Raw genomic sequence first — 57,671 nt, forward strand, 5'->3', positions numbered from 1 at the left:
AGCACGCGCGGACATCGTCCCTCACCGATCCGCGCCCGCAGCTCGCCACAGCGCTGCCAGATCGCCTCGATCCGCTGGCGATGGCGGCACCACAGTGCCAGGTACTCCTCGCCCAGGGCATCGCGTACGGGTATCCGCGCATCGGCCCGCTGCAGCCACGCGCCGACCCGTTCCACTGCAGTGTCATCGTCGAACACCGGGCGACGCAGGTGATCGGAGAGCTCGGGCGGCAGCCGCGCCTCATGCACCTGGCGCAGCACCCGTCCGAGCCGTTCCCAATGCCCCCGCGAGAGCGCCTCTTCAAAACCGGAGAACGCCTCGACATACGGAAACAGCGTCCACTGCAGCCCGGCCCAGCTCGCCGCCGCCGCACCATCGCGCGTGGGCAGCGGCGCGATCACTTCCCGAAGGCCGGCGTGCTCGCGCAGGTGGTGCAGCACTGTCCACACCACCGGGGCCACCGCATAGCGGCGGCATTTCAACCACCAGCGCGCGCCATCCGGGCCAGCCACCTGGTACACCGTCGCCCCCGCATCCGCTCCGCCGGCGCGTTGCAGCACCGCGGTGGCACGCACGCCGAACACCTCATCCAGCACTTGGCTGATCTGCGCTGCGGACAACTCTTGTGGATGAAGCATCAATCCAACGCGCGTGATTTATATGTCGCGACTATCGCAGAAGGGTCACGCATCGCCCAGCGCAGTGCATCACGAAAGCGGCAACGCATGCAGCAGGCACGAACGCGTCCACCACGATCCGGCGCGCCGGTGGCTGCGCGACCGGATCCCGACGGCAGCAGGGCGACGGCCCCGGCCATATTGCGACGCGTCATGTAAACGATTACAGGCCCTGCTAGCGTGTGCCCCACCCCGCCGTCGGCGGTCGTTTGAGATCAGGAGCGCGTTGATGGGGCTGCATGCTGACCGTTCAATTGCCGTGCACCGGCCGCGCCGCGTCATGGCCCGCGCCCTGCTCTTCGCCGCCCTCGCCCTGAGCCTGCCCGCGGCTGCCCAGCCCGTGCCGCCGCGCAGCCAGTGGCAGGCCAGCAGTTCCTCGCAGCAGGTGCCGGCGATGGCGGTCAGCCACCTGATCGATGGCGACCCGACCACGGTCACCGGCGGCGCCTTCAGCCCCGGCCACTGGTTCCAGGTGGACCTGGGCCAACCGAGCACGCTCAGCGGCGCGCAGATCACCTGGGATGTGTCCAATCCCGAGGGCTACACCCTGCAGACCTCGCTGGATGGGCAGCAGTGGCAGCCGGCCTACACCATGCGCGATTCACTCGGCGGTATCGAGACGCTCTACTTTGCGCCGCGCCAGGCGCGTTATCTGCGCCTGGCCAGTCCGGAGCGCACCTCGGACTGGGGCGTGTCGATCTTCGAACTGGAGCCGCTGGACAGCACCACCAGCGCGCGCGTGGCCGGCGTGGATGCAAGCCGGGCCGCGGCGCTGTGGCAAGGCGGCAGTGCGGTGGCCGTTCCACCTGGCAAGGACGGTGCGCACGCGCTCGACATCGCATTGCCGCGTGCGGTGTCCACTACCGGCCTGGCGGTGGACTGGGCCGGGGCGCACGGCGCCGCGCGGCTGCAGGCGCGTGATGCGCAGGCGCGCTGGGTCGAGCTTGCGAACGACCCGCAGGCCGGTACCCGGCAGCAAAGCTGGTTGGCCGCGCCGGCTGCCGTGACCGCCACGGCGCTGCGCTTGACGGTGGACGGCGGCGCGCCGCAGGTCGCCCGCCTGCGGCTGCTGGGTCCGAAGGCGGTGATGACGCCGATGAAGCGCTATCAGATCGCCGCCAGCGGTGCGCAGCGCGCGTTGTTCCCTGCGTCGCTGCACCTGCAGCAGACCTATTGGACCGCGGTCGGCATCCATGCCGGCCGGCAGAAATCGATCTTCGACGAGTTCGGCAACATCGAGGCCTTCAAGGGTGCACCGCTGGTGCAGCCGATCTGGCGCAGTGCGGACGGTGTCGCCGCGGGTGCCGCCGGGGCGCCGGTGCGGCACGCGCTGCGCGATGGCTGGAAGCCGATGCCGTCGGCAACCTGGTCGCCACAACCGGGGCTTGAGCTGCAGAGCGAAGCGTTCGCCGTCGAGCTCGACGGGCAGCCGGTGACCTTCGTGCGCCACCGCCTGCGCAACACCGGCACTGCGCCTGTCAGCGGCACCCTGACGCTGGCGGTGCGGCCGATGCAGATGAATCCGCCGTGGCAGAACGGTGGCCTGTCGGCGATCCGCGAGGTCGCCATCGAGGGTCAGCGCGTGCGCGTCAATGGCCGCGCCCTGCTGCAGTCATTGACGCCCGTTGACGCTGCCGGTGCGGCACCGTTCGGCGCGGATGGCAGCACGGAAATCACCACAGCGATCGCCCTCGGCACGCTGCCTGCCACTACGCAGGCACGCGATGCCGAGGGCCTGGCCGCCGCCGCGCTGACCTACCGCATGCAGCTGGCGCCGGGCGACAGCCGTTCGGTGGTGGTCGTGTTCCCGCTGGGCACGGCGCCTTCTGCGAAGGACGGCGCCCTGCCTGAAGCCCCGGCGCTGGATCTGGCTGCCCTGCCGCCTGCACCCGATGCCGCCTACGACGCCCTGGCCAAACGTGCTTCGGATGACTGGCAGGCGCGCCTGGGCCAGGTCGGCCTGCGCCTGCCCGACCCCTCGCTGGTGGACATGCTGCGCGCGCAGGCCGCCTACATGTTGATCAACCAGACCGGCCCGGCGATGCAGCCTGGCCCGCGCAACTACAACCGCTCCTTCATCCGCGACGGCATGGCGACCTCCGCGGTGCTGCTGCGCATGGGCGAGTCCAAGGTGGCGCGCGATTACCTGGCCTGGTACAGCGAGCATGGCGTGCACGCCAACGGGCTGGTCTCGCCGATCCTCAATGACGATGGCAGCGTCAACACCGGCTTCGGTTCGGATATCGAGTACGACAGCCAGGGGCAGTACATCGCACTGGTCGCCGACGTGGCCCGGCTGGATGGCGGCCCGGAATCGGTGCGGGCCTACCTGCCCAAGGTGAAAGCGGCGATGCGCTTCCTGCAGGAACTGCGCGAGCGCACGCTGGTGCCGGGCTACATGGCCAACCAGCCCTCGCCCGAACGCTTCGCCGGGATCCTGGCGCCGTCGATCAGCCACGAAGGCTACCCGTCGCCCACGCACAGCTACTGGGATGACTACTGGGGCCTGAAGGGTTGGCATGACGGTGCGTGGTTGGCCGAGTCGCTGGGCGACCACGAAACGGCGGCATGGGCGCGCCAGCAGTACACCGCCCTGCACGACGCACTGGCCGCGTCGATCCGCGCGACGATGGCGTGGAAGGGCATCGACTTCATTCCCTCCTCGGCCGACCTGGGTGATGGCGACCCCACCGGCGTGTCGATCGCGCTGGATCCCACCGGCGCCCAGGATGTCCTGCCGGCGGACGCACTGCGCACGACGTTCGCACGGTATCTGCAGGACGTGCGCAAGCGCAGCGAACCGGGCGCGCTATACGCCTACACGCCGTATGAAATCCGCAACGTGCTGAGCTACGTGCACCTGGACCAGCCCGAGGCCGCCGATGAACTGCTGCAGGGGCTGCTGCACGACCGCCGGCCGCTGGAGTGGCAGGTGCTGGCCGAGGTGGTGCACTCGCGGCTTCGTTTCCCGCGCTACCTCGGCGACATGCCACACACCTGGATCGGCGCCGAGTACGGCCGCACCCTGTTCGGGATGCTGATGCGCGAGGACGATGACGCGCTGTCGCTGCTGCCGGGCACCCCGCCCTCGTGGCTGGCCGGTGACGGGCTGGCCGTGGACCGGCTGCCGACGGCCCATGGCACCCTGGCCCTGCAGGCACGGCAGCACCAGGGATCGCTTCAGGTCACGCTGGGCAAGGGGCTGCGCACGGGCACCGCAGTGCGGGTCTGGTGGCCGAGCCGCACGCGCCCCACCACCGTGCGGGTGGATGGACGCATGCTCACTGACTACGACGCACGCGGTGTACTGCTCAACCAGCCGTTCCGCCGCCTGGAGGCCACCTGGTGAGGCTGGGGACGGGTCAGACCCCGCCCTCCTGCTCATGCAGGGTGATCAGCGATTCCATCAGATCCTCATCCGCGCTGGCACAGACGGCCAGCAGCACCGCTTCCTCGCAGCCGGTATCAACGATGTAGGCGTGGCCCATCTGGCTGTCGATGTAGATGCCCTGCCCGGTCTCCAGCACCACCGGATCGTAGAATTCGGTGTGGACCTGGATGCGGCCTTCCATCACGTGCACGTATTCCTCGCCCGGGTGGCGGACCAGTTCGCCGAACTCGGCCGTGGTCTTGGCGCGCACCTTGGTGAGGATCGGGATCATCCGCTTGCGGCGCAGTTCCGTGCACAGATAGTAGTAATCGTAGTTGTCGGTCTGCACGCGCAGCGCCTTGTCCAGCGAGCCGAGGCTGCGGCGGGCGGTGACCGGCTTGGGCGCGCTGTCCGAATCCGGTTCGGAGAACAGCTCGGACATGCGCAGGTTCAAACGCTGCGCCAGATGCTGCAGCTTGTCGTAGGTCAACGTCAGGCGGTCGTGTTCGATCTTCGACAACGTGGACAGGGGGATTTCGGTGTGTTCGCTCATTTCCTTGAGCGTCCACCCCTGGCGCGTGCGCAGGCCGCGCAGCAGGGTTCCGAGCGTCGGGCTTTTCGGGCTCATCGACAGGACCTTTGGGCTATTGCTGGTGAAGTTGTGGATACGATACTACGTAGAGATGAATGCCATCCTGATCAGGATGGTTTCTTGTCGCGTTCGCCTCCGATCGCCGCCTCCACTGCCCTGAAAACGTTCCCAATTGCCGCGCAATAGCGTGTTCAGGACAGCCAGACGACACATTTGCCCCGTCGCGCATGACCCGGCGACGATCACGCGCATTTGACAATTCTCTAATCAGGAATATTGTTGTCTGATTGAGATGGTTTTTGGCCCTCCGATGATTCGCTCCGGAGTGCCGCGTCTTCCAGTTCCAGAGGGGATCGTCACATGCGTGCGTTGTCAGGACTTGTCGCGTTGTGTTGTGGGCTGTTGCTGTCGTTCCAGGCCGAGGCACAGCGGCCACCCTCCCCACCCCAGGACGCCCCCGCGCCCGGCGTGGATTCCGTTCCCGGGCTGACTGCCGATGATGCGACCACCTGGCTGGACGGCTTCGTGCCCTATGCCATCGCGCGTGGCGATATCGCCGGCGCCGCGGTGACGGTGGTCAAGGACGGACGGATCCTGGTCCGTCGCGGTTACGGCGTCTCCGACGTGGAGAAGCAGACCCCGGTGGATCCGGACCGCACCCTGTTCCGGATGGCATCGGTCTCCAAGCTGATGACCTGGACCGCGGTCATGCAGCTGGTGGAAGCCGGCAAGCTGGACCTGGACGCGGACATCAACCGGTACCTGGATTTCAAGGTGCCCGAACGCGGCCTGCCGATCACGCTGCGGCAGCTGATGACGCACACCGGCGGCTTCGAAGCCAACATCAAGTACATGTGGACCACCGAGGCGGTGGCCGAGGCCGGGGGCGTCGAACTGGGGCCGTATCTCAAGCGCCGCATACCGGCGCAGATCTTCGCGCCGGGCACCGTGCCGGCGTATTCGAACTACGGCACCAGCCTGGCCGGCTACATCGTCGAGCGCGTGTCCGGCCAGCCGTTCGCCGAGTACGTCCAACAGCACATCTTCGTCCCGCTGCAGATGCAGCACGCCAGCTTCCGCCAGCCCCTGCCGCCAGCGCTGCGTGCGCTGGTCAGCAAGGGCTACGCACTGGGGTCGGGCAAGCCGCGCGAGTTCGAAGTGACGCCGTCGGCGCCGGCCGGTGCGCTGTCGGCCACCGCCAGCGACATGGCGCGTTTCATGATCGCGCATCTGAACGCGGCGGGCGGGCACGACACGGCCATTCTGAAAGCGGCCACCAGCCAGTTGATGCTGACCCCGCAGACGCGCTTCGCACCGCCGCTGAACACCATGGCGCTGGGGTTCTACGAGATCGACGTCAACGGCCAGCGCGTGGTCTCCCACGCCGGTGACACGTACTCGTTCCACTCGCAGCTGTTCCTGTTCCGCGACCACGATGTCGGCCTGTTCATCACCCTCAACAGCGCCGGCGCCAATGGCATCACCGGCCAGATCCGGCGGGAGCTGCTGGAGAACTTCGCCGACCGCTACTTCCCGGCGCCTGCCGTGGTCGCGGCACCGGTGGTCGACGCCGCGCTCGCCAAGGACCAGGCGCACCAGCTGGCCGGGCCGAGCTACCTCGATTCGCGCCGCGCCGAAACCGGTATCGGCCGCACCGGCATCCTTACCCAGACGCGCCTGGAGGCCCTCGACAATGGCAGCCTGCGCCTGCCGCGCATGAAGCAGCCAAATGGCCAGCCCACCACCTTCAAGCCGATCGCACCGTGGCTGTGGCAGGCGAACAACAGCGAGCTGCGCCTTGCCGCCATCCTCAAGGACGGCAAGCCGGTCGGCTTCGCGGTGGACTCGTCCTCCCCGTTCAACGTATTCCTGCGCGCGGAAGGCTATCGCTCCGCGGTGTGGCTCAAGCCAGTGCTGACCGCGGCCGTCGCGGTGTTGGCGCTCTCCGCGCTGGCATGGCCGATCGCCGCGTGGGTGCGGCGTCGCCACGGCCGCGGGCTGGGCTGGCCGCGCAGGACGCTGCTGGCTTACCGCCTCAGCCGCGCAGCGTGCTGGTTCATGCTGCTGGTACCCGCCGTGGCGATGGCGGTAATGGCCTGGGCCTCGGCGGACTTCGCGCGCCTGGATGATCGTCTCGATCCGGCGGTGATCGGGCTCGGCATCGCCTCGGTGATCGCGATCATTGGCGGGATCGGATCCACCGCCTGGAACCTGGTGCAGACCTTCCGCGCCGGACGCGGCTGGCTGGCGCGCCTGTGGGCGGGGCTGCTGCTGATCTCGGCCTGCGTGCTCGCCTATGCCCTGGTCCTGATGGGCCTGGCCGACTTCGCACTCAACCACTGACCCGTAGCCCCGACCACGGGGCTGGAGACATCCTGTGAAATTGACCCTGCAGATCGACTCGCTTGCGTTGCTGGCCCCGTTCCGGATCAGCGGCTACGTGTTCGAGCACGCGCCGGTACTGCGCGTGGAACTGGAAGACGGCGGCCATCGCGGCCGTGGCGAAGCCAGCGGCGTGTACTACTTCGATGACACCCCCGAGCAGATGCTGGCCACGCTGGAGCTGCTGCGTGCGCGGATCGAAGCCGGCATCACCCGTGCCGAGCTGCAGCAGCTGCTGCCGCGCGGCGGCGCGCGCAATGCACTGGACTGCGCACTGTGGGACCTGGAAGCGAGCCGCACCGGCAAGCCTGCCTGGGCCCTGGCCGGTCTTTCGCAGACGCGTCCATTGCTGACCACGTGGACCCTCGGCGCCGATGATCCGGCGACGATGCAATCGATCGCCACCGGCCGCTATGCACCCGCCAAGGCGCTCAAGCTCAAGCTCAGCGGCGACCTGGATATCGATGTCGAACGCGTGCGCGCGGTGCGCAAGGTGCGCCCGGATGTCTGGATGGGCGTGGATGCCAACCAGGGCTATACCGTGGATGCGCTCGATGCCCTGATCCCGGTGCTGCTGGAGAGCGACATCAAGCTGCTGGAACAGCCGCTGCAGCGCGGGCGCGAGGCCGAACTCAAGGGCTTTGCACGGCCGCTGCCGTTCGCGGCCGATGAGAGCGTGCAGGACGCAGCGGAGATCGAGGCACTGGCGGGTCTGTTCGACGTGATCAACATCAAGCTCGACAAGGCCGGCGGGCTGACCGAAGGCCTGGCGATGGTCGGCAAGGCGCGCGCCCTGGGCATGCAGGTGATGGTCGGGAACATGATCGGCAGCAGCTGGGCGATGGGCCCGGCCTTCATCGTGGGCCAGCACTGCGACGTGGTCGATCTGGATGGCCCGTTGTTCCTGAGCGATGACCGGGTGCCGGGCCTGCGCTACGACGAGGGCCTGGTGCACTGCGACGACGCCGTATGGGGCAAGGGAGTTCACGCATGAACACGACATCGCATCGTCCGCGCGCGACCCAGTGGCGCACGTTGATCTCCGGCATGCTGCTGGCATCGACCGCAGCGTTCTCGCCGCTGCATGCCCAGGCGCCGACGCCTGCTGCTGCACCGGTGCCCGCGACCACCGAATCGCCTGACACCATCACGCCCGCGTCGGCGCCGACCGGCATGCTGGATGCGGCCCGGGTCGATACCTTCCTTGATGGCCTGGTGCCCTACCTGATGGCCCAGGGCGACCTCGCCGGCGCCGTGGTCACCGTGGTCGAGAACGGCAGGGTCATCACCGAGCGCGGCTTCGGTTTCTCCGATGTCGAAAAACGCACGCCGGTGGATCCCAACACCACGCTGTTCCGCCCGGGTTCGATCTCCAAGCTGTTCGTCTGGACCTCGGTGATGCAGCTGGTTGAACAGGGCAAACTGGACCTGGATGCCGACATCAACACCTACCTGGACATCAAGGTCCCGGCCAAGGGTGAGCCGATCACACTGCGCCAGATCATGACCCACACCAGCGGTCTGGAAGAGCGCATGCGCTACCTGATCGTGCTGGGTCCGGACCATCCGGCCAACCGCGACAACTACCTCAAGGACTGGGTGCCCAACCAGATCTCCGCACCCGGCACCACACCGGCGTACTCGAACTACGCCACGGGTATCGCCTCGTACATCGTCGAGCGCGTCAGCGGCCAGCGCTTCGAGGATTACGCCAGGCAGCACATCCTGCAGCCGCTGGACATGCAGTACGCCAGCTTCGAACAGAAGCTGCCGGCCGAGCTGCTGCCGCACGCCGCCAAGGGGTATCTGCTGGGTTCGGGCAAAACCTACCCGGCCGAGAAGAACACCGCGCCGGGCGTGGGCGGTCTGTACGCCTCCGGTTCGGCGATGTCACGTTTCATGATGGCCACGCTCAACCACGGCGAACTCGACGGCCAGCGCATCATGCGCGCCGAGACCAACGCACAGATGCTGACCCCGCAGGCGGCGATCCTGCCGCACCTGCCGCGCATGACCCTGGGCTGGATGGCCTCGGACACCGGCGGCTATGACACCCGCTCGCACGGCGGCACGATGCTGTTCTTCTACTCGTGGCTGTGGATGATTCCGGAACGCAACATCGGCGTATTCGTTTCCACCAACAGCGTGGGCCGTGATGCCGCCGGTTCTGCCCTGCGCGCCCAGGTGTGGGAGCGCTTCGTCGAGAACTTCCTGCCGACCCTGCCGATCGAACGCGCCGGCCCGGGCGTGGATGCCGCCACTGCACGCGAACATGCCGCTGCGCTGGCCGGGGTGAACTGGCAGAGCACACGCCGTTCGGACAGTTCGTATCTGCGCATGCTGTCGCTGTTCGCACCGACGCGCGTGCACCCGCAGGAAGACGGCACGATCACCGTTGACGGCCAGAAGGGCCTGAACGGCCAGCTGCTGCGCTGGCGCGAGGTGTCACCGTGGCTGTGGCAGCAGGAAAACGGGCGTGGCCTGCTGGAAGTGAAGGTCAAGGACGGCCGCCCGGTGTACTTCTCCGGCGGTCCGTTCGCCTCGGTGTTCGGCTTCGAGCCGATTCCGGGCTGGCGTTCGCCGGCGTGGCTGCGCCCTGCGCTGTTCCTCGCACTGGGGTTGCTGATACTGTCGGCCGTCCTGCGCATCGGCGGCGTGTTCGTGCGACGTTACTACCGCGCCCTCGCGCCGGTCGAAGGCCGTGGCCTGCGCTGGTTGCAGACGCTGGCGCTCACCACGCAGCTGGGCACCGTGATCGCCTGGGCGCTGTACGTGAAATCGATCGCTGGGCCGGGCGCGATCTCCTCGTACACCAACGGACCGTTGATTCTGGTGCAGGCGTTGTCCTGGCTCAGCGTTGTCGCCGCCATCGCACTGGTCTGGGTGGCGGTCCGCGCGCCGGCCAGCTGGCCGCGCGTGCGTCGTTACGGCGCCTGGGTGGTCGCACTGGCAGGCCTGGTGGTCGCGTTCGTCGCCATCACCCAGCGCCTGATCAGTACCGGCCTGCAGCTCTGACCGCCGGACGCCCCGCCCGATGAGCCTCCAAGCACCGCGCAAGGCCTGGTTCGGGCAACCGCCAGGCCTGACCATCCTTTTCCTCACCGAGATGTGGGAGAAATTCTCCTACTACGGCATGCGGGCCCTGCTGGTCTATTACATGACCAAGCAGCTGCTGTTTTCGCAGGAACAGGCCTCGCTGGTCTATGGCCTGTACACCGCGCTGGCCTACCTCAGCCCGGTGTTCGGCGGCATGCTCGCCGACCGCTGGCTGGGCAAACGGCGTGCGGTGATCCTGGGCGGGGCGATCATGGCGTTCGGCCATTTCCTGATGGCCTTCGATGCACTGCTGTATCCAGCGCTGCTGGCGATCATCCTGGGCAACGGGCTGTTCCTGCCCACCCTGCCCGGCCAGGTCGGCGATCTGTACACGCGCGATGATCCGCGCCGTGGCTCGGCGTTCAACGTGTACTACGTGGGCATCAACCTCGGCGCGTTTCTGGCGCCGCTGGTCTGCGGCACGCTGGGCGAGGTGTATGGCTGGCACGTGGGCTTTTCCGCCGCCGGCATCGGCATGCTGCTCGGGCTGGTGATCTACATCACCGGCCGCCGCCACCTGCCACCGGATCCGCCGCGCAGCGAGCGCGCCACGCTGCCGTTCTCGGCGTTGTGGCAGCCGGCCTACCGGCCCTTGCTGCAGCTGATGACGATGATCGCCGGGTTGATCGTGATCTTCCGCCTGGCCTACGAGCAGATCGGCAACACGATCGCGATCTGGCTCGACACCGGGGTGGACCGCGTGCTCACCGCAGACTTCACCCTGCCGATGACCTGGTTCTTCTCGCTCAATCCGCTGCTGGTGTTTCTGATCACGCCACTGCTGGTACGGCGCTGGACGCGGCAGGCACGCGATGGCCGCGAGCCGGCCGCACTGACCAAGATGGCCATCGGTGCCGCGGTGGTCGGCCTGTCGTTCGCGCTGGTCGCGGTGCTCGGCGGTGAAGCGTCGGCCAAGGTCGGCTGGCTGTGGGCCGCGCTGTTCTTCGCGATCTTCACCTTCGGCGAGCTCTTCATCCTGCCGGTGGGACTGGGCCTGTTCGCCCGCCTGGCGCCGGTGGGCTTCGGTGCCACCATCATCGCGTTCTGGTTCCTGGCCTCGTTTGGCGGCAACCTGCTGGCCGGCGCGGTCGGCACGCTGTGGTCGACGCTTTCCAGCACGGTGTTTTTCGCGCTGATGGCGGGCACCTGCATGTTCGTTGCGGTCCTGCTGCTGCGCCTGGAGCGTCGAGCACGGCCACTGCTCGCCAACAACACAGCCCCCACCCAACCCCCTGCGGACTGACGCCACGCGGCTGTATCAGCCGTGGCTGGCGACCGTGTTTTCTGCCTGACCCCGTCCCTGATTCCGGAGAGACCGCCACATGCGCAAGCCGATCAACCGCTCGATCCTCGCCTCCACCATCACCCTGTGCTGCATGGGCCTTGCCACCACCGCGATGGCGCAGGATGCCGACGCCGATGACAGCCGCAGCACCCCCGATGTCGTGGAGCTGGACCGCGTGGTGGCCACCGCGCAGAAGCGCAGCGAGAACGTCATGGAGGTGGCGGCCGGCGTCAGCGTGATCAGCGAAGAACGGCTGGAAGCGTTCGGTGCGACCCGCTTGAACGACTTCGCCGCCTACGTGCCCGGCTTCCAGGTCGACAGTGGCGGCGCACCGGGCCAGACCACGATGGCGCTGCGCGGTGTCGCGCCGCTCGGCGGCGGCTCGATCATCGGTACCTACATCGATGACACCCCGATCGGCCCCAGCAGCAACAAGCAGCGCGCGACCACCTACGCGCTGGATCTGCTGCCGTATGACATCCAGAGCGTGGAAGTGCTGCGCGGCCCGCAGGGCACGCTGTATGGCGCCAGCTCGATGGGCGGCCTGTTCAAGTACATCACCAAGGCCGCCGACCCGGATGGCTTCGAGTTCCGCGCCGGCATGGACGTCAACGCCACCAAGGAAGCGGGCGACGTGGGCACCGGCGTGCGCACCTCGTTCAACGTGCCGCTGATCGAAGGCAAGCTGGGCCTGCGTGCCAGCCTGTCGCGCCAGGGCACGCCCGGCTATGTGGACCAGCCCGACCTCACCGGCGACGACGCCAGGGACAGCAACGGCTATTACCAGCTCGCCTCCCGGCTGGCATTGACCTGGCGCATCAGCGACACCGCCAACCTGCGCGTGCAGGCGTTGTCGCAGATCGTGGATGCCGACAACTCCAGCGCGGTGGGCCTGACCTATCCGACGCTGGAGCCGATCCGCGGCCCGCTCGAAGGCATCCTGCAACGCGCAACCCCGTACCGGATGGAGACCGACTACTACTCGGCGATCCTGGATTGGGACCTGGGCAACGCTGATTTCGTCTCCGCCACCAGCTTCTCCGAGACCCGCATGGATGAGGTGCAGGACTCCACGCTGGTCTATGGCGTGGCATGGCCGCTGCTGACGCCGTACCCGGCCGGCCAGGCGCAGTTCGATGTATTCCTCGGCACCCGTAAATGGACCCAGGAGTTCCGCCTCAGCTCCAAGGAGAGTGAGCGCTTTGAATGGTTGCTGGGCACCTTCTTCACCGGCGAGAAGAACGCCAACCGCCAGCAGGTGAGCGCCTACGATGCCAACGGCATCCCGCTGCCGTTCAATCCCGGCACCGCCAGCCTGCCCGGCACCTATGACGAGCAGGCGATCTTCGCCGACGTCACCTACAAGTTCAGCCCGCGCTTCGATGTCTCCGCCGGTGTGCGGCATGCGCGCAACCAGCAGGATTTCGAGCAGCACAGCACCGGCCTGCTGTACGGCCCGCGGCCGATCGATCTGGCCGACTCCGCCGATGACAGCGTGACCACGTGGAAGCTGGCCTCGCGCTGGCACCTCAACGACAGCACGATGATCTACGCGCGCTACGCCACCGGCTACCGCCCGGGCGGACCGAACGTATCGACCTCTGGCGTGGTGCCGATGACCAAGGCCGACACCCTGGACAACCTGGAGCTCGGCTTCAAATCGCACTTCTGGGACCGCCGCGCGATGATCGATCTGGCGCTGTTCCGGATCGACTGGGACGACATCCAGGTGCGCGTCTCCGAGAACGGCCTGAGCTGGATGGGCAACGCCGGCAGCGCGCGCAGCCAGGGTGCGGAACTGAGCCTGATGGTGCGGCCGGCCGAGCGCCTCACACTCGGCCTCAATGCGGCCTACATCGATTCGACGATCGGCGACGTACCGCCCTCCAGCGGCCTGGTCTCGGGCAGCCGCATGCCGATGACACCGCGGCTGAGCTGGTCGGGCACGATCGACTACGACGTCGATGTGAGCGACCAGTGGCGGGGCCGGGTCGGTGCCGGCTATCGGGTTACCGGCGAGCGCGTGGCCGGGGCGTACGACATCGACAGCTACAACGCGCTGGACCTGCATGCCGAGCTGACCAACATGACGTGGACGGTCCGCCTGTATGCGCGCAACGCCACCGACGAGCGCGCGTACGTCTCCACCGGCTCGGTGCGCGACGCGCTCAACCGCTATGTCGCGGTGACCGGCGTACCGCTGCAGCCGCGCACGATCGGCATGTCCATCGACTATCGCTACTGAGTCCAGCCACCTGCCATGGCGGCGCCCCGAGCTGCCGCCGGACCACCCGTCGGAAGAGAAAGGTAATAATCCTAATTAGGTTGCATATTCTCTGATTAGGACTTATACAGATCCAACCAGGTCAAACAACAGCGAGCCCCTCGTGAATGCTTCCCCTGCTCTCTTCTCTTCCCCGACCACTGGATCCGCCATGAGCTCGACGCCCACTGCCGCCGTGCAGGCCCTTGCCGCCCTCCCCCAGCCGTACCTGCTGTTCCTGGGCGACACCACCGAAGCCGGCTTCGCCAAGACCGCGATCGGCCTGCATGACTGGGCCCCGGAAGTGTGCGTGGCCGAGTGGAGCCTGCCGGGCTGCCCGATCAGCACCGGCCTGCCGAGCATGACGCCGGCCCAGGCGCGCGCGGCCGGTGCACGTGCGATGGTGATCGGCGTGGCCAACGGCGGTGGCGTGATTCCGCCGCAGTGGCTGCCGGCCCTGGTCGATGCGTTGGAAAACGGTCTGGACCTGGTCAGCGGCATGCACCAGAAGCTGGGTGACATTCCGGAACTGGCGGCCGCAGCCGAACGCCATGGGCGCGAACTGATCAACGTGCGCGTGCCGCCGCGTGGCATTCCGGTCGGCAACGGCCGCAAGCGCACCGGCAAGCGCGTGCTGACCGTCGGCACCGACTGCGCGCTGGGCAAGAAATACACCGCACTGGCACTGGCGCGCGGCCTGCGCGGGCTCGGCGTGGATGCCGACTTCCGTGCCAGCGGCCAGACCGGCATCCTGATCGCCGGCAGCGGCATTCCGATGGACGCGGTGGTGGCCGACTTCTCCGCCGGCGCCGCCGAACTGCTCAGCCCGAATGCGGCTGACGATCACTGGGATGTCATCGAAGGCCAGGGCTCGCTGTTCCACCCCGCCTACGCCGGTGTCAGCCTCGGGCTGTTGCACGGCAGCCAGCCGGATGTGTTCGTGGTCTGCCACCAGCCGGGGCGCAAGCACGTGCTCGGCTATCCGGACTACCCGCTGCCCTCCATCGAGGAAGTGATCGCGTTGACCGTGCAGCTGGGGCGCCGGACCAATCCTGATATCCGCTGCGTCGGCGTCAGTCTCAACACCCATGGCATGACCCACGCAGCGGCGGCGGCCGCCTGTGCCGAAGTCAGCGCGCGTCTTGGCCTGCCGGTGGCCGACCCGATGCGGCAAGATGGGGAATTCAACCGTTTGCTGGAGGCCTGCATCGCATGAAGATGACATCCCGTACCTTGAGCCTGTGCGTGGCGGCATTGCTGGGCCTGAGCCCACTCGCCGCGTTCAGCGCCGGCAAGACCAGCCCGGTGGAAACCGAAGTCGCGCGGCTGGCCACCCTGATCGACGGCAAGGTCGGTGTCTCGGCGTGGCGCCTGGATGGCAAGGGCGAGCAGGTCCATCTGAACCCCGACGAAGGGTTCCCGATGGCCAGCACGTTCAAGGTGGCGGTCGCGGCGGTGATCCTGACCAAGGTGGATGCCGGCGAACTGGCGTTGACCACGATGGTGCCGGTGCCGAAATCGTTCTATGTCGATTCGGAAGTGATCGCGGACCGCTTCATCCATGACGGTGTGAGCCTGTCGGTGCACAACCTGCTGGAGGTCATGCTGACCCAGAGCGACAACACCGCAACCGATGTGCTGGTGGCGCAGGCCGGCGGACCGGCCGCGGTCACCGCCTGGCTGCGCGCGCAGGGCATCGAAGGCCAGCGCCTGGATCGCAACACCCGCCAGCTGCTGAGCGATATCTTCGGCCTCGGCGATGAGCCGTTGACCAAGGAACGCGTCGCCGAACTGACCCTCGATCCGGAGGTGGTCAAGCGAACGAAAGCCGGCAACGAGGCCTTCGACAAGGACCCGCGCGACACCTCCACGCCACGCGCGATGTCGACCCTGTTGACCAGGCTGTTTACCGGCAAGGCGCTGAGCCCGGCCAGCACCGAGGTGCTGGTGCAGATCATGGAGCGTTGCCGGACCTGCAGCGCGCGCCTGCGTGGCAGCCTGCCGCCGGGCACCAAGGTGGCCGACAAGAGCGGCACCGTGGCCGGCACCGTCAATGATGTCGGCGTGGTCACCCTGCCCGACGGCAGCCAGTTCGCGATCTCCGTGTTCGTCAAAGCCAGCAATGCTCCGCGCAGCGAACGTGAGCGTGTGATCGCCGAGATCGCCCGCACCGTGCGCGACTTCTACCTGCTGCAGCCGACGGCCGCGCGCAAGTGACCGCCGCCGCCAGCCGGTTCCAGCGGTACCTGTTGCCCGGCCTGGCGTTCAAGTCCGCCGTGATCGGCGGCGGATACGCGACCGGCCGTGAGCTGGCGGAGTTTTTCCTGCCATCGGGCCCCTGGGGCGGCCTGGCCGCGATGGTGTTGTCGATGCTGATCTGGAGCGTGATCTGCATCCTGACGTTCCTGTTGGCCCGGGCGATCCGGGCCAACGATTACCGCACCTTCTTCCGGCATCTGCTGGGCCGTGGCTGGTGGACCTTCGAAGTGGCCTACCTGGCGCTGATCGTGGTGGTGCTGGCGGTGTTCGGCGCGGCCGCCGGCGAACTCGCCGCGACCATGTTCGGTTGGCCACGGATCGTCGGCACGCTGGTGCTGGTGGCGATCATCACCGGCGTAGTGCAGGCCGGGACCAACGCCGTCGAACGCATGTTCAAGCTGATGTCGGCCTTCATGTACCTGGTCTACGCCATTGCCGCGTGCCTGATCCTCTATCGCTTCGGCGGCGGCGCGATGGCGCAGCTGTCCAACACCCATGAGCTCGGCCAGGACTGGGTGCTCAACGGCGTGACCTACGCCGGCTACAACATGTTCGCGGCGGTCTCGATCCTGCTGGTGGTGCGCCACCTGCTGTGCCGGCGCGATGCGGTGATCGCCGGCGCCCTGGCCGGCCCGTTGGCGATCCTGCCGGCGATCGTGTTCTACATCTGCATGATCGCGTTCCTGCCGGACATCGCCGACGCGCCCCTGCCCTCAGACCTGATGCTCGGCCAGCTGGGCCTGCCGTGGTTCCAGTGGTTGTTCCGGCTGATGATCATGGTCGCGCTGGTCGAAACCGGCGTCACGCTGATGGCCTCGGTGGACGGCCGCATCAGCGTCAACTGGAAGGAACGTACCGGCGCCGCCCCGGGCCGCGGCATGCGGGTGGCGATCATTGCCGCCATCCTGCTGATGGCCGTGTTCCTGGCCGATGGGATCGGACTGGTCGCGCTGATCGCGAAGGGCTACCGGCTGCTGGCGTATGCGATCCTGGCCACCTATGTGGTGCCGCTGCTGGCGTACTCGGCGTGGCAGATCTGGACGCGCCGTGGGCAGGCCTTCACCGCGCCCGTCGGTGAGCTGCCCGATCCGCGTCCTGCGCTGGCCGATGCGCTCGGCGCTCACCCGCCACAGGCAAAGACCAGGAACTGATGCAGTGCGCGTGCCGGCGCGGACAGGTCTTCGTCCGGGCGCCAGACCAGGCCGACTTCCATCGGCGGCACCGCATCGGTGAGGGTGCGCACGTCGATCCGGCGCCCCTCCAGCGACCACGGGCGGTAGACCATGTCCGACAGGATGCTGACCCCGAAGCCGTAGGCGACCATGCCGCGCAGCGCTTCCAGCGACGAGGTGCGGAACACCACGTTGGGTTCGCGCCCGACCGAGCGCCAGTAGCGCATCGCCGACTCCTGCCCTTCGTCCACCATCAGCATGATGTACGGATACGGCTCCACGTCGGCCGGGCTGATCACCGGCAGCTGCAACAGCGGGTGCGACTCGGACAGCCACAGCTGGCGGCGCGAGCGGATCAATACCTGCCGCCGCAGCACATAGGGCTCGGCCATGTTGGAAATGATGCACAGCCCGAAATCCAGGTCACCGCTGCCGACGCCCTGCTCGATCGCGGCACGGTCCATATCGACCAGATCCACCTCCACCTGCGGGTAGGAGCGCTTGAAGCGCGCCAGCAGGCTCGGCAGGAAGTAACCGAGTACGGTGTAGGACGCGCCGATCCGCACCCGGCCCGGCAGGGTGTTGGCCAGGAACATCGGCTCGCTGAGGGCGTCCTGCAGCGTGTCCAGGATGTGCCGCACATGCTGGTGGAACCGATGGCCCTCGGCGGTCAGCCCGACCCCGTGCGGCATGCGGTCGAACAGTTTCAGCCCCAGCGAGGTTTCCAGCTGGGCGACCGCCGTGGTGATCACTGACTGGGAGACGTGCAGCTTGCGTGCGGCCTGTGAGAACTGCCCCAACTCGGCAGCTTCGGCAAAGTACCGCAGCTGGCGCAGGGTCATGTTGGCTGGGATTTGCATGCACGAGCTCCCGCGGAATGAAGATATCTGAATAAACAATACCTCATACGCAATTAAACAAATTTACGATAAGCCGCTGTGCCTCTAGACTTCACATCGGGTGCAATGCGCCATGGCCCCAGCCGCCTTGCAAGCGCTGGTCCTTACCCGCTTCGCGACGAGATCCTGACCGGATGTCGGCGCGCCAACATCGCCATTACCGTTGCCCCCCGCCTGCGGTATGCCTGTAGCTCCATGACCCAAGCCCAGCGAGGCCCCTGACATGTCATCACCCCAGATCCCCGCCACGAGCGAGCCGTTGCGTCTGCACGTGCCCGAGCCCAGCGCCCGTCCCGGCGAGGCCACCGACTTTTCCTATCTGAAGCTGAGCCCCGCCGGCGCGGTCGACAAGCCGCCCGTGGACGTGAGCGCCAGCCAGACCGCACCGCTGACCAGCCAGCTGATCCGCGTGCTGGATGACAACGGCGACGCCGTGGGCCCGTGGGCCGCCGATATCGACGACGCCGTGCTGCTGCGTGCCATGCACGCCATGCTCAAGACGCGCGCCTATGACGCGCGCATGCTGATCGCCCAGCGCCAGAAGAAGACCTCGTTCTACATCCAGTGCCTGGGCGAGGAAGCCATCGCCGTCGGCCAGACCCTGGCGCTGCGCGATGACGACATGCAGTTCCCGACCTACCGCCAGCAGGGCATCCTGGTCACCAAGGAAGTGCCGATGGTGGACATGATGTGCCAGGTGCTGTCCAACGCGGCCGACCCGCTGAAGGGCCGCCAGCTGCCGATCATGTACTCGTACAAGGATTACGGCTTCTTCTCGATCTCCGGCAACCTGACCACCCAGTACATCCAGGCGGTGGGCTGGGCGATGGCCTCGGCGATCAAGGGCGACACCCGCATCGCCACCGCATGGGTAGGTGATGGCGCCACCGCCGAAGGCGATTTCCACGCCGCGCTGACCTTCGCGCACGTGTACCGCGCCCCGGTCGTGCTCAACGTGGTCAACAACCAGTGGGCGATCTCCACCTTCCAGGCCATCGCCGGCGGTGAGAACACCACCTTCGCCGCGCGCGGCGTGGGCTACGGCATTCCGTCGCTGCGCGTGGACGGCAACGATCTGCTGGCCGTGTACGCCGCTTCGCGCTGGGCCGCCGAACGTGCCCGCAGCAACCTGGGGCCGACCCTGATCGAGTGGGTCACCTACCGCGCCGGCCCGCATTCCACCTCGGATGATCCCTCCAAGTATCGCCCTGCCGACGATGCGCAGCAGTTCCCGCTCGGCGATCCGATCGACCGCCTGAAGCAGCACCTGATCAAGCGTGGCCTGTGGAGCGAGCAGCAGCACGACGCGCTCCGCGCCGAACTGGATGCCGAGATCCTGCGTGCCCTCAAGGAAGCCGAGACCCACGGGTTGCTCGGCAGCGACAACCGTCCCGGTGCGGCCCTCATGTTCGAAGACGTCTACAAGGACATGCCCGAACATCTCCGTCGCCAGCGTCAGCAGTTGGGAGTCTGAACACATGAGCGGGATTGAACAGAACAACACCGGCGGTACGCCGATGACCATGATCCAGGCGCTGCGCTCGGCGATGGACGTGATGCTGGAACGCGACGACAACGTGGTGATTTTCGGCCAGGACGTGGGCTACTTCGGTGGCGTGTTCCGCTGCACCGACGGCCTGCAGACCAAGTACGGCAAGCAGCGCGTGTTCGATGCGCCGATTTCCGAGAACGGCATCGCCGGCGCGGCGATCGGCATGGCCGCCTACGGCCTGCGCCCGGTCGCTGAAATCCAGTTCGCCGATTACATCTACCCGGCCTACGACCAGATCGTCTCCGAAGCGGCGCGCATGCGCTATCGCTCCGGCGGCAGCTTCACCTCCTCGCTGGTGTTCCGCACCCCGTGCGGCGGTGGCATCTACGGCGGCCAGACCCACAGCCAGAGCCCGGAGGCGATCTTCGCCCATGCCACCGGCCTGCGCACCGTCATGCCCTCCAACCCGTACGACGCCAAGGGCCTGCTGATCGCCTCGATCGAGAACGACGATCCGGTGATCTTCCTGGAGCCCAAGCGCCTGTACAACGGCCCGTTCGACGGTCACCACGACCGCCCGGTCACCGCGTGGTCCAAGTACCCGGACAACCTGGTGCCGGAGGGCTACTACAACGTGCCGCTGGACAAGGCCGCCATCGCCCGCGAAGGCAAGGCACTGACGATCGTCACCTACGGCACCACTGTGTGGGTGGCCAAGGCCGCCGCCGAAGATGCCGGGATCGATGCCGAAGTGATCGACCTGCGCAGCCTGTGGCCGCTCGACCTGGACGCCATCGTCAATTCGGTCAAGAAGACCGGCCGCTGCATCGTGCTGCACGAAGCCACCCGCACCTGCGGCTTCGGCGCCGAACTGGTCGCGCTGGTGCAGGAGCACTGCTTCTATCACCTGCAGGCCCCGGTGGAACGCGTTACCGGCTGGGACACCCCGTATCCGCACGCGCAGGAATGGGACTACTTCCCGGGTCCGTCCCGGGTCATCGATGCAATGCAGCGCGTGCTGGAGGACTGAACCATGGGACATCACGTCATCAAGATGCCGGACATCGGTGAAGGTATCGCCGAAGTCGAACTGATCACCTGGAAGGTCGAGGTCGGTGGCCCGGTCGCCGAAGACCAGGTCGTGGCCGAGGTCATGACCGACAAGGCCATGGTCGAGATCCCCTCGCCGGTCGCCGGTACCGTGGTCTCGCTGGGCGGCAAGCCCGGCCAGATGATGGCCGTGGGCAGCGAGCTGATCCGCCTGGAAGTGGAAGGTGCCGGCAATGCCAGCGCCGCCAGTGCGCCGGCTGCCGCAGCGCCCGCCGAGCCGGTTGCTGCACCCAAGGCTGCTGCACCGGCAGCTGCACCTGCGGCCGCCGCCGAACCTGCACCGGTTGCAACGCCGGCCAAGGCTGCCGCAGCGCCCGCGCCCGCCCCTGCCGCCAAGCAGGACGCGCGCGGCGCGGTCACCAACGGCGTGCTCAACGCCGGTGAAGCCCCGCTGGCGTCGCCGGCCGTGCGCCGCCGCGCCTGGGACCTGGGCATCGAGCTGCGCTACGTGCCGGCCACCGGCCCGGGCGGTCGCATCCTGCAGGCCGATCTGGACGCCTACGCCGCCGCCGGTGGCAAGGCGCAGCCGGTTGGCGGCACTGCCGGCGGCAGCAGCTACGCGCGCCGTGCCGGCGAGCAGCAGGTGCCGATCATGGGCCTGCGCCGCAAGATCGCGCAGAAGATGCAGCAGTCGTGGTCGACCATTCCGCACATCACCTATGTGGAAGAAATCGACGTCACGGAAGTGGAAGCCCTGCGCGCCAAGCTCAACGAGCGCTGGGCCAAGGAGCGCGGCAAGCTGACCCTGCTGCCGCTGCTGGCACGCGCCGTGGTGCTGGCCGCACGCGACTTCCCGCAGATGAACGCCCGGTTTGATGACCAGGCCAACATCGTGACCCGCTATGAAGGCGTGCAGCTGGGCATCGCGACCCAGAGCGAGGTCGGCCTGTCGGTGCCGGTGGTCGCGCATGCCGAGTCGCTGGACCTGTGGCAGACCGCCACCGAGATCGCGCGCCTGGCCAATGCCGTGCGCGTCGGCAAGGCAACGCGTGAGGAGTTGTCCGGCTCCACCATCACCATCAGCAGCCTCGGTGCCGTTGGCGGTGTGGTGTCGACCCCGATCATCAACCATCCGGAAGTGGCGATCGTCGGCGTGAACCGCATCATCGAACGCCCGATGTTCCGCGAGGGCCAGGTGGTGGCGCGCAAGCTGATGAATCTGTCGTCCTCGTTCGACCATCGCATCGTCGATGGCATGGATGCGGCCGAGTTCGTGCAGGCGATCCGTACGCGCCTGGAAACCCCGGCCCTGCTGTTCGTGGAGTAAGCGATGTCCAATACCCTTCAAACCCAGCTGCTGATCATCGGAGGCGGTCCCGGCGGTTACATCGCCGGCATCCGCGCCGGCCAGCTCGGCGTCAAGACCATCGTGGTCGAGGGCGTCAATCCGGGTGGCACCTGCCTCAACATCGGATGCATTCCGTCCAAGGCGCTGATCCATGCCGCCGAGGAATTCGCCAAGGTCACCGCGTATGCGGCGGGCACCTCGCCGCTGGGCATCAGCGTGCAGGCCCCGTCGCTGGACCTGGCCAAGACCGTCGCGTGGAAGGCCGGCATCGTCAAGAAGCTGACCGGTGGCGTCAGCGCGCTGCTGAAGAAAAACGGCGCGCAGCTGATCAAGGGCTGGGCCACGATCGTCGACGGCAAGACCGTCGAGATCGCCGGTGCCGCCGAAGACGGCGGCACGCTGCGCATCAGCTGCGAGCACCTGCTGCTGGCCACCGGCTCGGTGCCGGTGGAGCTGCCGTTCCTGCCGTTCGGCGGCAAGGTCATCTCCTCCACCGAAGCCCTCTCGCCGACCTCGCTGCCGAAGCAGCTGATCGTCGTCGGTGGCGGTTACATCGGCCTGGAGCTGGGCACGGTCTACCGCAAGCTCGGCTGCGAAGTGACGGTGGTGGAGGCCCAGGAACGCATCCTGCCTGCCTACGACGCCGAGCTGACCAAGCCGGTGGCCACGCATCTGGAGAAATCCGGCGTGAAGCTGCTGACCGGCCACAGCGTGCTCGGCCTGGCCGACAACGGCCAGCTGCGCGTGCGTGACAAGGACGGTAACGAAATCGCGCTGGACGCCGACCAGATCCTGGTCGCGGTCGGCCGTCGCCCGAAGACCGACGGCTTCAATCTGGAATCGCTGCAGCTGGATCTGACCGGCAAGGCGATCAAGATCGACGACCAGTGCAAGACCTCGATGCGCAACGTGTGGGCCATCGGCGATGTCGCCGGTGAGCCGATGCTCGCGCACCGTGCGATGGCACAGGGCGAACTGGTGGCTGAGATCGTCAGCGGCAAGAAGCGCCACTTTGTGCCGGCCGCGATTCCGGCGGTGTGCTTCACCGACCCGGAAATCGTGGTGGTCGGGCTGTCGCCGGACGAAGCCAAGGCGCAGGGCATCGAGACCAAGGTCGCGCTGTTCCCGTTCGCGGCCAATGGCCGTGCGATGTCGCTGGAATCCTCCGATGGCTTCGTGCGCGTTGTCGCACGCAGCAGCGACCACCGCATCCTCGGCTGGCAGGCCGTGGGCGTGCAGGTCTCGGAACTGTCGATCGCCTTCGTGCAGTCGATTGAGATGGGTGCCACGTTGGAAGATATCGCCGGGACGATCCATCCCCACCCGACGTTGGGTGAGGCGGTGCAGGAAGCGGCGCTGCGTGCGTTGGGGCATGCGTTGCATATCTGAGGCATCTGCACGGCGCTGCTGAGGAATCGGCAGCGCTGGATGTCCAGGCAGTAAAAGAAACGGCCCGCACTGCGGGCCGTTTCTTTGTGTTGCTTCCGGTATGCCGCAACGAGCGGCCGTGCCTGTTGGCGGTGGCGGCCACCGGCCCTCCATGCCGCCGGGCGCGTTACCGCCCGTCCTGGGGCGCTCCGCCCGCCTGGCTTACGCGCGTCGCGGCAAGAATCCAGGTCATGTCCGAGGTCGACCACGGCACGATGTGTGGCGACCGCGCCGGCAAGGGCGCCGCATCCGTCGGCCAGCCATCGATACCGGCCGCGGCCTGCACCTCCACCGGGCCACTGTCCGCCGGCCAGCGCAGCTCTATTCCGTCCGGGCCCGGTGCCTGCCAACGCAACCGCGACCAGCGGTCCGCCTCGTCCAGCAGTGGCGCGTCCTCGCCCTGCAGCTGCACATTGCGCACGACGGCCCCGCTCTTGAGCCGTACGCGGAGTTCGCGTGTGCCTGCCGGTGCCAGCACGCGCAGTATCGACTGGCCGGTATCGGCAGCGTAGTAACGCTCGAAACGCACCGGCCCCGGCACCGCAATGGCCTCGGCCTTGGTCGCCCAGACAGCCGTCAGATCCATCGCGGGTATCGGAATGCGTACAGGCTCAGCCTGCGCGCCGCCCAACGCACGTCGGCTCCAGTCAGACAACTGCGGCAGTAAACTGACGCGGTGGTAGTGCTGGTTGTCTGGATCGGCGACGAACAGCACCTGGGACAGTTCGGGGTAGCGCGTGCGGTCCGCCTGGGTCAACGACGCGGCAGCCAGCAGACCCGCAGCCGCCAGCAGCGTCACCAGCGCAGCGATCACCAAGCCGCGCCCACCCTCGGCCACACGTACCCACGGCAGGAGCAGTACAGCCAGCCACGCGAACGGCAATGCCAACACTTCCGGCGTTCCGAAGCCGATGGCCTCGAACAGCTGCAGCGCGAAGTGAAAGACATGGGCCAATGCGAATGCGGTGATCACCGCCGCAGCAATCACACGCAGCGCGGTCAGCGGCGCGTGCGCCGGCAGCAGCCAGGCCACCGCGGCCACCGCCAGCAGCGGCCACAGCAGCAATGGCGCCAGCTCCGGCGCGAGCACCTGCACCACCGCGCCGATGATCCAGGCCACCAGCAAGGCACCCAATCGCACGCTTTCACCGCGCGCAGCGGTCCCCGCGCTGGTCCAGGCCAGCAGCGCCACCAGCACGCCCAGCAGCAGCCCGATCACATCCACCCCACCCCGCAGCGAAGCGCACGCACCGGCCACCAGCGCCAGCGCGGCAGCCGGTTTGCGTGCCGCCTTGCAGGCCAGCAGTGCGCCCAGCGCCAGCACCACGCCGATCGCCAACAGCCCCTCGCCTGCCGCCAGCTTGGAGAATGCCGCCAGCAGGTCGCGATTGTTCACCAGCGTGGCATCGCCGCCGCCCAGCAACCGGTAGGACACGCGCACGGCCAGCGCCACCGACAGCAGCGCCAGCGGCCACCAGGCCACGCCACTGACCACGCCCCGCCAGCCGCCCTGGCTGAAGGTGGCCCGGCGTGCGACCACGACAAGGACCAGCAGTCCAATCGCCAGCACGCACCAGCCGGACCACGTCGGCACGTTGATCATCCAGCCGCCGGGAAGATCGCTATAGATCGCATCTTGGGTGGAGGTCGGCAGCGTCGCCGAGGTCGCCAGCTGGCGCACCATAGGCAGCACCTGCGCGCCCATGTGCTGCACGCTGCCCGGGTCGAGGTTCGCCACGCTCGCGGTCGCGGCGTGGTAGTCGATCTGGCTGCCGATGATCGCGAAATTGAGCCCGGGAATACCCTTCTGCGCCGGCACCGTGAAGTCGGTGCCGTTGGGCATGTAGCGGTAGACGAAGCCGGTCAGCGAATTGCCCAGCGGCTGCGGCGCGAGTTTGGCGAACGTGCCCAGCAGCGCCGCATTGCCCGGCCCGGTTTCGAACAGCACCGCACGGCCACTGCTGCCGCGCGCCTCCAGATTGATGACGGTGCCGATGCGCGACGCCAGCGGATGCGACGCGAAGAACGCACGTGCGCCGAGCAGGCCGGCCTCCTCCGCATCGGTGAACAGGAACACCACGTCACGCTGCCGCACGTCGCTCTGCAGCGCACGGGATATCTCCAGCATCACCGCCACGCCAAGGCCATCGTCGGCCGCGCCGGGCGAATGGGGGACGGTGTCGTAGTGCGCCATCAGCAGCACCGCCGGCAGACTGCGATCGTGGCCCGGCAGTACCGCGACCACGTTCTCGACATTGGCCGCTCGCACGCCACGTCCGTCGCCCTTGCCGTACTCGGCAGCCGCCTGACCACGCTGCACGGATACCTGGAGTCCAGCCTGCTGCAGGTGGTTTACCAGTTGGTCGCGAACCCTTTCCGCAGCCGCTGAGCCGGTGGGATGCGGTTCGGCCGCGATCCAGCTCAGGTACTGCATCGCGCGTGCGGCCGAGAACTCAGCCGTGGCGATGCTGGCGGGCTGCGGCTGCGGGGTTTTCTGTGCGCTCCAGGCGGACCATGCGGCGATGACGATGCTGAGCAGCAGCAGTGGCAGCGCGTACCGTGCGGCGCCGCGGGATGATCGGAGCGCGCTCATGCGCGCCCCCTGTGATCCAGGTCATTCGCCAGGCTGCAGAAGAGCGGGATAACGAGCACAGGGGCAATCCAGCAAGGATGACCTTCACAGGATTACAAAGCAGTTTCCGATCTGTCAAACAATTTTCTGATCAGCCAAGATGCGGATTCCCCTCGTGATTCACCGCGGAGCTGGGAACGCCGAAGCACCGGTCGAACGCCCAGTTGTATGCAAACGTATAGAAAGGGATGTAGACGATGAACACCAGGTCCAGGACAAATGCCTGGATCAGCGTAATGCCCAGCCACCACGCGATGAGCGGGACCAGAAAACACACCAGGGTGAGCTGGAACGCTACGGCATGCAGGACGCGTCGGCCTACCGTGCGCGTCCGGTCGCGTTGCCGTCGCTCCCATGCCTCGAACAGGTAGTTGAAGCTCACGTTCCATACCGTGGCGATCCCCGTGATCATCAGCGCCAGCAGCCCTGTCGTCGCCGGTGACTTGCCCGTCAGCACGGTCATGACCATCGCTCCCACCACCAGTCCAAGAAGCTCATAGCCCCCGACGTAAATCACCTTGCGTTTTACTCCCTGCATCACATCCTCCTGCTTGGTCACTGGCGAAGGGTGTGGATGCTATATTCAGAAAGGTTGATTGAAAAAGTCATCTCCTTTCAGAAGCACTGACAGATACATGTCCCTGTCCAGCGAAGACATCGATCTCTTCCTCGCGGTGGTCGACCACGGCTCTTTCTCCGGCGCGGCCCGCGCGTTGCGCCGGGTGCCGTCAGCCGTGAGCATGGGCATCGCCAACATCGAGGCCGGATTGGGCTATCCCCTGTTCGACCGCTCGCGCCGCGAGGCGTTGCCGACCGCACAAGCGTTGGCCCTGGTGCCCCACGCACGTTCCGTCGCCAGCAGGCTGCGGTTGCTGCAGATCCATGCCGTGGAGCTGTCGCAGGATCTGGAGAGCACCCTGACGGTGGCCGTCGCCGCCGGTGTTCCAGACCAGGCGATGCTGGAGGCACTGGCGCAGGTAGGCTTCCGGTACCCGCTGCTGCGGGTGAACCTGCTGCGACAGCCCCAGGACCAGGTCCGGGAGAGGCTGCACCAGGAACTGGCCGACCTGGCCCTGCTGCCCGTCTCGACAGAGGTGGATCGGGAAGAAGCCTTTACCCATGTCGCCGACATGCTTTTCGTCGCCGTCGCTTCGGCCACGGCGGATACGCCCGGCCTCCCGGCAGACCTGCGGCGCCTGGAGGATCTCAGCGGCAGCCGCCAGATCGTCATCGCTGGACCCGGCGACGGTGTCGCAGACCGGCGGCTGCTGGTCTCCGATGCCCGATGGCACGTGGACTCGGTTGAAGCGGCGTTGGGCCTGGTGTCGCGCGGCGCCGGCTGGGCCAACCTGCCTATGGATGTTGTTGAGGTCGCCGTTGCTGCTGGTCGCGTGAGGGTGCTCGCGTTCGACAACCTGGCCAACGGCGTCACGATGCCGGTGCATCTGGTGTGGCTGCGCAGAAAACCGGTGCGACGGGCCGCTGGGGACGTGATCGCGCTGATGCGCCAGGACCCCCACTGACGTGAGGCGGAAACGCAGCGGAGCGGAATGCCGACTGCAGTGCTCTTGCATGTCATGTAAACAGAAAGTAACGAAAAAGCCCGCATTTCTGCGGGCTTCCTTGTAGGTCAGGACATCTGGATACCAGCCAACGCCGGAACCGGACTCATTCCCACTCATCATCAGCAGGTCTCGCAAGCCCGCGTGGCTAAAGGGATTTTCGATGATCGACAGGGGCCCTTACCGTCGCTTTTACCGTCATCCGACAAGAGCTTTGTCTGGTGCGGAAGATGGAGAGATTTGCAGGGCGACGACTCTGGCAACACCATCGTCAATCACCTTCTGGGATAGCGCAGACAAGCGCAGCGGTCTTCCTCCTATCCTCACTTCACTGAGACCTTCGAAATCGCCTGCCCTCCCCTCTTGAACCCATGATCCCGCGCGCTTAGCCGTTCAACAGGCGGCCGCCGTCAAGTACGATTTCAGAGCCGACCGTCCAGCGCGACTCGTCGGATGCCAGGTACAGCACTGCTTTGGCCACCTCGTCGGAGGTACCGAAGCGGCCAAGCGGAATGGTTGCCGCGATCGCTTTGTTAACCTGCTCGCGATACGCTTCCGGAATACCGGCCTTGTCGTAAAGCGGAGTCTCGACGGGGCCAGGGCTCACTGCGTTGACACGGATGCCGCGGCCCAGCAGTTCGGTCGAGAGCGTCTTCGACATGTTCAGCAATGCGGCCTTCGTTGCGGCATACACCGACGAGCGATCTGCGCCTGCATGCGCGCTGACGGAAGTGGTCAACACGACGGAAGCAGGATTTGCGAAGACCGGCAAAAGCGCCTGCATCAGGAAGTACGGCCCTTTGACGTTGATGTCGAAAATGCGGACGAACATGTCTTCCGTCCATTCCTCAATGGGCCGCCAGATGGATACGCCGGCATTGAGGAAGGCAACGTCGAGTTGGCCGTAGTGTTCCTTGATGGCTTGTGCCAGCTCCCTTTGTGCAGCAACGCTGGCCGAGTCGGCGCGCAGCACCGGCACTTCCGGGCCCAGTTCGGCCTGGGCCCTTGCAATCGAATCGAGGTTGACGCCCGTTACGATCACGCGAGCGCCCTCCGCCAGGAACTGCTTTGCCGTTTCCAGCCCGATGCCACTGGTGCCGCCAGTAATGAGAGTACGTTTACCTTGCAAGCGCGCCATTTGAATTCTCCGGTGAATGACGACCACCGTGGTCGACATGGAGAAATATGCGCTCATGCCCCACAGCAGATAAGACTGTCTGTTCGCATATAATTCATGCAGATCAGGCATGAATAGAGGCGGCTCCGTGGACCGATTTCTTTTGATGACATGCTTTGCGCGTGCTGTGGAAACCGGGAGCTTTTCGGCAGCAGGGCGGGATCTAGGGTTGGGGCAGCCCAATGTGAGCCGCTATGTAGCAGCTCTGGAGGATCATCTGCAGACGCGCTTGCTACACCGGTCTACGCGGAAGTTGTCCTTGACGCCGGAGGGCGAACGCTACTACGCGGACATCCGGCGCATCCTGGATGCGGTGGATGAATCCGAATCGTCCTTCAGGAGCAACGTCGACCCATCAGGGCTCTTGCGCGTAGCCTGTCCTACAGCTCTCGCACATGCGTTTGTGCTGCCGCACGTGCCGGCCTTTCTGGAGCGCTACCCTCAATTGAACTTGGATCTCCAACTCAACGATCGATACGTAGACCTGGTCAATGAAGGCACCGAACTCGCGATCCGCATAGGACAGCTGGAGGACAGCGCCCTGCGCGCGCGGCCTCTTGGATGGTATGAGCGGGTCTTCGTCGCCAGCAAGGACTACTTGGCCAAACGTGGAGTTCCGCAGACCCCGGATGATCTACGCGACCACGATTGCATCATCTACACCTTGCTGTCGTCCGGGGCGACCTGGCGATTCCGGGACGCGGAAATTCCGATCAGCGGCAGGCTCAGGGTCAACTCGCCCGACGCCGTGAGTGCAGCGGTCGCAGCGGGCCTGGGTGTGACACATGGACCTGCGTGGCTCTTTCAGGACGGACTGAACAGCGGCAGATTGCAGTTCATTCTCAGCAACCATACGGCTCCCCCTGTCCCGGTGCAGATGGTCTACGTCGCCAACAGGCTGCTTCCGACGCGGGCCATCGTGTTCATGGATTTCATGGCTGACGTGTTCTCAAGGATTCCAGCCTTGAACGGCAGCATGCCTGTGCCGACTCGATAAGACGAGACGACAAAGCGTGCGTCCAGAAATGAAAAGAGCGCCGAAGCGCTCTTTTCCTTTACTCGATCAACCAGCAGGATCACTCCCACTCAATCGTAGCCGGCGGCTTCCCCGAGATGTCATAGACAACCCGCGACACCCCCCGCAGCTCATTGATGATCCGGTTGCTCACCGTACCCAAAAACTCATACGGCAGATGCGCCCAATGCGCCGTCATGAAATCGATGGTCTCCACCGCACGCAGCGCAATCACCCACTCATAAGCCCGCGCATCCCCCACCACGCCCACCGACTTCACCGGCAGGAACACCGCGAACGCCTGGCTGGTCTTGTCGTACAGGTCGGCCTTGCGCAGCTCATCAATGAAGATGGCATCGGCCTTGGCCAGCAGCTCGGCGTATTCGCGCTTCACTTCGCCGAGGATGCGCACGCCCAGGCCCGGGCCCGGGAACGGATGGCGGTAGACCATGCTGCGCGGCAGGCCGAGCTCAACGCCGAGGCGACGCACTTCGTCCTTGAACAGCTCGCGCAGCGGCTCCACCAGGCCCAGCTTCATGTGCTCCGGCAGGCCGCCCACGTTGTGGTGGCTCTTGATCACGTGCGCCTTGCCGGTCTTGCTGCCGGCCGACTCGATCACGTCGGGGTAAATGGTGCCCTGTGCCAGCCACTTGGCGTTGCTCAGCTTGTTGGACTCTTCATCGAAGATGTCCACGAACAGGTTGCCGATGATCTTGCGCTTGGCTTCCGGATCGCTCACGCCTTCGAGCTTGCTGAAATAGCGGTCCGCGGCATTCACGCGGATCACCTTGACGCCCATGTGCTCGGCGAACATCGCCATCACCTGGTCGCCTTCCTGCCAGCGCAGCAGGCCGGTATCGACGAACACGCAGGTCAGCTTGTCGCCGATCGCCTTGTGCAGCAGCGCGGCCACGACGGACGAATCGACGCCGCCGGAGAGGCCCAGGATCACTTCGTCATCGCCCACCTGTTCGCGCACGCGGGCGATCTGGTCGTCGATGATGTTGGCGGCGGTCCACAGGGTTTCGCAGCCGCACACATCCACCACGAAGCGGCGCAGCAGCGCCTGGCCCTGCAGGGTGTGGGTCACTTCCGGGTGGAACTGCACGCCGTACCAGCGCTTTTCTTCGTTGGCCATCGCGGCCACCGGGATGCGATCGGTCACGGCGGTGACGGTGAAGCCCGGCGGCGCGACGGAGACGTGGTCGCCGTGGCTCATCCAGACATTCAACTTCGGCTCGCCGCCGTGGTCGCTCAGGCCCTTGAACAGCGCGTCCGGGGCGACGACGTTGACTTCGGCATGGCCGAACTCACGCTGGTCGGCCGCTTCGGTGGCGCCACCGAGCTGGGCGGCCAGGGTCTGCATGCCGTAGCAGATGCCGAAGATCGGCAGGCCGCTGTCGAATACTTCCTGCGGTGCGGCAGGCGCACCCGGCAGCGTGGTCGATTCCGGGCCACCGGACAGGATGATGCCCTTGGCGCCGAACGCGGCGATGTCGGCCGGGTTGTGGTCCCATGCCCAGATCTCGCAGTACACGCCGAGTTCGCGGATGCGGCGCGCGATCAGCTGGGTGTACTGGGCGCCGAAATCGAGGATGAGGATCTTGTCGTTATGGATGTTGGTCATGGTGCCCGGGCAATGCAGGAGTAAATACGGGAAACACAGCGTCGTTACCGGCGGCCGATAGAGAAAGAGGAACGGGAATCAGCTTCCTCGTTCCTCTTTGCTCATGCCGCATCAGGCGCGGTAGTTCGGCGGCTCTTTGGTGATCTGCACGTCGTGGACGTGGCTCTCACGTTGGCCGGCGCCGCTGATCTTGACGAACTTCGGCTTGGTGCGCATGTCATCGACGGTGCCGCAGCCCACGTAGCCCATGGTGGCGCGCAGGCCGCCCATCAGCTGGTGGATGATGCCGCCGACCGGGCCGCGATACGGCACGCGGCCTTCGATGCCTTCGGGCACCAGCTTGTCGGCGCTGGAGGCGTCCTGGAAGTAGCGGTCCTTGGACCCCTTCTCCATCGCGGCCAGCGAGCCCATGCCGCGGTAGCTCTTGTAGGAGCGGCCCTGGAACAGCTCGGTCTCGCCGGGCGATTCCTCGGTACCGGCCAGCAGGCCACCGATCATGATGGTGGAGGCACCGGCGGCGAGCGCCTTGCCGATATCACCGGAGTAGCGGATGCCACCGTCGGCGATCAGCGGGATGCGATCCTGCAGCGCCTCGGCGACCAGGTCGATCGCAGTGATCTGCGGCACGCCGACACCGGCGACGACGCGCGTGGTGCAGATCGAGCCCGGGCCGATGCCGACCTTGACCGCGTCCGCACCGCTGTCCAGCAGCGCCAGTGCGGCTTCACCGGTGCAGATGTTGCCACCGACGACCTGCACCTGCGGGAAGTGCTTCTTGACCCAGCTGACGCGGTCCAGCACGCCCTGCGAGTGGCCGTGCGCGGTGTCCACCACCAGCACGTCCACCCCGGCGGCGACCAGCGCCTCGACCCGGCGGTCGGTATCGCCACCGACGCCGACGGCCGCGCCGACCAGCAGGCGGGTGGCGGTGTCCTTGGCGGCGTTCGGGTAATCGGTGTTCTTCTGGATGTCCTTGACGGTGATCAGGCCGCGCAGGGCGAAATCATCGTTGACGACCAGGATCTTCTCGATGCGGTTGCGGTGCAGCAGCTGCAGCACTTCATCGGAGGCCGCGCCTTCCTTGACCGTGATCAGGCGATCCTTCTTGGTCATGATGTGGCGGACTGGATCGTCCAGCTCGGTCTCGAAGCGCATGTCACGGTGGGTGACGATGCCGACCAGCTGGCCGCCGCCGTCCACCACCGGCACGCCGGAGATGTTGCGCGCCTGGGTCAGGGCCAGCACGTCGCGGATGGTGGTTTCCGGGCCGACGGTGATCGGGTCGCGGATGACGCCGGCCTCGAACTTCTTGACCTTGGCGACTTCGGCAGCCTGCTGCTCGACGCTCAGATTCTTGTGGATGATGCCCATGCCGCCGAGCTGGGCCATGGCGATGGCCAGGCGGGCTTCGGTAACGGTATCCATGGCAGCCGAAAGGATCGGAAGCTTCAGCCGCAGGTCGCGCGTCAGGCGCGTTTCCAGACTGACGTCCTTGGGCAGGATGATGGAATGAGCGGGGACGAGGGAGACGTCGTCGTAGGTGAGAGCTTCAGCCTGGATGCGCAGCATCGGCATACCCGAGATGTGGGGAAGCGCGACATTTTACCCTGATTCGGGCGTCTTTGGCAGGGGTCAGATGCGACGCTGTGTCGCGCCGACGGTCGGGGGGTAGAGCCGACCGTTGGTCGGCTGCCTCTGGATCGATCTGCCACCGCGCCAAGAGCAGCCGACCAACGGTCGGCTCTACCAGGGGCGGCAGCCCAGGACCGCAGGGGCGGCAGGTGTCGGCCGGTCCGGGATCGCGGCCACAGCCTGCGCCGGCCAGCGGCCGGCACTACCCGGGTCAGAACGCCTCGGCCGCCTCGATCGTGTTCTGCATCAGGGTGGCCACGGTCATCGGCCCTACCCCGCCCGGGACCGGGGTGATCCAGCTGGCGCGCTGGGCGGCGGCCTCGAAGCCGACATCGCCGACCAGGCGGCCGTCATCCAGGCGGTTGATGCCCACGTCGATCACCACGGCGCCCGGCTTGACCCACTCACCCGGGACGATGCCGGGGCGGCCCACCGCGACCACCAGGATGTCGGCATTGCGCACCGACTGCTCCAGCACGTCCTTGGGGGTGAACTTGTGGCAGCTGGTGACGGTGCAGCCGGCAATCAGCAGCTCCAGCCCCATCGGGCGGCCGACATGGTTGCTGACGCCGACGATGGTGGCATTGCGGCCACGCACCGGCTGGTCGGTATGGCCGAGCAGGGTCACGATGCCGCGCGGGGTGCACGGGCGCAGGCCGAACTCACGCAGGGCCAGATGGCCGACGTTTTCCGGGTGGAACCCGTCCACGTCCTTGCGCGGGTCGATCCGGTGGATCAGGCGGTTGGCGTCCGGGATGCCCGGCAGCGGCAGCTGGACGAGGATGCCGTGGATCTTGGGATCGGCGTTGAGCTGGTCGATCAGGGTCAACAGCTCGGCCTCGGTGGTGCCGGCCGGCAGGTCGTAATCGAAGGCTTCGATGCCCACTTTCTCGGCCGCACGGCGCTTGTTGCGCACGTACACGGTCGAGGCCGGGTCGCCACCCACCAGCACTACGGCCAGGCCCGGACGGCTGCCACCGGCAGCCAGGCGGGCATCGACCCGGACCTTGAGGCTGTCCAGCAGGTCTTCGGCGATGCGGCGGCCGTCGAGAATGCGGGCGGAAGAGACGGTGTCGGGGGTCGGTGAGCTCATCGAGGGCGGCAGGCGTGGGGGCGACGGTCGGCTATTGTCCCTGATTCGGCCCGCCCCGCCCACCGGTAGCGCCGGCGCCTTATTCTTCTTCGGGCACCTGGTCGGCGTTGAGCGTGCGCGCCTTGCGCTTGGGCGCGGTGAACGGCGTGGGCGTCGGCACGCCCGGCAACGCGCTGCCGAACACCATGTGCGCGCCGGCGCGCAGGTCGCCGCCCGCCATCTCCAGCTCGAAGCGTTCGGCATCCCGCTCGCGGATCTGCTCGGCGATCTCGCGCGCATCATCCGGATCCGCGCCCAGCTCCATCAGCGCGGCCTGGCCGAACTGCAGGGCCGATTCAAAGGTCTCGCGGATCTGGAAGTCCACGCCGGCATGGATCAGGCGCAGCGAATGTTCGCGATCGAACGAGCGCACCAGCAGCTTGGCCTGGGGGAACTCGTGGGTGACCAGTTCGACGATGCGATCGGCATCCTGGTCGTTGTTGACGCACACTGCGATCGCACGCGCTGTCCCTGCGCCAGACGCATGCAGCACATCCAGGCGGGTGCCGTCGCCGTAGTAGATCTTGAACCCGAAACGCTCGGCGTTGTGGATCATGTCCACGTCGTTGTCGATGATGGTCACATCCACGTCGCGCGCCAGCAGCGACTGGCTCGCCACCTGGCCGAAGCGACCGAAGCCGATCAGCAGCACGCTGCCGGACAGGCCGTCGGCTTCTTCGACGCCGTCGAGCGAGACTTCGCGATCCGGCATCAGCTTGTCGTGCAGCAGCACGAACAGCGGCGTCAGCGCCATCGAGAGCACGACGATCGCGGTGAGGTTGGCGTTGACCTGCACGTCGATCACGCCGGCTACCGCCGCGGCGGAGAACAGCACGAACGCGAACTCACCGCCCTGCGCCATCACCACGCCGCGGTCCAGCGCCTGCCGATGATCACTGCCGAGGATCCGCGCGACCACGTAGATGCAGACCGCCTTGGCCAGCATCAGCGCGAACACGCCGGAGACGATCAGCGGCCAGTTGTTGGCGACCACGGTGAGGTCCAGCGCCATCCCGACGCTGAGGAAGAACAGGCCGAGCAGGATGCCGCGAAACGGCTCGATGTCCGCTTCGATCTGATGGCGGAAGGTGGACTCGCTGAGCAGCACGCCCGCGAGGAACGCGCCCATCGCCATCGACAAGCCACCCAGCTGCATCAGCAGCGCGGCGCCGAGCACAACCAGAAGCGCGGCCGCCGTCATCACTTCGCGCGCCTTGGCGGCAGCAAGGATGCGGAACAGCGGATTGAGCAGGAAGCGGCCGACCAGCACCAGGCCGACGATCGCGCCGGCGGCGATACCCACGGTGACCCAGCGCGAGCTCTCGCCCGCATCGCTGTGCACCGGCGCCATGAACGCGACCACGGCCAGCAGTGGCACGATCAGCAGATCTTCGAACAGCAGGATCGAGACGATCTTCTGGCCGGTGGGCAGCGCGATGTCGCCGCGCTCGGCGAGCAACTGCATCACCACCGCGGTTGAGGTCAACACGAAACCGGCCGCGCCGATGAAGGCCACCGGCAACGGGAAACCGAGCAGCATGCACACGCCGGTCAGCACCGTGCCGCAGACCACGATCTGCAGTGTGCCCAGCCCGAAGATCTCGTTGCGCAGGCTCCACAGATGCGAGGGCCGCATCTCCAGGCCGATCACGAACAGGAACATCACCACGCCAAGCTCGGCGGTATGCAGGATGGCCTGCGGATCGGAGAACCACCCGAACCCGAACGGGCCGATGGCCAGCCCGGCGGCGAAATAGCCCAGCACCGAGCCCAGCCCAAGCCGGCGGAACAGCGGCACCATGACCACGGCCGCACCCAGCAGCGCCACTACTTTCACCAGTTCACTGGCACCTGCTTCCACCGCCATGCGGTTGCTTCCCCGGACTGCACAAGATGGGTCAACGATAGGGCAAAGCGCGGAAGGGCAATAGCGCGGATGATGCGTTTAATCGTACTGAATTCAGAACGATATCGAACCTGGATGCCAGATCGTCCCGAAATCGCGACCGAACCCAGCGGTAGAGCCACGCCATGCGTGGCTGCGCTGACCTGGCGGCCCCTCGCCAACGGCATCCACGCAGGGCGTGGATCTACGTGGACCCTGGCGAACCGCATCCACGCATGGCGTGGATCTACGCGGCTCCACCGCCGCTGCAGAACGCCGCGTAATCGATGTACCCGGGGAAGTCGCGCCCGGGCGCGCACAACGGGCAACCCGGGTCGGGCCGCAGCCGCGTCTCGCGGAAGCGCATGCCCAGCGCGTCAAAGGTGAGCAGGCGCCCGATCAGCGGCTCGCCGATGCCGAGCAGCAGCTTGAGCACTTCGGTGGCCTGCAGCAGGCCGACCATGCCCGGCAACACGCCCAGAACGCCCGCCTCCGAGCAGTTGGGCGCGAACTCCGGCGGCGGCGGCTCGGGGAACAGGCAGCGGTAGCACGGCGCGATCCCACGCTGGCGGCCGGCATCGAACACGCTGACCTGGCCGGTGAAGCGCTCCACCGCGCCGTACACCAGCGGGATGCCGTGCTGCATGCAGGCATCGTTGAGCAGGTAGCGCAGCGGGAAATTGTCCGAACCATCCAGGACCACGTCGACACCCTCCAGCAGCGCATCGATGTTGTCCGAGGTGACCCGCGCCTGCACGGCCTCCACGTCCAGCGAGGGATTGAGCGCGAGCAGGCGTGCGCGCGCCGAGAGCACCTTGGGCTCACCAACGCTGGCATCGGTGTGGATGATCTGCCGATGCAGGTTGCTGCGGTCCACCACGTCGTCATCGGCGATGCGCAGGTGCCCTACCCCGGCCGCGGCCAGGTAGAAGCTCGCCGGTGCACCCAGGCCGCCCGCGCCGAGCACCAGCACGCGCGAAGCGAGCAGCGTCTTCTGGCCTTCGATACCGACCTGCGGCAACAGCAGGTGACGCGAGTAACGCTCGTTGAAGTCGCGCTCGGCATCGCTCTGCATCGGCTGCACCAGGGGCAGGCCGTCACCGCGCCAGGCGGTGGTGCCGCCGTGGACGGAGGCGACATTCGTGTAGCCCAGGTCCGACAGGAAAACCGCGGCCTCCATCGAACGCCTGCCGCTCTGACAGATCAGGGCGACCTCGCGGTCGATGGCCGGCAGGAGCGTGCCGGGCTCGGCCTGGAGATCGCCCTTGGCGATGCCGAGCGCGCCTTCGGCCATGCCGGTGGCGCGTTCGTGCGCCTCGCGGATGTCGATGAGCAGCGCGCCATGGGCGAGGCGTTCACGGGCCTGGGCCGGGGTGAGTTCGGGGATCGTGCTCATGCGGGGATTATCGCGCACGGGCGCGCCGGCCGCCCCAATGAAAAGAGCCGGCTTGCGCCGGCTCTTTTCTGCATCACTTGCCCTTGACGTGCTTGATCAAGCGGCGCTTGCGCTTGAGCTGCCGTTCGGTGAGCACGTTCTTCTTGCCTTCGTACGGGTTCACACCCTCGCGGAAGATGAACTGCACGGGCGTGCCGACCAGCTTGAAGCGCTTGCGGAAGAAGTTCTCCAGATAGCGCTTGTACGACTCCGGCAGGTCTTTCAGACGGGTGCCGTGGACGATGAAGGTCGGCGGGTTGGAACCGCCCGGATGCACATAGCGCAGCTTGGACACGTGACCACGGATCGCCGGCGGCGGGTTGGTCTCGTAGGCCGTTTCCAGCGCCTTGTTGACTTCGCTGGTGCTGAACTCATGCGTCGCCGAGGCGTGCGCGGCGTGGATGCAGCGGAACAGCTCACGCAGCCCCGAGCCGTGCTTGGCCGAGATGCGCACCACTTCCGCCCACGGCACGAAGCCGAGCTTGCGCGACACCAGGGCTTCAGCCTGCTCGCGCTGGTAATCGGTCAGGCCATCCCACTTGTTGATCGCCACCACCAACGCACGGCCGGCATCAAGCACCGCGCCGAGCACGCTGGCGTCCTGGTCGGTCACGCCTTCGGAGGCATCCAGCATCAGCACCGCAACCTGGCACTGCTCGATGGCCTGCAGGGTCTTGATGACGCTGAACTTCTCGACCACCTCCTCGACACGCGCCTTGCGACGCAGGCCGGCGGTATCGATCAGGCGGTACTCACGCCCGTCGCGCTCCATGTCCACCGCGATCGAATCACGGGTGGTACCGGGCACTTCGGAGGCGATCATGCGCTCCTCGCCGAGCAGACGATTGACCAGCGTCGACTTGCCCACGTTGGGGCGGCCGACGAAGGCGATGCGAATGCGGTTCGGATCAGTGTCCAGGGTCTCGGTGGTGCCCTCTTCCGGCAACCGTTCCACGACCTCGTCCAGCAGATCATCCAGGCCCTGACGGTGCGCGGCCGAGACGGTCAGCATTTCGCCGAAGCCGTAACGGGCAAATTCCGAACGCACGGTGTCTTCGTTCATGCCGTCGATCTTGTTGATCAGCAGCAGGGTCGGACGGGCCAGCTTGCGCAGCCAGGACAGGATCTCGTCGTCCATCGGGCCCTCACGAGCATCGACCACGAACAGGATCAGGTCCGCCTCGGCGGCGGCAGCGCGGGCCTGGCGGGCGGTAGCGCCGGCCAGACCTTCTTCTTCACCGGCGATACCGCCGGTATCGACCACCAGGAACGGGTGGTCTTCATCAAGACGACAAACACCGTAATTACGGTCCCGGGTCACGCCGGGCTGGTCATGGACCAGCGCGTCGCGCGTACGGGTAAACGCATTGAACAGCGTGGACTTGCCGACATTCGGCCGTCCAACCAGGGCGACCAAGGGCAGCATCGCGGTAACTCCTTATTGTGCCAACCGGAATGCGGTCAGCTTTCCATCAACGTTCTGCACCAGCAGAATCCCATCGGCGGCTACCGGCTGGGCCAGGAGGGCGTCGCCGCCACTCTTGGCGCGCGCCGCGAACTCACCGTTATCGGTCCGCAACCAGTGCAGATACCCCTTGTAATCACCGACCACAACGTAATCGCCGTGGATGACCGGACCGGTCAGCGAACGACGGGCCAGGCCCGTCTGCGACCACATGGCCGAACCGCTGGCCTTGTCCAGGCCGAACACGCCGCCCTTGTTGTCGGTGACGAACACATTGCCCGAGGTCAGGGCCACGCCACCGGCGCCGCCATGATCACGTGCCCACAGCGGACGGCCGGTCGGGCCTTCGATCGCCATGGTCTGGTTCTTGAAACTGCTGACGAACAGCGTATTGCCTTCCAGCACCGGGGCGCCGTCGATATCGGCCATGCGCTCCAGCTCGGTACGGCCTTCGCCGGTGCCGACCATCTGGTCCCACAGCGTGCGGCCGTCCTGCATGGCCAGCGCGGCGATGGAGCCGTCGTCGTTGCCGATGAACAGCACGCCCGGGCCGGTGACGACCGGCGCGTTGCCACGCACGGTCAGCGCCGGCAGCTCACGCGGGTTGAACCAGCGCTGGGTGCCGTTCTCGGCATCCAGACCGGTCACGCGACCGTCGTTGCTGCGCACGAACACCATGCCCTGGCCCACGGCCGGGGCGGAGATGACTTCACCCGGCACCTTGGCACGCCACTTCTCGGTGCCGTCGGCCGCGTTCAACGCGATGACTTCACCATCCAGGGTGCCGATGACGACCAGGCCGTCACCCACGCCCGGGCCACCGGACAGACGCAGCTTGGGCTGCTTCTTGACCTTGGCCGGTTCGTAGGTCCAGATCTTCTTGCCGGTCTGCAGGTCGATGGCATGCACGCCACCGTAGATGGCGGCCGCGTAGACGCGACCATCGGCGACCACCGGGCCCTGACGGACGCCGATGCGCTTCTCACCCTTGCCGACGTTGGCCGTCCAGATCTTGTCGACCTTGGCGGTGGCATCGAACTTCACCAGCTCGGCCGGTTCCAGTGCCTTCTTGGCCGCGGCATCTTTGCCGGCGAACCAGCCCTTCATCGTGCTGCAGCCGGTCAGGGCCATGCCCAACAGGGCAACCGTGGCAACGCGCTTGATCATGACCATCTGATTCATTACACCGACTCCGCAGGATCGGTGACGGTGCCACCGGCATCCGTCAACTTGGTTTCCAGCAGGCGCCGCTGGGGCGCTGCCACGTCCAGCGTCTTGAGCGCCTTCTCATACTGCTCGCGGGCGGCATCACGCTTGCCCTGCGCCATCAGTGCATCGCCATGGATTTCCAGGCTGGCGCTGTCGGTAGCGGTACCGAGCTGCTTGATCGCATCTTCGGTCTTGCCGGTGGCCACCAGCAGGCGCGCAACGCGCTGCTCGATCACCGGCTTGAACTCGGGGTCGGCCTTGATCGCGCGCAGGGTCGCCAGCGCGTCTTCGTTCTTGCCGGCATCGACCTGCGCCTTGGCCAGCTGCAGGGCAGCCAGATCGGCGTAGATGTTGGCCTTGCCGCTCTCCAGGTCCTTCACACCCTTGGCGGCCTGCTCCAGATCCTTTTCCTCCAGGCTCTTGAGGACGATCTGGTACTGGACGTTGGCGCCGGCCAGGCTGTTGCTGTGCCGGGTCTGCCACTCTTTCCAGCCCCAGATGCCACCGATCGCGATGGCTACGCCAGCGAGGATGCTGACACCGTTCTTCCGCAGCCAGCCGCGGACGCGTTCACTTTGTTCGTGCTCGTCGAGCAGGTCGTCGATCGCCATGCGTACTCTCGCCCCGCCCATGAGGAGGAGCTATTTGAATTGGATTGGGGAAACGCGGTTCAGTGCGAAACTGGGACCACGGAGCCGTCAGAGGATACCGTAAAGCGTGCCACGTTGGCTCGCTGGTACGGCGAAAGGTCGACGATAGTGCCGGCCTGCTGAACCTCGACCGCCGATGCATTGCCCAGCACCATGCGGGCTACCTGGCCTGGCGCGAAGCTGCGGGTCTCGCCCGACTTGATCAGGGCCTTTTCGACGGTGGTGCCGTCGGGCCCGGAAATATCCACCCAGCTGTCGCCTTTGAACTGCAGGCTCAGTGCACCAGCCGGCGCTGCCGGCGCGGCGGCCGGACGCGGGACCGGGGTCAGCGACGCCAGGTACGGCGCTGCCGGCGCAGACGGCTTGGCCCCTTCGACGGCCGCCGGTGCGGCCGCTTCCGGGGCGTCACCACCGGCCACCGGGACCGCCGCCGGGATCACATCCAGCGACGCAGTGTTCGGGGTGGTGGCGGTGCCATCGAAATGACCCCGGGTGGCGAACCAGACCGGCACGGCCAGCACCGCGGTGATGCCGACATACAGGACGCGACGGCCCAGGCTCTCGGCAATGCGGCGGGCCCGCGGGGTATGGGTATGGCTGACCAGCTGTGGCGGCACGATCGGCCCGATATGGGCCTGCTCGAGGATGTCGTCGATGTCCACCTTCAGCAGGCGGGCATAACTGCGCAGCTGGCCACGGACGAAGACCGGCGCGCCAAGGCGCTGCCACTGCTCTTCTTCAAGGGACTTCACTACCTGGACCGGCATGCGCAGCTGCTGCCCCACGGCCTCCAGGGTCAGTCCGGCCGCTTCCCGGGCCTGGCGAAGACGAGCTCCGCAACCGGCCGCAGTATCAAAAGCGTTCACAGTCTGGTCATCAATCACAATGCTTCAACCCCGGGGATTAGGTGCCGCATCCTGCGGAAATTCGTCATGAATTCGCTGCAGATAGCGACCGGATGCCACGCTGTCGCCAAGCCGCGCCTCGATTTGAGAGGCAAGTTGTAACACGGAACGTGTGGCCGGTGCAGCCGTCAAACGCCGTTGCGAAAAGGCGCGGGCCTCGAAATAACGCCCTTCGGCGTACTCATTGCGGGCCATCGACTCCAGCGCGTAGGCATTGACGGGATCTATCTCAAGCGCCCGCCGGAGGTCCCGAACCGCCCGCGCGGGCTGGCCTGCGTCCAGTGCACAGCCCCCGGCATTGGCCAGGGCGGAGGCCGGGGTGGTATAGCCCGGGGCCTGCAGCGCCCGGTCGAACCAGGCCAGCGACTCGGCCGGCTGGCCATGAGCACATAGCCAGGCACCATAATTGTTGAGAACGTCGCCGCGCTCGGGGCCCAGCTCGGCCGCCTTGCCGTACAGGCGCCCGGCTTCGGCCTCGTTGCCGCGCTGGGTGGCAATCGCCGCCAGCAGCATGTAGGCCTCGGGGCGGCGCGCATCGATCTTCATCGCGGCCCGCACCCGCTTCTCGGCGGCATCCGGGGCGCCCGCGCGCAGCGATTCGCCAGCCAGGACCATCTGGTCCTGGTAGTTCACCCGCTTGCGGATCTCGGGGTTGTCGCGGGCCTCGTAGGTCGGCGCGACCTCGAGTGGACCAGACGGCGGCTTGATCCCCTGCTGTTTGCCACAGCCGGCCAATGCCAGCGCGAAGAACACAACGGCTGGCAATCGGCGATCAGGCAGCGGCATCCCGGTTTTTCCCGTCCTGCAGCGTTTTGTTGAACTCGGCCTGGCGGCGCGTACGGTCCATCACCTGGCCCTTGAGCTGGCCACAGGCGGCATCGATATCGTCGCCACGGGTACGCCGCACCATCGTCAGCACCTGCGAATCGAGCAGGATCTTCTGGAAGGCGCGGATTTCGGTTTCGCCGGAACGCTCGTAACGCGTGCCCGGGAACGGATTGAAGGGGATCAGGTTGACCTTGCCCGAGTTCGAGGCCTGCACGGCGTTGTCGAACTGGCGCATCAACCGCGCCAGCTGGCGGGCGTGCTCGGGCTGGTCATTGATGCCCTTCATCAGGGTGTATTCGAAGGTGACCGATTCGCGGCGCTTGTTGGCGCGCAGGTAACGTGCGCACGAGGCCATCAGCTCGACGATCGGGTACTTCTTGTTGAGCGGGACCAGGGTCTCGCGCAGTGCATCGTTGGGCGCATGCAGCGATACCGCCAGCGACACGTCGCTCTCGGTGGACAGGCGGTCGATCTGCGGCACCAGGCCGGAGGTGGACAGCGTCACGCGCTTGTTGGCCAGGCCGTAGCCCAGATCATCGCGCATCACGCTCATGGCGCGCACGACGTTGTCGAAATTCATCAACGGCTCGCCCATGCCCATCATCACCACGTTGGTGAGACGACGCTGCTTGTGCGGGATGTTGCCCAGATGGCGCGCCGCGACCCACACCTGGCCGATGATCTCGGCGGTGGAGAGGTTGCGGTTGAAGCCCTGGGTAGCGGTCGAACAGAACGTGCAGTTCAGCGCGCAGCCGACCTGTGAAGACACGCACAGCGTGCCGCGGTTCTTGTCCGGGATGTAGACCGCTTCGATGGCGTTCTTGCCATCGGTACCCATCGCCAGCAGCCACTTGTGGGTGCCGTCGGCGGAGGGCTTGTCGAACACGATGTTCGGAACCAGCACCTCGGCATGCTGCTTGAGCTTGGCGCGCAGCGCCTTGCCGAGGTCGGTCATTTCATCGAAATCGGTGACGTAGTGATGGTGGATCCACTTCATCACCTGATGGGCACGGTAGCGCGCTTCGCCGAGTGTCTCGGCGAAGAAGCGCTCCAGACCCTCGCGATCGAGGTCGAGCAGGTTCTGCTTGGCCACAGCCGGGCCCGGAACGAGCACGGATGGGATGGCGGTTGGCTGTACGACCTCGTTCACGGCATCACTCTCAGCGCGAGACGACTTCAGTCGCGGCGAAGAAATAAGCGATTTCGATCGCGGCATTCTCAACCGAGTCCGAGCCGTGGGCGGCATTGGCATCGATGGATTCAGCGAAGTCGGCGCGGATGGTGCCTGCGGCGGCTTCCTTCGGGTTGGTGGCGCCCAGCAGGTCGCGGTGGGCCAGCACGGCGTTCTCGCCTTCCAGCGCCTGGATCATCACCGGGCCGGAGATCATGAACTCGACCAGCGCGTTGAAGAACGGACGCTCGCGGTGCACGGCGTAGAAGCCTTCGGCTTCACGGCGCGACAGCTGCTTGTACTTGGCGGCGACGACCTTCAGGCCGGCCTTTTCGAAGCGGGCGTAGATTTCACCGATGACGTTCTTGGCGACGGCGTCCGGCTTGATGATGGAAAGGGTGCGCTCCAGCGCCATGGGAATACTCCGTTGGGCGGGCCACTTGATCGGCCCGAGGTTAACATGAAAAAAACCCGCGTCAAAACGCGGGCTTAGCCTGATATACGTGCGCCAATTCTAACGTGTCCTCCCCATCTCCGGTAGTGCCACGCCATGCGTGGCAGGCGTGGACCGGACGGGGTAGCGCGCCCCGTTCAGGCAGTTGCGGGGCTTGGCAGCCACGGGCCGGCACGACACAGCGGCGGATGAACGAATGCCTCTTGCTGCTGCGCCGCACAATGCAGCGGCGCAGCCACGGGTCTAATATCAAACAATCGTTTGATTGAACTAGCCTGCCCCATGGCCAAACCTGCCCACTTCTCCACCAAGGACCGCATTCTCGGCGCCGCCGAGGAACTGTTCGCCCTGCACGGGTTCGCGGGCACCTCTCTGCGCCAGGTCACCAGCCAGGCCGATGTGAACATCGCCGCGGTCAACTATCACTTCGGGTCCAAGGAGAACCTGGTCAACGAGGTGTTCCGCCGCCGCATGGATGAAATGACCTCGGCCCGGCTAAGCCAGCTGGACAGCGCCCGCCGCGAGCACCCCGGTGAACTGCGCCCGGTGCTGGCCGCCTTCGTGGAGCCGGCCCTGGCCATGGCCCAGGACCGCCAGACCGGCGGCGCCTTCGTGCGCGTCATCGCCCGCGCCTACGCGGAAAAAAACGACAACCTGCGCAAGTTCCTTTCCGACCATTACGGCCACGTCCTGCGCGACTTCGGCAAGGCGATCTCCGCCTGCGTGCCGGAGCTCTGCAAGGAGGAACTGTACTGGCGCCTGGATTTCCTCGCCGGCTCGCTGACCTATGCCATGGCCGACTTCGGCCTGATCAAGCGACCCGCCGGTGTCACCGAAGCGGCGCATCGTGCCCATGCCGCCCAGGAACTGATTCATTTCGCCGAAGCCGGATTCCGCGCCAGCGCGGCCTCGAGCGCTTCGACGTCCTCCCTTTCCACCCCGTAGAGCCGGGCGCTGACCGGCTTCCAGACAACAAAGGCTTATCGACATGTCCAATTCCCTGCTAGTCCGCCGTGCCGCCGTGCTGGGTGCCGGTGTCATGGGCGCCCAGATCGCCGCCCACCTGACCAACGCCGGCGTCGACACGGTGCTGTTCGACCTGCCCGCCAAGGAAGGTCCGGCCGATGACATCGTGCTCAAGGCGATTGCCAACCTGGGCAAGCTCAGCCCTGCCCCGCTTGCCAGCAAGTCCTACGCCGAGGCGATCACGCCGGCCAACTATGAGACCGGCCTGGAGCAGTTGAAGGACTGCGACCTGATCATCGAAGCCATCGCCGAACGGATGGACTGGAAGCAGGACCTGTACAAGAAGATCGCCCCGTTCGTGGCCGATCACGCGGTGCTGGCCTCCAACACCTCGGGCCTTGGCATCAACAAGCTCGCCGACGTGCTGCCCGAGCAGCTGCGCCACCGCTTCTGCGGCGTGCATTTCTTCAACCCGCCGCGCTACATGCACCTGGCCGAGCTGATCCCGGCCACCACCACCGACGCGGCCGTGCTGGAAGGCCTGGAAGCGTTCCTGGTCACCACCCTGGGCAAGGGCGTGGTGTATGCCAAGGACACCCCGAACTTCATCGGCAACCGCATCGGCGTGTTCTCGATCCTGTCCACCATCCACCACACGCAGGAATTCGGCCTGGGCTTCGATGAAGTGGACGGCCTGACCGGCCCGCTGGTCGGCCGCCCGAAGTCGGCGACCTACCGCACCTCCGACGTGGTCGGCCTGGACACCATGGCGCACGTGATCAAGACCATGGGCGACACCCTGCCCAACGATCCGTGGCATGAATTCTTCAAGTCGCCGAAGTGGCTGGACGCGCTGATCGCCAAGGGCGCGCTCGGCCAGAAGACCGGTGCCGGCATCTTCCGCAAGGTTGGCAAGGACATCGTGGTGCTGGATCTGGAGAAGCAGGACTACCGTCCGGCCGACCGCACCGCCGCACCGGAAGTGGTCGAGATCCTGAAGATCAAGAACCCGGCCGAGAAGTTCGCCAAGCTGCGCGAGAGCCAGCACCCGCAGGCGCAGTTCCTGTGGGCGACCTTCCGCGACCTGTTCCACTACAGCGCCTACCACCTGGCCGACATCGCCGAGACCGCGCGCGACGTCGACCTGGCCATCCGCTGGGGCTACGGCTGGTCGCTGGGCCCGTTCGAAACCTGGCAGGCCGCCGGCTGGAAGCAGGTCGCACAGTGGATCGCCGATGACATCGTCGCCGGCAAGAGCATGAGCAATGCGCCGCTGCCGGATTGGGTGTTCGATGGCCGCGACGGCGTGCATGCCGCCGAGGGCAGCTACAGCCCGTCGCGCAATGCCAAGCTGCCGCGCTCGGCGCTGCCGGTGTACCAGCGCCAGCGCTTCCCGGATCCGCTGCTGGGCGAGAACTTCAGCCCGGGCGAAACCGTGTTTGAAAACGACGGCGTGCGCATGTGGCACGACGGTGACGGCATCGCGGTGGTCAGCTTCAAGACCAAGATGAACACCGTGTCCGACCACGTGCTCAACGGCCTGCAGGAAGCGATCAAGCGCGCCGAGCAGGACTACAAGGGCCTGGTGATCTGGCAGCAGAAGGAACCCTTCTCCGCCGGTGCCGATCTGGCCGGCGCGCTCGGCCTGCTGCAGGCCGGCAAGGTCGACCAGTTCGAAGAGATGGTGCACAACTTCCAGCGCACCAGCCAGGCGATCAAGTATTCGCTGGTGCCGGTGGTGACCGCGGTGCGCGGCCTGGCCCTGGGCGGTGGCTGCGAGTTCCAGATGCACAGCGCCAAGAGCGTGGCCGCGCTGGAAAGCTATATCGGCCTGGTCGAGGCCGGCGTCGGCCTGCTGCCGGCCGGCGGTGGCCTGAAGGAACTGGCCGTGCGCGCCTCGCAGGCCGCCGGTCCGGGCGGCGATGTGTTTGCCGAGCTGAAGAAGACCTTTGAGACCGTCGCGATGGCCAAGGTTTCCAACTCCGCGGTCAACGCCAAGGAGCTGGGCCTGATGCGCGCGACCGACAAGGTGGTGTTCAACAGCTTTGAGACGCTGCACATCGCCAAGGCCGAAGTGCTGGCGCTGGCCGAAGGTGGCTACCGTCCGCCGATGCCGGCCCGCCGCATCCAGGTCGCCGGCGACGTGGGCATCGCCACCTTCAAGATGATGCTGGTCAACATGCTGGAAGGCCGCTTCATCAGCCCGTACGACTACGAGATCGCCGTGCGCATCGCCACCGTGCTGTGCGGTGGCGAAGTGGATCGCGGCACGCTGGTGGACGAAGAGTGGCTGCTGACCCTGGAGCGCAAGCACTTCGTCGAACTGGCCCAGCAGGAAAAGACCCAGGCCCGCATCGCGCACATGCTCAAGACCGGCAAGCCGCTGCGGAACTGACGGAAGACATCGGTAGTGCCGGCCGCTGGCCGGCAACCTCTTCCAACCCCTATTCAAGAGATCACTGCAATGACCAAGCAAATCCAGGACGCCTACATCGTCGCCGCCACCCGCACCCCGGTGGGCAAGGCGCCCAAGGGCGTGTTCCGCAATACCCGCCCCGACGACATGCTCGCCCACGTGCTCCGCTCCGTGGTTGCGCAGGCGCCGGGCGTGGACGTCAACCGCATCGATGACGCGATCATCGGCTGCGCGATGCCCGAAGCCGAGCAGGGTATGAACGTGGCACGCATCGGCGTGCTGCTGGCCGGCCTGCCGGACACCATCGCCGCACAGACCGTCAACCGCTTCTGCTCCTCGGGCCTGCAGGCCGTGGCCATGGCTGCCGACCAGATCCGCCTCGGCAATTCGGACCTGATGCTGGCCGGTGGTACCGAGTCGATGTCGATGGTGCCGATGATGGGCAACAAGATCGCGATGGCCCCGAGCGTGTTCGACAATGACCACGTCGCCATCGCCTACGGCATGGGCATCACCGCCGAGAAGGTCGCCGAAGAATGGAAGGTCTCGCGTGAGGACCAGGACGCCTTTGCGCTTGCCTCGCACCAGAAGGCCATCGCCGCGATCCAGAACGGCGAGTTCAAGGACGAGATCAGCCCTTACGGCGTGCGCACCCGCCAGCCGGACCTGGCCGACGGCCGCCGCATCATCACCCGCGACAAGATCGTGGATACCGACGAAGGCCCGCGCCTGGATTCGTCCGCCGAAGGCCTGGCCAAGCTGCGCCCGGTGTTCCGCAACGGCCAGTTCGGCGGCACGGTCACCGCCGGCAACTCCTCGCAGATGAGCGACGGCGCCGGCGCCGTGCTGCTGGCCTCCGAGCAGGCGATCAAGGATTACGGCCTGACCCCGCTGGCCCGCTTCGTCAGTTTCTCGGTGGCCGGCGTGCGCCCGGAAGTGATGGGCATCGGCCCGATCGCCGCGATCCCGAAAGCGCTCAAGCAGGCCGGCCTGACCCAGGACCAGCTGGACTGGATCGAGCTCAACGAAGCCTTTGCCGCGCAGTCGCTGGCCGTCATCCGCGATTGCGGCCTGGACCCGTCCAAGGTCAACCCGCTGGGCGGCGCGATCGCCCTGGGCCATCCGCTGGGCGCAACCGGCGCGATCCGTACCGCCACCCTGCTGCACGGCCTGCGCCGTCGCCAGCAGAAGTACGGCATGGTGACCATGTGCATCGGCACCGGCATGGGTGCGGCGGGCATCTTCGAGTCGCTGTAAGGATTGATCGGTGCCGGCCTGCGGGTCGGCACCGAGACGACGGGTATGACCGGCGTGACCGGTGGCAACATTGCAACGGGTCGCCACCGACCGTTGGTCGTTGCAGGGCGGGAAACGAAAAGGGCAGCCTCGCGGCTGCCCTTTTCTGTTGCGTCGGGAGCCGGCCAGCGGCCGGCACTACCGTTGCTGCTTGAGAGCCGGCCAGCGGCCGGCACTACCGTTGCTGCTTGAGAGCCCGCCAGCGGCCGGCACTACCACCGCTGCATCGCGCGGGGGCCGCTCGTTCTCAGCCCTCTGCCAGCATCTTCTGCAGCACTTCGCGTGCAGGACCGGCCAGCTTCTCGTTGTCGAGGGCGAAGCGGATCGTGGCTTCGACCAGACCCAGGTGGGTACCGCAGTCGAAGCGGCGGCCCTCGAAGCGGTACGCGTCGACGCGCTCGCTCTTGAGCAGCTCGGCGATGGCGTCGGTCAGCTGGATCTCGCCACCTGCACCGGTCCCGGTCGCTTCGAGCAGCTCGAAGATCTTCGGGCTCAGCACGTAACGGCCGACCACGGCCAGGTCGCTCGGGGCGTCCTCGGGCTTGGGCTTTTCAACGATGGCGCTGATCTTGCCCTGGCGGCCATCGAAGGCTTCGGTGGCCACGATGCCGTAGCTGCCGGTCTTGTCATGCGGCACGTCTTCAACGGCAATGACGCTGGCGCCGCTGGCTTCGTTGGCGTCGGCCATCTGCTTGAGCGCACCGTTGCCACGGTTCCAGATCAGATCGTCGGGCAGCAGCACCGCGAACGGCTCGTCGCCCACGATCGCCTTGGCACACAGCACCGCATGGCCTAGGCCCAGCGCTTCGGCCTGGGTCACGAACACGGCGCGCACGCCATTGGGCAGCACATGGCGAACCAGTTCGAGCTGTTCCTGCTTGCCGGCGCGCTCGAGTTTCTGCTCAAGCTCGTAGGCCTTGTCGAAATAATCCGCGACCGCATGCTTGTAACGGTTGGTGATGAAGATCAGCGTGTCACAGCCCGCCTCGATCGCCTCATCCACGGCATATTGGATCAACGGCCGATCAATGATCGGCAGCATTTCCTTCGGAACGGTTTTGGTGGCCGGCAGGAATCGCGTTCCCAACCCTGCGACAGGAAATACCGCCTTACGAATACGCTTGCTCATCAGAACCTAGTGGCCTCACGCGCCGGAAAGGCGAGCACTTTAGCAGAGCTGACGTGATCGTCCTGTTGCAGAGGAGAAAATTCGGGCATGGTCGCAAACAGAATGCTATTGATCGCATCAGTATCGTAGCTGGCAATCGCCTCGCGCAGTTTCGGCACATTGGCCAATACCTGCTCACGCGCGAACGTGCGTACGCCGGCTTCGAGAATCTTCGGATGCGCGGTCGGACGATAATCTTCGTCGGAATAGAACAGCGTTTCGTGCAGTTTCTCGCCCGGCCGCAGGCCCGTGTAAACGATGGCGATGTCCTTGTAGGGCTGTTTGCCGGCCAGTCGGATCATCTGCTCGGCCAGCACGCGGATCGGCACCGGCTCGCCCATGTCCAGCGTATAGATCGCCCCGTGCGAGGCCGACGCGGCCGCCTGCAGGATCAGCTGGCAGGCCTCGGGAATGGTCATGAAGTAACGGGTGACTTCCGGGTCGGTCACGGTGACCGGACCGCCCTTGAGAATCTGCTCGCGGAACACCGGCACCACGCTGCCGGCCGAGGCCAGCACGTTGCCGAAGCGCACGGTCACGAAACGGGTGTGGCTGGTCTTCTGGTCCAGGCTCTGGCAGATCATCTCCGCGTAGCGCTTGCTGGCACCCAGCGCGTTGACCGGATCGACCGCCTTGTCGGTGGAGATGAAGACGAAATGCTCGATGCGCGCTTCGACGCAGGCGCGCGCCACCGTTTCGGTGGAAAGGATGTTGTTGCGCACCGCTTCGCGCAGCTGGCGCTCCAGCACCGGCACCTGCTTGTAGGCGGCGGCATGGAAGACCGAGTCCACCCGCGACAGCGACAGCGCATGGCGGATCACCGCGGGGTCACCGCAGTCGCCCAGCACCGCTTCCACCACCAGATCCGGGAAGCTGCGCTGCAGCTCGGCTTCGATGGTCAGCAGAAGCAGCTCACTCATCTCCACCAGGACGATGCGCCCTGCCCCGTGGCGCGCGCACTGGCGGCACAGCTCCGAACCGATCGAACCGCCCGCGCCGGTGACCAGCACGGTACGCCCGCCCAGCCAGCCGCGGATCAGCGCCCAGTCCGGCAGGATCGGCTTGCGGCCGAGCAGGTCCTCGATCGCCACTTCCTTGAGCTCACCCGGCAAGGAATGGCCCAGCAGGATGTCGTTGAGCTTGGGGACCATCCGGAACGGCACGCCGGTGCTTTCGCAGATGGCCACCACACGCTGCATGCCCACGGCATCCAGCGACGGGATGGCGATCACCAGCAGCTTGGCGGCGGTCTCGCGGACCACGGCCGGGGCATCTTCCAGGGTGCCCAGGATCGGCAGGCCCTGCAGCTTGGCGCCCTGCAGATGCGGGGCGTCGTCGAGCAGGCCGACCGGCTCGAAATCACCCGAGCGGCGCAGGTCGCGGACCAGGGCCTCGGCCGCCTGGCCGGCACCCAAGATCAGCACACGGCGCGCGGTGACGTCGGACTGCAGCGCCTGATAGTCCTTCCATGCGCGGTACAGCAGGCGCGGCGCGCCCAGCAGCGCCGACAGCGCGAAGGGGTAGATGACCAGCACGGACATCGGCACGCCTTCAAAGCGCTTGTACGCCAGGGCGACCACGATGGCGAGCAGGCCGATGAAGCTGGCTTTGAAAATGTTGAGCAGATCGGCAACGCTGGCAAAGCGCCACAGGCCGCGGTACAGACCCACCCGCCAGAACACCACTGCCTGGATGACCAGCACCAGCGAGGTGTCGATGTTCCAGAGCGGCAATGCCGGCGCGTCGGCCAGCATCGAGTAGCGTCCGGCGTGCAGCAGCTGCCAGCACGCCCAGACCATGAACAGGTCGTGGGCCACGATGGCCGCGCGCGGCATCAAGCCGGTAAGTCGGTCCTGCCAAGGCGTCATAAACAACGTATTCCTTCTAGTTGCGCATTCCCTTGCGCAGGAGCAGCCAAAGGCCGTACGCGAAGATCAACCACGCGATGGCCACGGCAGCCTCCCACCTCGGCTGCAAATTCGTGCATGCATTAAACACTGCCGCACTGAATATTCCAAAAACAAGATACACCCCGGTGACGAAAGTGTGGCTTGCACCACTTTTCACCGCGCGCTGATAGAGATGCTGCGTGTGGGGTTCCATCCAGCGCTGTCCGGACAGGATGCGCGAAAGCAATGTGAAGCCTGCGTCCACAAGAAAGGCCGAAAGCGGCACCAGCAACAGCAACCAATGGATATCGGTGTGCACACTGGCCAGGCAGACCAGCGCCGCGATGGCATAGCCCAGCGCCCCGCTGCCGACATCCCCCATGAAGATGCGTGCCCGTGGGTAGTTGAACGGCAGGAACCCCAGGCAGGCCAGCCCCAGCACCACACCGGCCAGGCCGTAGGGCGGCGGCAGCACCAGCGCAAAGGCAAGACCGGCCAGGATCGCCTGGGTGGTGGCGATGCCGTTGATCCCATCCATGAAGTTCCAGATGTTGATCAGCGAGGTGGCGAACAACAGGGCCAGCAGCGCCTGCCAGGGATTGCCACTGGCATGCCAGACCAGCCCAGCCAGCAGCGCGGACGCCAGCACATGGACCAGCAGGCGGCGGACCGCCGGCAGCGGCCGATGGTCGTCCCACCAGCCGATCCCGGCCACCAGTACCAGACCCAGCGCGAACACCGCCAGCGTGATCGCGGCCTTGGGCCAGATCACGGCGGCGACCGCGCAGGCCAGCAGCAGGGTCAGGACGATCGCGATACCACCGCCGCGAGGCGTCGCCACCCCATGGCTGCGGCGCTCGCCCGGCTGATCCAACAGATTGCGACGGAGCGCGTACGCACGTGCGGTCCAGGTCAGGCCCGCCGATACCGCCAGCACCGCCAGCAGCCCTGCCATCCAGCCCACCATCATGGTTCAGAGCACCGCGTAGTTGAGCAGCGGCTTGACGGTGCCCCATTCCTTGCAGCTCGGGCACTGCCAGTGATGCGTACGCGCGCCGAAGCCACAGCGGGTGCAGCGGTAGGCCGGGTTGCGGACCAGCAACTGGTCGGTGATGTGCTTGAGATCGTGCAGGGTGGCGGTGGAATCCGCGCCCTCGGCCAGGGTCAGGTCGATCAGCGCCGACTCGCCACGCACCGAGGGGCGGTCCTTGAGCTGGCGACCGAGATAGGCGCGCGCGGGGGCGACGCCCTCCTGCTCTTCCATCAGCTGGGTCAGCGCCAGCACCGGGGCGATGCCGCGATAGTGCTCGGTCATCTCCGACAGGAACGCACGGGCACCACCAAGGTCACCGACCTTGCGGTAGTTCTGCATCAGCGCCTGCAGCACTTCGGGCAGGTACTCCGGATCATTGCGGGCGGCGCGCTCGAAGGCGCGCACGGCGGCTTCGGCATTGCCCGCATCGTTCTCCAGGCGCCCTTCGATGATGCCGGCACGGACCGACATCGCATCGGCCTGGTAGGCGCGTGCGATCGCAGCGCGCGCTTCGTCGATCTTGCCGGCGCCACGGTAGCGCTCGGCCAGTTCGCATTCGAATTGCCCGATCAGCTTGCCCATCGGCTCGCCGGTGACTTCTTCGAAACGGCTGGCGTTGTCGATCGCCTTTTCCCAGTCGCGTTCGGCCTGGTAGATGCCGATCAGGTGCTTGAGTGCCTGCGGGGCGCGCTGGTCGATCTGGGCCAGTTCGGTGAACACCGTTTCAGCACGATCGAGCAGGCCGGACTTCATGTAGTCCTCGCCCAGGGCCAGCAAGGCCTGTACGCGCTGCTGATCGCTGAGATCGGCGCGGTTCACCAGGCCCTGGTGCAGGCGGATCGCACGATCGACCTCGCCACGGCGGCGGAACAGATGGCCAAGCGCGACCTGGGTCTCGAAGGTTTCCTTGTCCAGCTCGGCGATGTGCAGGAACAGCTCGATCGCCTTGTCCGGCTGCTCGTTGAGCAGATAGTTCAGGCCGCGGAAGTACGTGCTGGACAGATGGCTGACCTGGTTGTCGCCATGGCGCTGACCGCCACGACGCCCGATCACCCAGCCCGACAACGCGGCCAGGGGCAGGAACAGGAAAAACCAGAACCACTCGGAGACAAATTCCATCGGCGCTCAGCGTCCGTCGAATGTAGAAGAAGAAGGGGGTGCCACGACCACGGCAGGCGCGGCCTTCTGCGCACGGCGCAGTTTGGCGTACAGCGGGATCACCATGCTGGCGAGCACGAGGCCGCCGCCGATGAGGGCACCGGACAGCAGGGCGATGATGATCGCCACGCCGGTGGTGGAATTGATCTGGGTAAAGCCCAGGCTGATGATGATCGGCTGCGAGTTGAGCGCACCGATGATGAGACCCACCACCAGAACCGCCAGCAGGATCAGCAGACGTACGACGTTCATGCAGCAGCTCCAGTTCCGTAGGGCTCAAGAGTAGCGGACTAACACTCCGCTCTGCCAGCCGACTCCATGGAAATCATGCATCCGCCCCGTGGCGGATGACCCGTCAGGCAGGATCGCTTTCCAGCGGCACCACGGCGCTGACGCGCTCACGCAGTTCCTTGCCCGGCTTGAAGTGCGGGACATGCTTGCCCGGCAATGCGACCGATTCCCCGGTCTTGGGATTGCGCCCCAGCCGTGCCGGCCGGTAGTGCAACGAAAAACTGCCGAACCCGCGGATCTCGATGCGATCCCCGCCGGCCAGCGCCCCACCCATCATTTCCAGCAACGACTTCACCGCCAGATCGACATCGTCCGACTTCAAATGCGCCTGTCGGCGCGCCAGGATTTCGATCAGCTCGGATTTGGTCATTACGGGCTCTTGGGGAGGAACTCAGACCCTGAAACGGCCCGGACTGATGTCCGGGCCGTCCAGGAAACTACGACAGCGACAGGCCGATTACTCGGACTTGTTGCCGTTCAGCTGTGCACGCAGCAGCGCGCCGAGCTGGGTGGTGCCGCTGGAAGCCGAAGAGGACTGGTATTCCTCCAGCACTTCGCGCATTTCCGCGTCGTCCTTGGCCTTGATCGACAGCTGCAGGGTACGACCCTTGCGATCCATGCCCACGAACTTGGCTTCCACCTTGTCGCCGACCTTCAGGAACTGGGTCGCGTCGTCCACGCGCTCGTTCGCAACATCGCGAGCGGCCACGTAGCCTTCGATGCCGTCAGCCAGCTCGATGGTAGCGCCCTTGGCGTCCACTTCCTTGACCACGCCTTCGACCTTGGAACCCTTCGGGTTGGCAGCCATGTACTGACCGAACGGATCCTGCTCCAGCTGCTTGACGCCCAGGCTGATGCGCTCGCGCTCCGGATCGACGGCCAGGACGACGGCGTCCAGGTTGTCACCCTTCTTGAAGTTGCGGACCACGTCTTCGCCGGTGGTGTTCCAGCTGATGTCGGACAGGTGCACCAGGCCATCGATACCGCCGTCCAGGCCGATGAAGATGCCGAAGTCGGTGATCGACTTGATCTGGCCCGACACCTTGTCGCCCTTCTTGTGGATGGCAGCGAAGGTTTCCCACGGATTGGCGGCAACCTGCTTCATGCCCAGCGAGATGCGGCGACGCTCCTCGTCGACGTCCAGGACCATGACTTCAACTTCGTCACCGACCTGCACAACCTTGGACGGGTTGACGTTCTTGTTGGTCCAATCCATTTCGGACACGTGCACCAGACCTTCGACGCCCGGCTCGATCTCGACGAATGCGCCGTAATCGGTGACGTTGGAGACCTTGCCGAAGACGCGGCTGTTGGCCGGGTAACGACGGGCGATGTTGTCCCACGGATCCTCGCCCAGCTGCTTCAGACCCAGCGAAACGCGGTTGCGCTCGCGGTCGAACTTCAGCACGCGCACGTCCAGCTCGTCGCCGACGTTCACGACTTCGGACGGATGGCGCACGCGCTTCCAGGCCATGTCGGTGATGTGCAGCAGGCCGTCGATACCGCCCAGGTCCACGAATGCGCCGTAATCGGTCAGGTTCTTGACGACACCCTTCAGGATCGCGCCTTCCTGCAGCTTGTCCATCAGCTGCTCGCGCTCTTCCGAGTGCTCGCTCTCGACGACTGCACGACGGGACACAACGACGTTGTTACGCTTGCGGTCCAGCTTGATGAGCTTGAATTCCAGCTCCTTGCCTTCCAGGTAGGCCGGGTCGCGCACGGGGCGCACATCCACCAGCGAACCGGGCAGGAACGCGCGGACATCCTTGATGTCCACGGTGAAACCACCCTTGACCTTGCCGCTGATGCGGCCGGTGATGGTTTCGTTCTTTTCCAACGCTTCTTCCAGCTCGTCCCACACCATCGCGCGCTTGGCTTTCTCACGCGACAGAACGGTTTCACCGAAGCCGTTCTCGATGGAATCGAGGGCAACCTTGACGACGTCGCCTTCAGCGACATCGATCTCGCCAGCGTCGTTACGGAACTGTTCGATCGGCACGATGCCTTCGGACTTCAGGCCGGCGTTGATCACCACGACATCGCCGCGGACTTCAACAACGACACCGCTGACGATCGAGCCCGGCTTCAGCTTGGCCAGATTGGCCTGACTGGCTTCGAACAGCTCTGCAAATGATTCGGTCATTAGATTTACTCTGTTGGACACATGGGCATTGGCCCCGAAGGGAACCGCTTGATGCCCGCCTGTTGGTCGACCCCGGTAACGCAGGTCGTGTGTTAAGTAGGAAAACCGCCACGCATCATTGCGGGACGGAGCTTTTGTTGCCTTGCGATGGTGCGACACCGTCGATGGACTGACGGCCCTCCTTTACAACGGATCAGGCACCCGAAACCGGAAGCAGATCCAATACCTTGGCAACGACGGCGTCGATGCCAATACCACTGGTGTCGATGACGACGGCATCGTCTGCCGGCTTCAGGGGCGCCACTGTGCGCTGTGCATCACGGGCGTCGCGGGCCATGATCTCGCGCAGGAGGTCGTCAAAGTTAACCGAAACACCCTTGTCTTTCAACTGCTTATGCCGCCGCTCGGCCCGTTCTTCGGCGCTGGCGGTCAAAAACACCTTGAATGGGGCGTCCGGGAAGATGACCGTGCCCATGTCCCGACCGTCGGCCACCAGCCCCGGCTCCATCCTGAATGCGCGCTGGCGCTCTTTCAGCGCCGCCCGGACCTCCGGGATGGCCGCGATGGCCGAGGCCAGGGCGCCGGTGGTCTCCAGGCGCAGCTCGTCGGTGGCGTCGGTCTCGTTAACCAGCACCCGCAGCCCGCCATCGGCCGATTCCACGAAGCGCACGTGGGTGTCGAAGGTGCAGCGGACCAGCGCCGAGGCATCGGAGGTATCGATATCAGCCCAGCTGGCGGCCACGCCCACCGCCCGGTACAGGGCGCCCGAATCCAGGTAATGCCAGCCCAACCGGCGTGCGACAATGCGGCTGACAGTCCCTTTGCCGGCCCCGGAGGGACCGTCGATGGTGAGCACGGAAGGAAGCTGATTCATGGGTTTCCCTGTAAAATTGACCGCCCATTCTAGCCCCTGCCCGGGGCCTCCCGAGACCTTTTTGGTGCAACCACTTGAAAGGATGGAAAAAAGCCCGGTAGAATGGCGGGCTTGAACGGGCGTCACCTGCCGATTGTCATCTGCATATCGCGGCCGCGCTCCAACCGAATCCAACGTTTACGCCGAGGTATGCAATGAAAGTCCTTTCTTCCCTGAAGTCGGCCAAGTCCCGTCACCGTGACTGCAAGGTCGTCCGTCGCCGTGGCAAGATCTTCGTGATCTGCAAGTCGAACCCGCGTTTCAAGGCTCGCCAGCGCTGAGCCGGCTGGCCTCACGGCCGCCACC

Annotated in this window: 45 protein-coding genes (1 of these 45 cut by a window edge); 19 read left to right on the forward strand and 26 right to left on the reverse strand. The window is 66.1% G+C overall.

The genetic code is table 11. The annotated features are described in order from the left end of the window. Nucleotides 1–638: the 5' portion of a phosphotransferase enzyme family protein gene (locus tag PV764_RS02380; protein WP_421116126.1), read on the reverse strand. It extends 391 nt beyond the left edge of the window; only the first 638 of its 1,029 coding nucleotides appear in the window; its start codon is at nucleotides 636–638; the stop codon falls past the left edge of the window. A 268-nt stretch (nucleotides 639–906) separates the two neighbouring features. Between PV764_RS02380 and PV764_RS02385 the strand changes: the two genes are divergently transcribed. Next, complete coding sequence (locus PV764_RS02385; protein WP_421116127.1) at nucleotides 907–4,026, forward strand: discoidin domain-containing protein; 3,120 nt, start codon at nucleotides 907–909, stop codon at nucleotides 4,024–4,026. A 13-nt stretch (nucleotides 4,027–4,039) separates the two neighbouring features. Here the strand turns inward: PV764_RS02385 and PV764_RS02390 are convergent, their stop codons facing one another. Continuing rightward, nucleotides 4,040–4,675 (reverse strand): helix-turn-helix domain-containing protein, encoded by a 636-nt coding sequence (locus PV764_RS02390; RefSeq protein ID WP_019183064.1) that lies wholly within the window; start codon nucleotides 4,673–4,675, stop codon nucleotides 4,040–4,042. A gap of 432 nt (nucleotides 4,676–5,107) precedes the next feature. On the opposite strand from PV764_RS02390, the gene PV764_RS02395 reads away from it, so the two are divergent. The 8 genes from PV764_RS02395 (at nucleotide 5,108) to PV764_RS02430 (ending at nucleotide 17,075) form a co-directional block, all read left to right on the forward strand. Then, the gene (locus PV764_RS02395; RefSeq protein WP_421116128.1) at nucleotides 5,108–6,982 is read left to right on the forward strand and encodes a serine hydrolase domain-containing protein; all 1,875 of its coding nucleotides are present in this window, start codon (nucleotides 5,108–5,110) and stop codon (nucleotides 6,980–6,982) included. A gap of 34 nt (nucleotides 6,983–7,016) precedes the next feature. Continuing rightward, entirely contained in the window at nucleotides 7,017–8,015 is a 999-nt protein-coding gene (locus PV764_RS02400) for a dipeptide epimerase (RefSeq protein WP_284129500.1), read from the forward strand. Further along, the gene (locus tag PV764_RS02405) at nucleotides 8,012–10,036 is read left to right on the forward strand and encodes a serine hydrolase domain-containing protein (RefSeq protein WP_046273741.1); all 2,025 of its coding nucleotides are present in this window, start codon (nucleotides 8,012–8,014) and stop codon (nucleotides 10,034–10,036) included. The genes PV764_RS02400 and PV764_RS02405 overlap by 4 nt, the downstream gene beginning before the upstream one ends. Nucleotides 10,037–10,055: 19 nt before the next feature. Continuing rightward, entirely contained in the window at nucleotides 10,056–11,360 is a 1,305-nt protein-coding gene (locus PV764_RS02410; RefSeq protein WP_046273742.1) for a peptide MFS transporter, read from the forward strand. 79 nt (nucleotides 11,361–11,439) lie between these two features. Then, nucleotides 11,440–13,647 (forward strand): TonB-dependent receptor, encoded by a 2,208-nt coding sequence (locus PV764_RS02415; protein WP_046273743.1) that lies wholly within the window; start codon nucleotides 11,440–11,442, stop codon nucleotides 13,645–13,647. A 190-nt stretch (nucleotides 13,648–13,837) separates the two neighbouring features. Next, nucleotides 13,838–14,881: a DUF1611 domain-containing protein gene (locus PV764_RS02420; RefSeq protein ID WP_421116129.1), complete on the forward strand. Its 1,044-nt coding sequence runs from the start codon at nucleotides 13,838–13,840 to the stop codon at nucleotides 14,879–14,881. Beyond that, nucleotides 14,878–15,882: a class A beta-lactamase gene (gene bla, locus PV764_RS02425; protein ID WP_019183071.1), complete on the forward strand. Its 1,005-nt coding sequence runs from the start codon at nucleotides 14,878–14,880 to the stop codon at nucleotides 15,880–15,882. The genes PV764_RS02420 and bla overlap by 4 nt, the downstream gene beginning before the upstream one ends. Next, nucleotides 15,879–17,075 (forward strand): hypothetical protein, encoded by a 1,197-nt coding sequence (locus PV764_RS02430; protein WP_102788365.1) that lies wholly within the window; start codon nucleotides 15,879–15,881, stop codon nucleotides 17,073–17,075. Before bla ends, PV764_RS02430 begins: the two co-directional genes overlap by 4 nt. On the opposite strand, the gene PV764_RS02435 is transcribed toward PV764_RS02430, so the two are convergent. Next, a complete protein-coding gene (locus PV764_RS02435; RefSeq protein ID WP_046273747.1) occupies nucleotides 17,045–17,956 on the reverse strand; it encodes a LysR substrate-binding domain-containing protein in 912 nt (303 codons plus the stop codon). The two genes, PV764_RS02430 and PV764_RS02435, sit on opposite strands and share 31 nt — an antisense overlap. A gap of 262 nt (nucleotides 17,957–18,218) precedes the next feature. Between PV764_RS02435 and PV764_RS02440 the strand changes: the two genes are divergently transcribed. The 4 genes from PV764_RS02440 to lpdA are packed head-to-tail and all read left to right on the forward strand — an operon-like array spanning nucleotide 18,219 to nucleotide 23,274. Continuing rightward, complete coding sequence (locus PV764_RS02440) at nucleotides 18,219–19,469, forward strand: 3-methyl-2-oxobutanoate dehydrogenase (2-methylpropanoyl-transferring) subunit alpha (RefSeq protein ID WP_102788364.1); 1,251 nt, start codon at nucleotides 18,219–18,221, stop codon at nucleotides 19,467–19,469. Nucleotides 19,470–19,473: 4 nt separating this feature from the next. After that, entirely contained in the window at nucleotides 19,474–20,517 is a 1,044-nt protein-coding gene (locus tag PV764_RS02445; protein ID WP_421116130.1) for an alpha-ketoacid dehydrogenase subunit beta, read from the forward strand. Nucleotides 20,518–20,520: 3 nt separating this feature from the next. Next, complete coding sequence (locus PV764_RS02450) at nucleotides 20,521–21,864, forward strand: dihydrolipoamide acetyltransferase family protein (protein ID WP_421116131.1); 1,344 nt, start codon at nucleotides 20,521–20,523, stop codon at nucleotides 21,862–21,864. Between the two features lie 3 nt (nucleotides 21,865–21,867). Next, a complete protein-coding gene (lpdA, locus tag PV764_RS02455) occupies nucleotides 21,868–23,274 on the forward strand; it encodes a dihydrolipoyl dehydrogenase (RefSeq protein WP_421116132.1) in 1,407 nt (468 codons plus the stop codon). Nucleotides 23,275–23,440: 166 nt separating this feature from the next. On the opposite strand, the gene PV764_RS02460 is transcribed toward lpdA, so the two are convergent. Further along, a complete protein-coding gene (locus PV764_RS02460) occupies nucleotides 23,441–25,906 on the reverse strand; it encodes a M20/M25/M40 family metallo-hydrolase (protein ID WP_421116133.1) in 2,466 nt (821 codons plus the stop codon). A gap of 130 nt (nucleotides 25,907–26,036) precedes the next feature. Then, nucleotides 26,037–26,483, reverse strand: coding sequence for a PACE efflux transporter (locus PV764_RS02465; RefSeq protein WP_421116134.1), 447 nt, complete (start codon nucleotides 26,481–26,483; stop codon nucleotides 26,037–26,039). A gap of 97 nt (nucleotides 26,484–26,580) precedes the next feature. Between PV764_RS02465 and PV764_RS02470 the strand changes: the two genes are divergently transcribed. Next, on the forward strand, nucleotides 26,581–27,468 hold the full coding sequence (locus PV764_RS02470) for a LysR family transcriptional regulator (RefSeq protein WP_421116135.1): 888 nt from the start codon (nucleotides 26,581–26,583) through the stop codon (nucleotides 27,466–27,468). 424 nt (nucleotides 27,469–27,892) lie between these two features. Here the strand turns inward: PV764_RS02470 and PV764_RS02475 are convergent, their stop codons facing one another. Beyond that, the gene (locus PV764_RS02475) at nucleotides 27,893–28,645 is read right to left on the reverse strand and encodes an SDR family oxidoreductase (protein WP_399622258.1); all 753 of its coding nucleotides are present in this window, start codon (nucleotides 28,643–28,645) and stop codon (nucleotides 27,893–27,895) included. 145 nt (nucleotides 28,646–28,790) lie between these two features. Between PV764_RS02475 and PV764_RS02480 the strand changes: the two genes are divergently transcribed. Then, entirely contained in the window at nucleotides 28,791–29,681 is an 891-nt protein-coding gene (locus PV764_RS02480) for a LysR family transcriptional regulator (RefSeq protein WP_421116190.1), read from the forward strand. A 79-nt stretch (nucleotides 29,682–29,760) separates the two neighbouring features. Here the strand turns inward: PV764_RS02480 and guaA are convergent, their stop codons facing one another. The 12 genes from guaA to ndk all read right to left on the reverse strand — a co-directional run bounded on the left by guaA (nucleotide 29,761) and on the right by ndk (nucleotide 44,053). After that, nucleotides 29,761–31,326, reverse strand: coding sequence for a glutamine-hydrolyzing GMP synthase (gene guaA / locus PV764_RS02485; RefSeq protein WP_421116136.1), 1,566 nt, complete (start codon nucleotides 31,324–31,326; stop codon nucleotides 29,761–29,763). Nucleotides 31,327–31,437: 111 nt separating this feature from the next. Further along, entirely contained in the window at nucleotides 31,438–32,895 is a 1,458-nt protein-coding gene (gene guaB, locus PV764_RS02490; protein ID WP_046273777.1) for an IMP dehydrogenase, read from the reverse strand. Nucleotides 32,896–33,169: 274 nt separating this feature from the next. Then, nucleotides 33,170–34,051 carry a bifunctional methylenetetrahydrofolate dehydrogenase/methenyltetrahydrofolate cyclohydrolase FolD gene (folD, locus tag PV764_RS02495; RefSeq protein WP_019183081.1) on the reverse strand — a complete coding sequence of 294 codons (882 nt, stop codon included), beginning with the start codon at nucleotides 34,049–34,051 and terminating at the stop codon, nucleotides 33,170–33,172. 79 nt (nucleotides 34,052–34,130) lie between these two features. Beyond that, nucleotides 34,131–35,957, reverse strand: a complete 1,827-nt coding sequence (locus tag PV764_RS02500) for a monovalent cation:proton antiporter-2 (CPA2) family protein (protein ID WP_102788358.1) — start codon at nucleotides 35,955–35,957, stop codon at nucleotides 34,131–34,133. 265 nt (nucleotides 35,958–36,222) lie between these two features. Further along, nucleotides 36,223–37,371, reverse strand: a complete 1,149-nt coding sequence (moeB, locus tag PV764_RS02505; protein WP_421116137.1) for a molybdopterin-synthase adenylyltransferase MoeB — start codon at nucleotides 37,369–37,371, stop codon at nucleotides 36,223–36,225. Nucleotides 37,372–37,444: 73 nt separating this feature from the next. Further along, on the reverse strand, nucleotides 37,445–38,836 hold the full coding sequence (gene der / locus PV764_RS02510) for a ribosome biogenesis GTPase Der (RefSeq protein ID WP_019183084.1): 1,392 nt from the start codon (nucleotides 38,834–38,836) through the stop codon (nucleotides 37,445–37,447). 12 nt (nucleotides 38,837–38,848) lie between these two features. Further along, nucleotides 38,849–40,057, reverse strand: coding sequence for an outer membrane protein assembly factor BamB (gene bamB / locus PV764_RS02515; protein WP_019183085.1), 1,209 nt, complete (start codon nucleotides 40,055–40,057; stop codon nucleotides 38,849–38,851). Next, the gene (locus PV764_RS02520) at nucleotides 40,057–40,695 is read right to left on the reverse strand and encodes a YfgM family protein (protein ID WP_019183086.1); all 639 of its coding nucleotides are present in this window, start codon (nucleotides 40,693–40,695) and stop codon (nucleotides 40,057–40,059) included. The genes bamB and PV764_RS02520 overlap by 1 nt, the downstream gene beginning before the upstream one ends. Before the next feature lie 59 nt (nucleotides 40,696–40,754). Continuing rightward, nucleotides 40,755–41,618 (reverse strand): helix-turn-helix domain-containing protein, encoded by an 864-nt coding sequence (locus PV764_RS02525; protein WP_421116138.1) that lies wholly within the window; start codon nucleotides 41,616–41,618, stop codon nucleotides 40,755–40,757. Between the two features lie 6 nt (nucleotides 41,619–41,624). Beyond that, nucleotides 41,625–42,425, reverse strand: a complete 801-nt coding sequence (gene pilW / locus PV764_RS02530; RefSeq protein WP_070427200.1) for a type IV pilus biogenesis/stability protein PilW — start codon at nucleotides 42,423–42,425, stop codon at nucleotides 41,625–41,627. Beyond that, complete coding sequence (gene rlmN / locus PV764_RS02535; RefSeq protein WP_019183089.1) at nucleotides 42,412–43,617, reverse strand: 23S rRNA (adenine(2503)-C(2))-methyltransferase RlmN; 1,206 nt, start codon at nucleotides 43,615–43,617, stop codon at nucleotides 42,412–42,414. The genes pilW and rlmN overlap by 14 nt, the downstream gene beginning before the upstream one ends. Nucleotides 43,618–43,627: 10 nt before the next feature. Further along, complete coding sequence (ndk, locus tag PV764_RS02540) at nucleotides 43,628–44,053, reverse strand: nucleoside-diphosphate kinase (protein ID WP_008265389.1); 426 nt, start codon at nucleotides 44,051–44,053, stop codon at nucleotides 43,628–43,630. 321 nt (nucleotides 44,054–44,374) lie between these two features. Here ndk and PV764_RS02545 point away from each other — a divergent pair, with 321 nt between their 5' ends. From PV764_RS02545 to PV764_RS02555, 3 genes are all read left to right on the forward strand, one after another. Next, nucleotides 44,375–45,037, forward strand: coding sequence for a TetR/AcrR family transcriptional regulator (locus PV764_RS02545; RefSeq protein ID WP_421116139.1), 663 nt, complete (start codon nucleotides 44,375–44,377; stop codon nucleotides 45,035–45,037). Nucleotides 45,038–45,080: 43 nt separating this feature from the next. Beyond that, nucleotides 45,081–47,453, forward strand: coding sequence for a 3-hydroxyacyl-CoA dehydrogenase/enoyl-CoA hydratase family protein (locus PV764_RS02550; protein ID WP_421116140.1), 2,373 nt, complete (start codon nucleotides 45,081–45,083; stop codon nucleotides 47,451–47,453). A gap of 69 nt (nucleotides 47,454–47,522) precedes the next feature. Then, a complete protein-coding gene (locus tag PV764_RS02555; protein ID WP_399620741.1) occupies nucleotides 47,523–48,731 on the forward strand; it encodes an acetyl-CoA C-acyltransferase in 1,209 nt (402 codons plus the stop codon). A gap of 286 nt (nucleotides 48,732–49,017) precedes the next feature. Here the strand turns inward: PV764_RS02555 and galU are convergent, their stop codons facing one another. The 8 genes from galU to cmk all read right to left on the reverse strand — a co-directional run bounded on the left by galU (nucleotide 49,018) and on the right by cmk (nucleotide 57,326). Beyond that, the gene (galU, locus tag PV764_RS02560; RefSeq protein WP_399620744.1) at nucleotides 49,018–49,899 is read right to left on the reverse strand and encodes a UTP--glucose-1-phosphate uridylyltransferase GalU; all 882 of its coding nucleotides are present in this window, start codon (nucleotides 49,897–49,899) and stop codon (nucleotides 49,018–49,020) included. After that, a complete protein-coding gene (locus tag PV764_RS02565; RefSeq protein WP_046273767.1) occupies nucleotides 49,899–51,806 on the reverse strand; it encodes a polysaccharide biosynthesis protein in 1,908 nt (635 codons plus the stop codon). The genes galU and PV764_RS02565 overlap by 1 nt, the downstream gene beginning before the upstream one ends. A 16-nt stretch (nucleotides 51,807–51,822) precedes the next feature. Beyond that, complete coding sequence (locus PV764_RS02570) at nucleotides 51,823–52,791, reverse strand: MraY family glycosyltransferase (RefSeq protein WP_421116191.1); 969 nt, start codon at nucleotides 52,789–52,791, stop codon at nucleotides 51,823–51,825. 9 nt (nucleotides 52,792–52,800) lie between these two features. Continuing rightward, on the reverse strand, nucleotides 52,801–53,979 hold the full coding sequence (gene lapB, locus PV764_RS02575; RefSeq protein ID WP_019183096.1) for a lipopolysaccharide assembly protein LapB: 1,179 nt from the start codon (nucleotides 53,977–53,979) through the stop codon (nucleotides 52,801–52,803). A 6-nt stretch (nucleotides 53,980–53,985) separates the two neighbouring features. Further along, complete coding sequence (locus PV764_RS02580) at nucleotides 53,986–54,270, reverse strand: LapA family protein (RefSeq protein ID WP_019183097.1); 285 nt, start codon at nucleotides 54,268–54,270, stop codon at nucleotides 53,986–53,988. A gap of 103 nt (nucleotides 54,271–54,373) precedes the next feature. Further along, on the reverse strand, nucleotides 54,374–54,679 hold the full coding sequence (locus tag PV764_RS02585; RefSeq protein ID WP_019183098.1) for an integration host factor subunit beta: 306 nt from the start codon (nucleotides 54,677–54,679) through the stop codon (nucleotides 54,374–54,376). Nucleotides 54,680–54,766: 87 nt separating this feature from the next. Then, nucleotides 54,767–56,452 carry a 30S ribosomal protein S1 gene (rpsA, locus tag PV764_RS02590; protein ID WP_019183099.1) on the reverse strand — a complete coding sequence of 562 codons (1,686 nt, stop codon included), beginning with the start codon at nucleotides 56,450–56,452 and terminating at the stop codon, nucleotides 54,767–54,769. A gap of 193 nt (nucleotides 56,453–56,645) precedes the next feature. Further along, nucleotides 56,646–57,326, reverse strand: coding sequence for a (d)CMP kinase (cmk, locus tag PV764_RS02595; protein WP_046273768.1), 681 nt, complete (start codon nucleotides 57,324–57,326; stop codon nucleotides 56,646–56,648). 194 nt (nucleotides 57,327–57,520) lie between these two features. Between cmk and ykgO the strand changes: the two genes are divergently transcribed. After that, on the forward strand, nucleotides 57,521–57,646 hold the full coding sequence (gene ykgO / locus PV764_RS02600; protein ID WP_017355593.1) for a type B 50S ribosomal protein L36: 126 nt from the start codon (nucleotides 57,521–57,523) through the stop codon (nucleotides 57,644–57,646). Nucleotides 57,647–57,671: the final 25 nt, after the last annotated feature.

Source organism: Stenotrophomonas sp. AS1 (assembly GCF_048957655.1).
In the GTDB taxonomy this organism is placed as follows: domain Bacteria; phylum Pseudomonadota; class Gammaproteobacteria; order Xanthomonadales; family Xanthomonadaceae; genus Stenotrophomonas; species Stenotrophomonas bentonitica_A.

What these genes read in the sequence shown, in the direction of transcription:
- galU (WP_399620744.1), bottom strand. Translation starts at nt 49,899, where the DNA reads ATGAGCAAGCGTATTCGTAAGGCGGTATTTCCTGTCGCAGGGTTGGGA.
- guaA (WP_421116136.1), bottom strand. Translation starts at nt 31,326, where the DNA reads ATGACCAACATCCATAACGACAAGATCCTCATCCTCGATTTCGGCGCC.
- PV764_RS02440 (WP_102788364.1), top strand. Translation starts at nt 18,219, where the DNA reads ATGTCATCACCCCAGATCCCCGCCACGAGCGAGCCGTTGCGTCTGCAC.
- cmk (WP_046273768.1), bottom strand. Translation starts at nt 57,326, where the DNA reads ATGAATCAGCTTCCTTCCGTGCTCACCATCGACGGTCCCTCCGGGGCC.
- guaB (WP_046273777.1), bottom strand. Translation starts at nt 32,895, where the DNA reads ATGCTGCGCATCCAGGCTGAAGCTCTCACCTACGACGACGTCTCCCTC.
- PV764_RS02435 (WP_046273747.1), bottom strand. Translation starts at nt 17,956, where the DNA reads ATGCAAATCCCAGCCAACATGACCCTGCGCCAGCTGCGGTACTTTGCC.
- PV764_RS02415 (WP_046273743.1), top strand. Translation starts at nt 11,440, where the DNA reads ATGCGCAAGCCGATCAACCGCTCGATCCTCGCCTCCACCATCACCCTG.
- PV764_RS02555 (WP_399620741.1), top strand. Translation starts at nt 47,523, where the DNA reads ATGACCAAGCAAATCCAGGACGCCTACATCGTCGCCGCCACCCGCACC.
- PV764_RS02550 (WP_421116140.1), top strand. Translation starts at nt 45,081, where the DNA reads ATGTCCAATTCCCTGCTAGTCCGCCGTGCCGCCGTGCTGGGTGCCGGT.
- pilW (WP_070427200.1), bottom strand. Translation starts at nt 42,425, where the DNA reads ATGCCGCTGCCTGATCGCCGATTGCCAGCCGTTGTGTTCTTCGCGCTG.
- ykgO (WP_017355593.1), top strand. Translation starts at nt 57,521, where the DNA reads ATGAAAGTCCTTTCTTCCCTGAAGTCGGCCAAGTCCCGTCACCGTGAC.
- PV764_RS02470 (WP_421116135.1), top strand. Translation starts at nt 26,581, where the DNA reads ATGTCCCTGTCCAGCGAAGACATCGATCTCTTCCTCGCGGTGGTCGAC.
- PV764_RS02500 (WP_102788358.1), bottom strand. Translation starts at nt 35,957, where the DNA reads ATGGCGGTGGAAGCAGGTGCCAGTGAACTGGTGAAAGTAGTGGCGCTG.
- PV764_RS02545 (WP_421116139.1), top strand. Translation starts at nt 44,375, where the DNA reads ATGGCCAAACCTGCCCACTTCTCCACCAAGGACCGCATTCTCGGCGCC.
- PV764_RS02445 (WP_421116130.1), top strand. Translation starts at nt 19,474, where the DNA reads ATGAGCGGGATTGAACAGAACAACACCGGCGGTACGCCGATGACCATG.
- PV764_RS02450 (WP_421116131.1), top strand. Translation starts at nt 20,521, where the DNA reads ATGGGACATCACGTCATCAAGATGCCGGACATCGGTGAAGGTATCGCC.
- moeB (WP_421116137.1), bottom strand. Translation starts at nt 37,371, where the DNA reads ATGAGCACGATCCCCGAACTCACCCCGGCCCAGGCCCGTGAACGCCTC.
- lapB (WP_019183096.1), bottom strand. Translation starts at nt 53,979, where the DNA reads ATGGAATTTGTCTCCGAGTGGTTCTGGTTTTTCCTGTTCCTGCCCCTG.
- bla (WP_019183071.1), top strand. Translation starts at nt 14,878, where the DNA reads ATGAAGATGACATCCCGTACCTTGAGCCTGTGCGTGGCGGCATTGCTG.
- PV764_RS02390 (WP_019183064.1), bottom strand. Translation starts at nt 4,675, where the DNA reads ATGAGCCCGAAAAGCCCGACGCTCGGAACCCTGCTGCGCGGCCTGCGC.
- folD (WP_019183081.1), bottom strand. Translation starts at nt 34,051, where the DNA reads ATGAGCTCACCGACCCCCGACACCGTCTCTTCCGCCCGCATTCTCGAC.
- bamB (WP_019183085.1), bottom strand. Translation starts at nt 40,057, where the DNA reads ATGAATCAGATGGTCATGATCAAGCGCGTTGCCACGGTTGCCCTGTTG.
- PV764_RS02585 (WP_019183098.1), bottom strand. Translation starts at nt 54,679, where the DNA reads ATGACCAAATCCGAGCTGATCGAAATCCTGGCGCGCCGACAGGCGCAT.
- ndk (WP_008265389.1), bottom strand. Translation starts at nt 44,053, where the DNA reads ATGGCGCTGGAGCGCACCCTTTCCATCATCAAGCCGGACGCCGTCGCC.
- der (WP_019183084.1), bottom strand. Translation starts at nt 38,836, where the DNA reads ATGCTGCCCTTGGTCGCCCTGGTTGGACGGCCGAATGTCGGCAAGTCC.
- PV764_RS02580 (WP_019183097.1), bottom strand. Translation starts at nt 54,270, where the DNA reads ATGAACGTCGTACGTCTGCTGATCCTGCTGGCGGTTCTGGTGGTGGGT.
- PV764_RS02475 (WP_399622258.1), bottom strand. Translation starts at nt 28,645, where the DNA reads ATGGCGCGCTTGCAAGGTAAACGTACTCTCATTACTGGCGGCACCAGT.
- PV764_RS02420 (WP_421116129.1), top strand. Translation starts at nt 13,838, where the DNA reads ATGAGCTCGACGCCCACTGCCGCCGTGCAGGCCCTTGCCGCCCTCCCC.
- PV764_RS02480 (WP_421116190.1), top strand. Translation starts at nt 28,791, where the DNA reads ATGACATGCTTTGCGCGTGCTGTGGAAACCGGGAGCTTTTCGGCAGCA.
- rpsA (WP_019183099.1), bottom strand. Translation starts at nt 56,452, where the DNA reads ATGACCGAATCATTTGCAGAGCTGTTCGAAGCCAGTCAGGCCAATCTG.
- PV764_RS02410 (WP_046273742.1), top strand. Translation starts at nt 10,056, where the DNA reads ATGAGCCTCCAAGCACCGCGCAAGGCCTGGTTCGGGCAACCGCCAGGC.
- PV764_RS02565 (WP_046273767.1), bottom strand. Translation starts at nt 51,806, where the DNA reads ATGACGCCTTGGCAGGACCGACTTACCGGCTTGATGCCGCGCGCGGCC.
- lpdA (WP_421116132.1), top strand. Translation starts at nt 21,868, where the DNA reads ATGTCCAATACCCTTCAAACCCAGCTGCTGATCATCGGAGGCGGTCCC.
- PV764_RS02405 (WP_046273741.1), top strand. Translation starts at nt 8,012, where the DNA reads ATGAACACGACATCGCATCGTCCGCGCGCGACCCAGTGGCGCACGTTG.
- PV764_RS02520 (WP_019183086.1), bottom strand. Translation starts at nt 40,695, where the DNA reads ATGGCGATCGACGACCTGCTCGACGAGCACGAACAAAGTGAACGCGTC.
- PV764_RS02465 (WP_421116134.1), bottom strand. Translation starts at nt 26,483, where the DNA reads ATGCAGGGAGTAAAACGCAAGGTGATTTACGTCGGGGGCTATGAGCTT.
- PV764_RS02460 (WP_421116133.1), bottom strand. Translation starts at nt 25,906, where the DNA reads ATGAGCGCGCTCCGATCATCCCGCGGCGCCGCACGGTACGCGCTGCCA.
- PV764_RS02385 (WP_421116127.1), top strand. Translation starts at nt 907, where the DNA reads ATGGGGCTGCATGCTGACCGTTCAATTGCCGTGCACCGGCCGCGCCGC.